This is a genomic window from Olsenella sp. An293, from assembly GCF_002159495.1.
Classification (GTDB): domain Bacteria; phylum Actinomycetota; class Coriobacteriia; order Coriobacteriales; family Atopobiaceae; genus Thermophilibacter.
In genome coordinates, this window is the sequence record NZ_NFIT01000014.1 from 1 (window position 1) to 57,671 (window position 57,671).

Sequence of the window (57,671 nt, forward strand, 5' to 3'; positions counted from 1 at the left end):
CATCTATCGTGACGACCCCGTCGAGCCCCCCGCCGCCGGGGTCGTCACGATAGATGATGTCGCGGACCATGAGCTTGGGCTTGGTCCTTCCCTGCCAGGTCTCGTTCACCGCCTCGAAGACGAGGTCGCACGAGCCCTCCCAGGAGACGGCGCGCTCCGGGTCGGGCACGCGGAACATGATGGCCGCGACGGAGCCCGTGGCGTCGGTCGCCGTGAAGCGCAGGTGCGCCCCGTCAGAGCCCACGAGCGCCCTCCCGCGCATGCCCACGCCGCGGGCCGCGAGCAGAGGCTTCTTGTTGCCCTGGCCAAAGGGCTGCAGCATCTCGAGGGCGTCGAGCGACTCCACGGTGAGCTCGCCGAGCTCGCAGAGGGCGGCGACCTCGCCCACGTCGACGAACTGCTCGTCCGGGAGGGCGTCGAGCACGGCGCCGAGGCGAGAGCGGAACTCGTCGAGACGCGCCGCCTCGCAGGTCACGCCCACCGCGCCGGCATGGCCGCCAAAGCGCACGAGGACGTCCGAGCACTGCTCGACGGCGTGAAAGAGGTCGACCGAGCCCACCGAGCGGCCCGAGCCGCGGGCGACGCCGTCCTCGGCGATGGTGAACACGATGGCGGGGACGTGGTAGCGGCTCACGAGCCTCGAGGCGACGATGCCCTTGACCCCCTCGTGCCAGCCCCGTCCGCCCACGACCACCACGCGGTCGCCGTCGCGGTGGGTGCGCTCGGCCTCGGCGAGCGCGGCCTCGGCGAGCGCGGCCTCGGTCTCGCGGCGCTCGGCGTTGATGGCCTCGAGGCGGCCGGCGAGGATCGTGGCGTCCGAGACGTCGTCGGTGAGCAGGAGCTCGAGCGCCACGTCCGTGGAGTCCATGCGTCCCGCGGCGTTGAGGCGCGGGATCAGCGAGAAGGGCAGCGAGTCGGCGCCGACGGTCGCAAGGTCGAGCCCCGCCGTCGCGGCAAGCGCCGCGAGCCCGGGGCGGGTGGAGCGGCGCATGCAGGCGATGCCCTCGGCCACGAGCGCGCGGTTCTCGCCCGTCAGCTGCATCATGTCGGAGAGGGTCCCGAGCGCCGCGACGTCGAGGTAGTCGAGCCACAGGTCGGGCATGCCGCGGCGGCCGCCGAGCTCGCAGACGAGCTTGAGGGCCACGCCCACGCCCGCGAGCTCGCGCGACGGGCAGTCGGCCGAGAGCTTGGGGTCGGTCACGGGAACGCCCTCGGGGACGAGGTCGGAGGGTTCGTGGTGGTCGGTCACCACGACGTCGACCCCCTCGGCGGTGAGCCAGGCGACCTCCTCGGCGGCGGCGATGCCGTTGTCGACGGTCACCACCAGGTCGGGGTCGCAGGCGGCGCGGACGCGCGCGAGCGCCTCGCGGGAGAGCCCGTAGCCCTCGCCGAAGCGCCGGGGGATGAAGGGGTGGACCTTCGCCCCGAGGCGGCGCAGCGCGAGCGTGAGCAGGCAGGTCGAGGTCATGCCGTCGACGTCGAAGTCGCCAAAGACGGCGATGGTCTCGTGAGCGTCGAGGGCGCGGCCCACGCGCTCGACGACCTGCGCCATGCCGGGGATGCACAGGGGGTCGGCCCAGTCGCGCTCGAGCGAGGGCTCAAGAAACGCCCGCGCCGCGCGGGGGTCGACGATACCCCGGGCGGCGAGCACGCGCGCGACGACAGCCGGGACGCCGAGCTCGCCGGCGAGCCTGCGCTCCGCCTCGGCGTCAAGCGGCAGCACCGCCCAGCGGCCGCCGCCCAAAAGACGCGCCATCTAGCGGTCACTTCCCGCGCGGCACGCGGCCGCGCGCTCTTCTCGCAACGTTGTTCTCATGATGTTGCCTCTTCTTCGAGGGGCGCTAGGCGCCGTGTTGATCGCCTTCATGATACCCCATGCGAGAAGCGCCGCCGCCCCGGGCCCGGCGGCGGCGCGGGCGCTACCAGTCTTGCGCCGCCGGCGAGTCCATCCAGTCCGAGAGAAACGAGGCGTAGGTCCCCGCGGAGATGGCCTCGCGGGCGCGACGCATGAGGTCGAGCAGGAAGAAGATGTTGTGCTGCGAGATGAGGATCGACCCCAGCATCTCCTTCTGGCGCACGAGGTGGTGGAGATAGGCGCGGCTGAAGCCGCCCGTGCACGTGGGGCAGGAGCACGCCGGGTCGAGCGGGCCGTGGTCGTGGGCGAAGCGCGCGTGGCGGAAGTTGAGCCTGCCCTCGCTCGAGAACGCCGAGCCCGTGCGCGCCGTGCGCGTGGGCAGGACGCAGTCGAACATGTCCACGCCGCAGGCGATGCCGCGCACGAGCGTCGTGGGGTTGCCCACGCCCATGAGGTAGCGGGGCTTATCTCGGGGCATGTGCTCGGAGACGAGCGGCGCGAGGGACTCGAACATCGTGTCGTGGTCCTCCCCCACCGAGTACCCGCCGATGCCGTAGCCGGGATAGTCACCCGACTCCTCGAGGTGGCGCAGGCTCCTCAGGCGAAGGTCCAGGTGCATGCCGCCCTGGACGATGCCAAAGAGCGCCTGGTTTGGGCGCGTGTGAGCGGCGTAGCAGCGGTCGGCCCACAGGCTCGAGAGCTCGACGGAGCGCTCCACCTTGCTGCGCGGGGCCGGATATCCCACGCACTGGTCGAGCTGCATCACGATGTCCGCGCCGAGCTTCTGCGCGATCGCCATGTTCTCCTCGGGCGTCCACGTGACCCAGCGGCCGTCGTAGTCCACGGCGCGGAAGCGCACGCCGTCGCGGGAGAGCTTGAAGAACTCCTCGTGGCTGAAGACCTGGAAGCCGCCCGAATCGGTGAGGATCGGGCCGTGCCATCCCATGAAGTCGTGCAGGCCGCCCATCTCGGCCACGAGGTCGGCGCCGGGGCGCATGGAGAGGTGATAGGTGTTGGCGAGCAAGATCTTGGTGCCGATCTGCTCGAGCGTGGAGGGGAGCAGGCCCTTCACCGTGGCCTTGGTGCCCACCGGCATGAAGATCGGCGTGGGGACGTCGCCGTGCGGGGTGTGCAGGACGCCCGTGCGCGCGTGGGTGCCGGGGTCCTCGGCGAGGATGTCGTAGGTGAAGAGGGTCTGGTCCATGTTGTCTCCGCTCATGGGAGGTCGGCTGGCGAGAAGGACGTGAGGTCCGGCGCTCGGACAGTCCTCGCCGCAAAGGACGCGGCCGCGGAGCTCGCGGCGGACCTCACGTCCTTCTCGCCAGCCGACCATAGTCGAAAGCACGGCACCCCATCCTACACAAAACGGCCCGACGCCGCAGGGACGCCGGGCCGAACCGATGTGGTTTTGGTTGCGCCTACTCGCCGAAACCGGAGTCGATGAGGGCGATGAGGGCGTCCAGGGCCTCCTGCTCGTCAGTGCCGTCGCAGGCGACCTCGACCTTGGTGCCGGTGCCGAGGCCGGCGGCCAGGATCATCATGATGGACTTGGCGTTGACGGGAGCGGAGTCCTTGTCAACGTTCTTGATGGTGACGTTGCACTGATACTTCTTGGCCTCGGTCACGAAGACGGACGCGGGACGCGCGTGAAGACCGGTGGCGTTGATGATGCTCGTCTGCTTAGAAACCATGCTGTGAACTCCCTTTCCAGATTTCCCAACTAAGGGGGACTATCTGTGATACCCCCGAAAACACAGGACACATATTAGCAAACGAACCATCGTTTGGCTGACGTTGTCTGCCAAGGTTACAAAGTGATGGGCTGAACGGATTGATTTGGCGGGGTGCGCGGTAGATGGGGCACAATAGGGACAAGGCTGCGAGCCGGGAGGAAAAGACGCCCGGCGGAGAGGGGTTCACCATGGAAGATCGCCAGAGCGCTCCGGAGGAGCCGCAGGAGAAGAGCCCCTCGAGCACGGCCGACGACGCCCTCGTCGCCGCCCGCGGGGCGGCCCAGAGCGCGGCGTCCCGGCTGCGGGAGGGGGTCAACGCCGTGCGCGACGTCCGTGCCGCCGCGCGCCGGCACTCCTCCGCACGCGCGAGGCTGCGCGAGATGACCGAGGCGCTCGAAGCCGACGAGGCCGCGCTCGAGCGCCGCGACGAGGTCGCGGCGACCTACGAGCAGATCGTCGAGGAGCAGGGCGCCGCCGTCGCCGAGGCGAAGGCGGAGATCTCGCGCCAGCGCGAGCTCGTCGAGCGCGCCGAGCAGCGGGCCGCCTCCCTCGAGGAGCAGCTCGAGCAGCTACGGGAGAACAACGAGGAGGAGCTGAGGCCCTACAAGCGCCTCGCCGAGACGGCCCGCGGCCGCTCCGAGGAGGCCTCGCGTGGCGTCTCCGAGGCTAAGCGCGCGGTCCGCACCGCCGAGGGCCAGGCCAAGGACGCCGCGGAGCGCCGTGAGCAGAGCATCTCCTCTGCCAACCGCGCCATAGACTCGTCCCAGGCGCGCCTGCGCAAGGTCGAGGAGGAGCTGCGCAAGGCACGCGACGGGCACGCCGCCGCCGGCGCCGTCAAGCAGCTGCAGGACGACGTCACCACCGAGCTCGCGCACGTCGAGGCGGCCCGTGCCGAGGTCTCCGTCGTGACGCGCGACGCCCAGTCCGCCGTCGACGCGGCCCAGACCCACCTCTGGACGCAGAAGAAGTCCCTCGAGGAGGCGCAGCGCGAGGCTGACGCCGCCCGTCGGGAGTACGAGAGCCGCAAGCAGGACTACGAGGAGCGCCTCGCCAGGGCGCGCGACGCCGAGGAGGACCTCGAGGACCAGATCTCCTCCCTGCGCAAGGAGGCCGAGGAGGCCAAGGCGGCCCACGACGAGGCCGCCGAGCGCCACGACGAGGCGCAGGCGCTGCTCGACGAGGCCGAGGAGGTCCACGCGACCCCCGAAGAGACGAAGCGCCTGAGGGCGAGCGTCGCCGCGCAGCGCGCCGAGATCGAGGCCCAGCAGGGCGTCGTCGACGAGCTGGCCGAGGGCGAGCGGAGCCTGCGCACGAGCACGCGCGGCTCAAGGCTTGTGCTTCTGGCGGCGGCCGTCGCCGTAGTCGTGGTGATCGTGGCGATCGTGGCCCTCATCGTCACGCGCTAGTCACGGGCGCGCGCGAGCGGGCGGCGCGGGGGCTGCCGCCCCCCTACACGATGAGCATGGCGTCGCCGAAGGAGAGGAAGCGGTAGCGCTCCTCGATCGCCTCGTGGTAGGCGGCCATGATCTGGTCGCGCGTGGCAAAGGCCGAGACGAGCATCATGAGCGTCGAGCGCGGCACGTGGAAGTTCGTGATCATGGCGTCCACCACGTGAAAGTCCGACCCGGGCATGAGGAAGAGGTTGGTGGTCGCGTTCTCACGCGCCACGATGTCGCCGGAGCCGACCGCGGACTCGAAGCGACGGGCCGCCACGGGTGGCTCGCTCGGCGCCGCGCCCTGCTCCCAGGCGCTCTCGAGCGAGCGCACGGACGTGGTGCCCACCGCGATCACGCGACGCCCCGCCGCCTTGGTCGCGCGCACGGCGTCGACGACCTCCTGGGGCACGTGGTAGCGCTCGGTGTGCATGACGTGGTTGGCAGGGTCGTCCTCGGTGACCAGCCGGAAGGTGTCGATGCCCACCTCGAGCTCGACCGTGGCCCAGCCCACGCCCTTCTCGCGGATTCGCTCGATGAGCTCGGGCGTGAAGTGGAGCCCGGCCGTGGGAGCCGCCGCCGAGTGCTCCTCGGCCATGGCGTAGACCGTCTGGTACTTCTCGGGGTCTCCCTCGTACTGGGTGATGTAGGGCGGCAGCGGAACGTGGCCCGCCGCGTGGATGGCCTCGTCGAGCGTGCGGGGCGCACCGTCTGCGCCCTCCCCCACCGGGGCAAAGCGCACGAGGCGACCTCCCTTGCTGCCCTCCACGAAGTCGACGATCTCGCCGGTGAGCACGACCGGGGCGGACTCGGGAGCGTGAAGGCCCCCCGCCCGGTACTCGATCACGGTGCCGGGCTGGCGCAGCCTCTTGCCGGGGTTGACGAGGCACTCCCAGACGCCTCCGAGGGGATCGACGTCCTCGCGACGCTTGAGCAGCAGCGTCTCACAGACACCTCCCGTCCCGCGCTTGCGACCCACGAGCCGCGCCGGCATGACGCGCGTCCGGTTGGCCACGAGCAGGTCCCCGGGCTCGAGGTAGTCGATGACGTCCGAGAAGCGCCGGTGCTCGACGGACCCGTCCTCGCGGTTGAGCACGAGCAGCCGGCACGAGTCGCGCGGCTCGGCCGGGGCCTGGGCGATGAGCTCGTCGGGCAGCGGGTAGTCAAAGTCATCGGTGCGCATGAGTGTCCTTTCGGCGGTTTTCCAGCGCTCTACGATAGCACTCCCGGACCGGCCCCACCGGCCGGCCGCCGCGCCTCCCACGGGCTCAGCGCTCGCTACGCTCGCTCGCTGCGCGAAGTCGCCCGTTGGGAGACGCGGCGGCCGGCCTACGCCCGTGCCCGACGAGAAGGTCCGCCGCGAGTTCCGCAGCCGCGCTCTTTGCGGCGAGGACTGTCTGAGCGCCGGACCTTCTCGTCGGGCACAGGCGCACCGAGGGCCCTCCCCCTAGTGCCAGAGACCCTTGCGCTTGAAGATCAGGGCCGCCACCAGGCAGCCGATCGCGGCCAAAAGCAGTGGGAAGGCCCAGTTGTCGAAGAGGGGGACGCCGTCGAAGGGCAGCTCCACGTTCATGCCGTAGAAGCCGAAGACGATGTTGGGGATCGCCATGACGATCGTGATGACGGAGAGGACCTTCATCACGATGTTGAGGTTGTTGGAGATGATGCTCGCGAAGGCGTCCATCGTGCCGGAAAGCGTGTTGGAGTAGATGTTGGCCATCTCGATGGCCTGGTGCACCTCGACGAGCACGTCCTCGAGCAGGTCCTGGTCGTCCTCGTAGAGCGGGATGATGCGGCCCTGCGCGATCTTGTTGAGCGTCACCTCGTCGGACTTGAGCGAGGTCGAGAAGTACACGAGCGACTTCTCGAGGTTGAGCATCTGGATGAGCTCCTCGTTTCTGACCGAGGCGTGCAGGCGGGCCTCGGTGTTGGACGAGAGGCGATCGATGCGTCGCAGGTAGACGAGGTAGAGCTGGCTGATGTGCAGCAGCGCCTGCAGCAGGAAGCGCGTGCGGTAGCGCGTGTCGACGCCGCGGACGCGGCCGCCGCGCAGGTCCGAGACGACCTCGTTCTCATGGATGCTGATGGTGACGAAGAGGCTCTTCTCGGGAAGGAAGACGAGCGTGAGCGGCATGGTGTCGTACTGCAGGGGCAGCGAGGCGCGCACGGCGCCGCCCTCCTCGTCGACCACGGGGTAGTCCACGATGACGAAGATCTGGCGGGCGTCCTCGTCGTAGTCGACGCGGGAGGTCTCCTCCTCGTCGAGGGCGGAGAGGACGAACTCGGGCAGCACGCCGAGCTCGCTCTCGAGCCAGGAGCGCTCGCCCTCGGTGGGGGCGACGACGTTGACCCAGCACCCCGGACACGGGGCCTCCACCCTCTCGATGGTTCCGTCGGATCCGGTAAGCAGGCACTCGATCATGTTCAACACCGTCCTTCTCGCCTCGAGGGGGTTTGCGGGCCCCACCACGGTAGCCCAACCCAACGGGGACGAGAAGGCCGGGCGGTCGCGCTTGCCAAATCCTTACAACAGGAGGCGGGCGGGGGCCTACGCCGAGGTCGCTCGCGCGGCGGCCTTGGCGGCCTTGCGGGCGTCGCGCGCCTCGTGGCGCTCGATGGCGGCCTCGGCGGCAGAGAACCGGCAGCCGCAGTAGTTCTGACGGTACATCCCCAGCTCGCGGGACTCGCGCGTGGCCTCGGGGTAGTACGGGCGGAAGTCGCGCCACACGGGCGTGAGGCCATGGCGCGGGGCGATCGCGGCGAGTATCTCCCCGCAGGCGTCGAAGAGCTGGTACGGGGACACGACGAGGGTCGTGGAGACGTGATCGAAGCCCCGCTCGCGCGCGACGCGGCACGCCTCCTCAAGGCGCAGGGCATAGCAGGCGCGGCAGCGTCGCTCGCGGTCGAAGCCGGCCGGCGCGGCAGCGCGCTCCCAGGCGGCGCGGTCCTCGCCGGCCACGATAACCTCCACGTGGGCGACCTCGTCGGCCCAGGCCCGCAGCGTGTCGAGGCGGCGCCGCCACTCGGAGACGGGCTGGATGTTGGGGTTGGTCCAGCAGATCGTGGGCTCGAAGCCCTCGGCGCGCAGCAGGCGCACCGGCTCGAGCGAGCACGGCCCGCAGCACGCGTGGAGCAGAAGCGGGGTCATCGGAGGCCCTCCCTGCGATCGCGGAGCAGGTCGAGGCCGGTCTCGGTGTCGCGCGCATGCGTGCAGCGGGGCTCGCGAAGCGCGGCGGCCGCCATCGTGAGGTCCCCCGCACAGCCGGCGAGGTGCAGGCCGGCGAGGAGGGTCGCGAGCGCGGGGCACCCCGCGGCGACGGCGAGCGCGGCGACGCCGGCGGTCACGAGCACGGCCGGGGCGAGCAGCACGACGACCATGCGCCAGCGCCGCGCGGTCGCGCCGTCGGTCTTGGTGTAGAGGAAGCTTTCCTTGAGGCCAAAGGAAACGCGGCAGCCAGGGCACAGCAGCTTGAAGGCGGCGCCGTGGACGAGCTCGTGGACGGGCAGCGGCACGAGGGCGCCTAGCACGAGCGCGACCCACCACCACACGCCGACCCCCTCGCCCAAGCCGAGCAAGAAGACGAGCGCGACGACCGCCGCCGTCACGCCCGCGCAGGCGAGCGACAGGCGCAGCACCCGTCGCTGCAGGTCTGGGTCGGTGAGTATGTCAAGGGTCTCGACAGTCTCCATGGCACCATCTTAGCCAATCGCCATCCAGGGACGCCGGGCGCCGCCCTGTTGGCACTATTTCCGCGAAGTGTGCTCCCTGCGCTCGGAGACGCCGCGGCGACCCCTTCTCGATGCTCGGCCATCTGGGCTTTTGCTGAGAATCTCGCGCAGTTTTTGGCGGGACTTCTGGCGCAACGTGCACTTGGCGCCAAAACTGCCAACGCGGCCCCACTCGACGTCCCCGTCCATCGCATTTTGCGCCCCCGCCAAGAAGTGCGAGAATAGGGGCGCTGAAACCGTCCTCGAAGGAGCGCACATGCCCGACACCCGCCCGAGCTTCCCCCGCCGCGCCGTCATCACCGGCGGCATGCCCTACGGTAACAAGAACCTGCACTTTGGCCACATCGGCGGCGTCTTCGTCCCCGCCGACTTCTTCGCGCGGTTCCTGCGCGACCGCATCGGGGCAGAGAATGTGCTCTTCGTCTCCGGCACCGACTGCTACGGCTCCCCCATCGCCGAGGGCTTCCGCAAGAAGGTCGAGAACGAGGGCTACACCGGGACGATCGAGGACTACGTCCGCGTCAACCACGACGCGCAGAAGGCGGCCCTCGACGCCTACGGCATCTCGCTCGACCTCTTCGCGGGATCGGGCCTCGAGCCCGCGCGCGACGCCCACGCCCGCCTGACCGACGAGCTGATCCGCCGCCTTCACGAGCGCGGCTACCTGCACCGCCGCACCACGCGCCAGTTCTATGACGTCGAGGCCGGAACCTTCCTCAACGGCCGCCAGGTCCAGGGCCGCTGCCCCGTGCGCGGCTGCAAGTCCGAGAAGGCCTACGCCGACGAGTGCGACCTCGGCCACCAGTTTGACCCCGAGGAGCTCATCGCCCCCGTCTCGCAGCTCACCGGCACCACGCCCGAGCTGCGCCCGGTCGACAACTGGTACTTCGACCTGCCCGCCTTCCGCGAGGAGCTGGAGCGCCTGATGGACGAGTGGGACCTCGACCCGCAGGTCCGCGCCGTCGTCACCAAGACCGTTCGCGAGAGCCTCGTCGATCCCGTCATCTACGTCCAGACCAAGTTCCGCGAGGCGTACGACACCGTCGCCGCCGATCTTCCCGCGCACACGCTCGCCGAGGCCGAGAAGGGCCAGCAGTCGTTCTCGCTCACCTTCGCCGGGTGGGAGGAGCGCGACGAGGCCCGCGAGAAGCTCGACGCCGCCGGCGTGCGCTTCCGCACCGGCAAGTGCCTGCTGCCGCTGCGCATCACCGGCAACATCGACTGGGGCGTGCCCGCCCCCGACCTCGAGGGCAGCTCCGGCCTCACCGTGTGGGTGTGGCCCGAGAGCCTCTGGGCGCCGATCTCCTTCACGCAGACGGCGCTCGGGCTCGCGCCGGAGGGCCGCTACTCCAGCTGTGACTGGCACGACTGGTGGTGCTCCGAGGACGCCCGCGTCTACCAGTTCATCGGCCAGGACAACATCTACTTCTACTGCGTGGCGCAGCCCGCCCTCTGGGAGGCGCTCGACTGGGGCCTCACGCAGGACGTCCCCGTGGCCAACTATCACATCCTGTTCATGAACAAGAAGGCCTCGAGCTCCGGCAAGATCGCCCCGCCGATGGCCGCGGAGCTTCTGGACGCCTACACGCCCGAGCAGCTGCGCGCGCACTGGCTCTCCCTGGGCCTCGACCAGAAGGCCGTCTCCTTCAACCCCAAGGCCTTTGACACCTCGGTCTCCCACAAGGACAAGGCCACAGGCGAGGACGTGCTCGTCCGCGACGACCCGCGCGTGGTCGACCCCGCCCTCAAGGAGAGCGCCTTCCTGACCAACATCTTCAACCGCCTGGCGCGCAGCTGCTTCTACGGCGCCGCCAACGTCTGCGACGCGCACCTGCCCGCCGTCGCCCCCGCCGCCGAGGCCGTCGAGGCCGCGCGCGACGCCATCCTCGCCTTCGAGCGTCGCGCCTACGAGTTCGACGCCCATGGTGCGCTCGGCGTCGCCGAGGAGTACGCCCGCGCCGCCAACAAGCGCTGGGACGACGCCTCCAAGGCCGCCAAGGGCGACGACGCCGCCTACGAGGCCGCGCTCGCCGACGCCTTCGTGGCGCTGCGCGCGACCGCGCTGCTCATGCATCCGGCCGTACCCTTTGGGTGCGAGAAGATCTGCGAGCACATGGGCTTCTCGCCCGAGCTCTTCTTCTCCTGGGAACACGCCTTCGACGGCCCGGCCGATCTGGCCGCCGCCTGTGGCGAGACACCCGAGCAGCACCAGATCGTCCCCCTGCCCCCGCGCTTCGACTTCTTCGAGAAGCACCCGTCGCAGGTTCGCCCCAAGTAGCGAGAGGGGCGGGGCGAGAAGGTCCGGCGCTCAGACAGCTTGCCGCAAAGGGCGCGGCAAGAACTCGCGGCGGACTTTCTCGCCCCGCCCGCACCGGATCGACCTTTTCTATCGAAGGGACTTACATGTTGGTCATGCCGCCGCCCGTGCACGTACCGCGTCCGTACGCGCTGCCGACCGTCCCGCTCGTGGCGCGCGTGGAATGCCCCATGCCGGACGGGGCGACCATCGTCGCCTGGACGTATGCGCCCGAGGGCGTGACGGACGCGCCGGGGACGCCCTTCGGCATCGACCTCTGCGTGCCGCCCGTGCTCATGCTGCACGGAAACGGCGAGGAGCACGGCATCTTTGGTCCCGTGATCGACGCCGTGTGCGCGAGCGGGCGCTCCGTCATCGCGGTGGACTCCCGCTCGCAAGGCGCCTCCACGCGCGGCACGGCCCCGCTCACCTACGAGCTCATGGCCGACGACGCCATCGAGGTCTGCGCGCGGCTGGGCGTGCCGCAGGTCCACGTGCTCGGCTTCTCCGACGGGGGCATCCTGGGACTTCTGCTCGCGCGCGACTGGGGCGCGCACGTCCTCTCCCTCACCGCCCTCGGCGCCAACCTCACGCCCGCGGGCCTGCCGAAGGAGGACACCGACTGGATGGCCTTCGCCGCCGCGGAGAACCGCCGCTGGGCGAAGGAGGGCCACGAGGGCGCCGAGCTCGAGGACGGCACGCCCGTCCCCTCCCCCGTCGAGTCCGCCCGCATCGCCGAGTTGCTGCAGCTCATGGTCGAAAACCCGCAGATCGACGCCGCCTCGCTCGCGGGCATCGACTGTCCCGTCACCGTGATGGTGGGCGAGTTCGACGAGATCTTGCCCGAGGAGACAGGCCGCATCGTCGACGCGATCCCCGGCGCCATCAAGGTCGTGGAGCCCGGCATCGACCACAACCTGCCCAAGATGGCGCCCGAGGCCGTGGCGCGCGAGCTTTTCGCCTGCGTGGCGAGAAACGACGAGTGCCACGAGGCGCACGTCGTCGAGCCGCCCGCCGACCTCGCCTTCTGTCGCATCCCCGTCTCGGGCCTCTGGGCCGAGAAGCTCGACGAGCTCTACCGCCGCGTGGACGCCGATCCCGGGACGTCCGGCTGGGTCCAGGACGTCTGGCCGCCTGCCGGCATGGCGCGCGAGCTCCTGGCGGCCGGCGCGTACTGGGGCGCGTTCGAGGCGAGCTCGGTCCGAAACGACAGGCCCACCGATGACGCCGCCCTGCTCGGCGCGGTGGCGGTGAACCATGACGCCGCCATGGGCAACGGTCGCGCACCCGGCCACGGCTCCGGCCTCGGCGGGCCCGGCTGGAGGCGGCACGCAAAGAGGGACGTCGCCGGCTGGCACCTGCTGGCCGTGGACCCCGCCGCGCGCGGGCGCCACGTCGCCGACGCCCTCATCGCCGCCGGCACCCTCGCCGCTCGCGAGCTCGGCGCCAAGGTGGTGCGCCTCAACACGAACGTCGCCAACGTGCCCGCCAACGCGCTCTACGCGAGCCGCGGCCTCACGCGCCACCGCCCGATCTGGCTCCCATACCCGGGGCTGCCGTTGCCCGGCTGGTCCAACCTCTGGGAGCTGGAGCTGTAGCACGGCGCGTTCTTCTCGGCGCCCTGCGCTCCTCGGCGTTGTGTACACGACCCGGCGTCGTGTACACCGCCCGAAAGTTCCTTCTCAGCAAACTCGCAGGTAGACGAGCTGCCGAGAAGTGCGCACAACGCCGGGTCGTGTACACAAGGCCAAAGCGTGCGCACACCCCCGGCGAGCGCGAAGAGCGGCGGCCCCGAGTCGCCGGGACCGCCGCGCGGAAGGGGCGCTCCGAAGCCGCCTACGCGCCCGGCTCGATCCAGAGGTCGCCCACGCGCACGCTCGCGACGTCCTCGACGTCGATGATCCGGTCGAAGCCCATGCCCTTGGACATCCGAGCCGTCCCGCCCGCCTCGAGCGTCTCGCCGGCGCCGCCGGACCACGTGGCATCGATGGAGGGGCCGTCCTCGAGCGTGACCACAACCGGAATGCTGAGCTCCCAGCCCTGCCGGCTGGTCTCGAGCGGCTCGCCCGAGAGCGTGTACTCGACGTGGACGCCGATCGCGGAGAGCGTCAGCCGCTCGATCGTCACGTCGCAGCCGTTGTAGGTGGTCTCGAGCCCGCTCGCCAGCTCCACGGAGGTGTCCTCGTACTCAAGCGGCACGTCGAGCTCCCAGGTCCCCGCGGCGATCGGCTCGGCCGAGCGGCCCTCGTCGCCCCACCCATAGAGGTCATGCAGGGTCACGTGGGCCGTCTGGCCGGCGAGCCCTCCCTCCGTCTGGGCCCAACACAGCTGCACGAGCTGCAGGGCGGGGTCCTCGGGGTCGGCGTCGTAGAAGTAGGAGCTCATGCCGCCGGAATCGCTGCCGGAGACGAGCGGGAAGAACGACCCCTCAGGCCCCAGCGCCAGACCGACCTTGCCATCCTCGAAGCGCTCGACGTCGTCGAAGAGCGCGGGGTCATTCGGGTCGAGGGTGTAGACGACGGCGTAGAACGTGTCGTCGCCGATCACGGCGGAGACGCAGACCGTGACCCCGCCGTCGGTCGCCGACGCCCCGGCGACGCCCGCCATGCGGGACACGTCCTCGACCTGCTCCTCCCCCATCCCAAAGACGTCCTGGAGAAACTCCGCCGCAGCCCCGAGCGCGCCCGTGGCATAGGCGGTGACCGCGCCCGCCCCCAGAACGAGCACGATGCCGGCAGCCGCCGCGGCGCGCGCGGCCCAGGGGCGCCGGCGCGACGAGGCCGCGGCAACCAACCCCTTGACCAACACGCTTTTCTCGACGGGCGAGAAGGACAGGGCGTCGAGGCCCTCCCGATACGCGTCAAAGGTCTTCTTCATCGTAACCAACCTCCTTGAGCAGCACCTTCAGCTTTGCGCGGCCGCGGCTCAGGCGCGCGGCGGCCGCGTCCTCGCTGCAGCCGCACACCCGGGCGATGTCACGAACGGAGTAGTTCTCGTAATAGCGCAGGAAGATGGTCTCGCGGTACTCGAGCGGGAGGCGCATGACGGCGCGAAAGACGAGCGCGGGGAGCGCGCGGGCGTCGACGGTCTCGGGAGCGGCGGGCTCCGCCACCTCGTCGAGCGCGACGGTCGGCCGCGAGGCGCGGCGGCGCAGCAGGTCCTTGCAGCGGTTGGCGGTGACGCGCACCACCCAAGCGCGCTCGTGCTCGGGGCCCTCGAAGGCCTCGGCGCGGCCCAGCAGCCTGAGCAGGACCTCCTGGCAGACGTCCTCTGCGTCGGCCTTCGAGCCAAGGTAGGCGTAGGAGAGGCGCAAGATGAGGTCGGCGTAGTCGTTGACCAGCCGAACGGCCCGCTTCTTCGCGCGCATGTCCCCTCCTCCCCTCGTCGTCTCTACCTACGATACGCACGAGGGGCCGGAAGCTGACAGGATTACTCGAGAAGGGCGCGCCGGGCGCTCACGCCGCCGGCGGGAACAGCACGGTGATCGTGGTCCCCTTGCCGACCTCGCTCTCGAGCTTGATCTCGGCGCCGTGATAGGCGGCGGCGTGCTTGACGATGGCAAGCCCCAGGCCGGTCCCGCCCATGTCGCGGCTCCTACCCTTGTCCACGCGATAGAAGCGCTCGAAGACCTTGGGCTGGGCCTCGGCGGGGATGCCGATGCCCGTGTCGCTCACGCGCAGCGCCGGGCGGCCGTCCACCGGCAGCGCCCAGACGTAGACCTTGCCGTCCACGCGGTTGTAGCGGATGGCGTTGTCGCAGAGGTTGGTCACGAGCTCGTCGAGCAGGCGCGCGTTGCCGCGCACGGGAGAGGAGACGCCGCCCACGCTCACGGAGACGCCCGCCCTGCGCGCCTTGGGGCCGAGGCGGTCCACGACGTCACGGGCGACGGAGAGCAGGTCGACGGGCTCCGAGGAGCCAAAGAGCTCCTGGTCGCCGTTGCGCTCGGAGTCGTCGAGTTTGGAGAGGGTGAGGATGTCGCTCACCAGCTCCGAGAGGCGGTGCGCGTCGTCGTAGATGCGCCCGGCGAACTCGGGCACGTCCTTCTTCTTGGCGATGCCGTCACGGATGAGCTCTGCCGCCATCTGGATGGAGGCGATGGGCGTCTTGAGCTCGTGGGTCACGTTGGCCGTGAACTCACGGCGCAGGTCGGCGGCGTCCTGGACCGCCCGCATGCGGTGCAGGAGCTCCTCGTGCTGCTCGTTCAGACGCGTGACGAGGGGGTCGAGCTCCACGTAGGGCGCCACGCCGTCGCCGGAGGACGGGTCGATCTCGAGGATGGGGCGCACGAAGCGCTGCGAGAGCCGTCGCGACACCACCCAGCTCGCGGCCACGAGGACCACGGCGAGCAGGGCGAGAAGGACGAGGTCCTGGAAGAGGAAGGCCAGTACCCCGGCCCGGTCGACGGATAGGCGCATGACCTGGCCGGACTCGAGCCGCGCTGCCTCGTAGAGGCTCGTGTAGCCCACGGTGTCGCTCGCGCGCTCGGCGGCGCCCGAGCCGGTCTCGAAGGCGGAGATCACCTCGGGGCGGTCGCCGTGGTTCTCGAGGCCGACGGCCTGCGCCTGAGAGTCAAAGGTGACCGAGCCGTCGGGGTCGATGAGCGTCGCGCGGATGTCGCCGAGCTCGAGCGCCGAGAGGACGGCCGCGTCGTCGTCGGTCTGGTCGAGCAGCGAAGCCAGGGTCCGGCACTCGGCGGCGAGCTGCTCGTGCTCGTCGGCGAGGAAGGCAGACTGATAGAGCAGCGAGGCCGCCGCGGTGACCACGACGGCCACGGCGGCGCACGCCGTGACGAGCGCCACGAACATCCTGTGCGAGAGCGATCCCTTGCCCCCTGGCTGCCTGGTCATCTGCCCTCCCTCGGTCTGACAATTCGGGCTGTGACAATTAGGACAGGTTGAATTGTCACAGCCCGAATTGTCACACACGCCTAGTCGCGCACGCGGTATCCGACGCCGCGAACGGTCTCGATTAGGTCGGACGCGTCGCCGAGCTTGGCGCGGATCTGCTGCACGTGCACGTCCACAGTGCGCGAGCCGCCGTCGAAGTCCCAGCCCCAGACCCGCTGGAGCAGCGTCTCGCGCGAGAAGACCACGCCCGGGGAGCGCATGAGAAACTCCAGCAGGTCGAACTCGCGCATCGTGAGCTGGACCTCCCGGTCCCCGACGGTGACCTCGCGGCGCTCGGGCCACAGGGTCACGTCGCCGGAGACCAGGGAGGCGGGCTTGTCCTGCACGGCCGCCTCGCGCCCGGAGCGACGAAGCAGCGCGCGCGTGCGGCTCACCATCTCCATCATGCCAAAGGGCTTGGAGAGGTAGTCATCGGCCCCGGAGTCGAGGGCCTTCACGGTGTCGAGCTCGGTGTCCTTGGCGGTGAGCATCATCACGGGGACGTGAGAGAGCCCCGGGGTGCGGCGCAGGCGGGCGAGGATCTCGAGCCCGTCGGCGTCCGGCAGCATGATGTCGAGAAGGACGGCGTCGGGCGTGCGCTCCACACAGGCGCGACGGAACTCGGCGTCGTCGGCGCAGCCGCGCGCCTCGATGCCTCCCTGGCCGAGGGCATAGACCGTCAGCTCACGGATGTTCTTGTCGTCCTCCACGTAGTAGACCACCGCTGTTTCCTCCCGACGCCCGGAACTATCCCTACTTTACCCTACTCCGCGGACGGAGCCTGCCGCTGGCTCTCCTTCTCGGCGACGGTGTGCTCGCCGGTCACGCGGAAGATGGCCCAGGCGGCGATGCGCTTGGCGAGGTCGCCCATGCGCTCGAAGTACTTGGCGACCATGAGGAGCTCCGGCAGGTACTGGGCGGAGGACTTGCCGTCGCGGATGAGGGAGACGAGCTTCTCCTCGACCGTCACGTAGAGCTGGTTCACGGCGGCGTCTGCCTCCATGACCTGCTGAGCGGCCTCCACGTCGGGGGCGCAGAAGGCGTCGACGGCCTTCTGGACCATATTGGCCGCGCCCTCGCTCATCTGCGTGATCTCGGCCTCGATCTTCTTCGACGCCTTCGCCGGGATCTCCTCGGTGAGAAACACGGCGTCGCGCGTCATCGAGTCGATGTGCGAGAGGTCGCTCACCATGCGGAAGGCGCCAGAGACGAAGCGCAGGTCGACGCCGATGAGCGGCTGCTGGAGCAGCATGATGTCGAGGCAGGTGTTCTCGATGGCCGAGCGCAGGCGGTCCTCCACCTTGCGCCCGTCCATGACGCCCTCGGCGGCGCCCTTGTCGCCCTGGGCGGCGAGGCCCGCCGCACGGATGTCGGCCACGGTCTTCTCGCCAAAGCGCTTGATGTACTCCTCGACCTCGTTGAGCTGGTCGGTGAACTTGGTGCGGGTGCTGATGACCATTAGCTGAACCTCCCGGAAAGGTACTCTTGGGTGCGCTGCTGCCTGGGGTTGCCAAAGAGCTCGCGGGTGGGGCCCTCCTCGATGAGCTCGCCCAGGTAGAAGAAGGCGGTCTTGTCGGCCACGCGCGTGGCCTGCTGCATGTTGTGGGTGACGACGACCACGGTGTGGTCCTCGGCGAGCTCGCACATGAGCTGCTCGACCATGCTCGTCGAGATGGGATCGAGCGCCGAGGTGGGCTCGTCCATGAGCAAGATCTCGGGGTCGGTGGCAAGCGCCCGCGCGATGCAGAGGCGCTGCTGCTGGCCGCCGGAAAGGCCGAGTCCGCTCTTATCGAGGTCGTCTTTGACCTCGTCCCAGAGCGCCGCGCGGGTGAGGCAGCGCTCGCAGATCTCATCGCCCTCGGACTTGGAGATGCGGCGCATGCGCTTGGGCCCGTAGAGGATGTTCTCGCGGATGCTCATCGGGAAGGGGTTGGGGTGCTGGAAGACCATGCCCACGTAGACGCGCAGGGCGTTGGCGTCCATCTGGAAGATGTCCTTGCCGTCAAACTCGATCGTGCCCTCGGTGCGCACCGACTCGACGAAGTCGCACATGCGGTTGAACGTGCGCAGCAGCGTGGACTTGCCGCAGCCGGAGGGGCCGATGAAGGCCGTCGCGCGGTTGCGGGGAATCTCTAGGTTGACCTTCTTGAGTGCCTGGAAGTCCCCGTACCACAGGTCGAAGTCACGGATGGTGATGGCCGTCTCGGCCTCAGCGATGCTGCGGTGGGAGTCATCGATGATCGTGGTGTCCATTGTCGCTCCCTTCTTAGCCGAAGCGGCCGGTCAGATAGTCGACCAGGCGCTGGTCGTGCGGGTCGCGGAAGATCTGCTGCGTGGTGCCCGTCTCCACCATGTCGCCCACGTAGAAGAAGGCGGTGCGGTCGGAGACGCGCGTGGCCTGCTCCATGTTGTGCGTGACGATGATCTCGCAGATGCCCGTCGAGGCGATGTCGCGGATGGTCTCCTCGATGGCGAAGGTGGAGATGGGGTCGAGCGCCGAGCAGGGCTCGTCGAAGAGCACCACGTCCGGCTTCATGGCGAGGGTGCGCGCGATGCACAGGCGCTGCTGCTGGCCGCCGGAGAGCGCGTGGGCGGACTGCCTGAGCTTGTCCTTGACCTCGTCCCAGAGCGCCGCCTGCCGAAGCGACGTCTCCACGAGCTCGTCCTCCTCCTCGCGCGTCCTCACGCGACCGTGCTTCTTGGGGGCAAACAGGATGTTCTCGCGGATGGACTTACGGAAGGGCGTGGGCTGCTGGAAGACCATGCCGATGGACTTGCGCAGCTCGAAGAGGTTCTCCTTGGGCGTGTTGATGTCATGCCCGTGGTAGAAGATCTCCCCGCCGACGGAGCACTTGGGGATCTCGCGGTTCATGAGGTTGAGGCAGCGCAGGAACGTGGACTTGCCGCAGCCCGACGGGCCGATGAGCGCGGTGACCTGGCCTGCCTCGAAGGTGAGCGAGGTCTTGTGCAGAGCCTCGTGCGTGAGGTCGTAGGTGACGGTCACGTCGCGCGTGGTGAGCAGGGAGCCCTCGGCGGGCGTCGCCTGAACGGTGGTGGCGTCTGTCATTCTGCGGTCAGCCTCCTCGAGAGGAGCTTGCCGAGCAGGCGGGCAAGCAGGTTGAACAGGAGCACGCAGACGAGAAGGACGGTCGCCGTGCCCCAGACGATCTCCGTGGAGCCGGCCGTGGGCTCGGAGGTGAGTCGCCAGATGTAGACGGCGAGCGAGCAGGCCGGACGGAAGATGTTGAACGGGTTGGTGGGGCTCAGGAAGTTCACGGACGCGAAGTTGAGGCGCGCGGGGGCGGAGCCCGCGGTGAAGATCAGGGCGGCGGCCTCGCCGAAGACGCGGCCCGCGGAGAGCACGATGCCGGTCACGATCGCGGGCATGGCTGCGGGGAGCAGGACGTTGATCGTGGTCTCCCAGCGCGTGAGGCCCATGGCGAGCGCGGCGTCGCGCTGGCTGCGGGGAACGTCCTCGAGCGCCTGCTGGATGGTGCGCACCAGGATGGGGATGTTGAACATCGTGAGCGCGCACGCGCCGGCGAGAATCGAGATGCCCCACCCGAGCGTCACCACGAAGAAGAGCGAGCCGAACATGCCCACGACGATCGACGGGAGCGAGGACAGGGTCTCGATTGCCGTCTTGGCCGCGGAGGTGACCCAGTTGTCCGGCGCGTACTCAACGAGGAAGATGGCCGCGCCGAGCGAGATGGGCACCGAGATGACGAGCGTGACGAGCAGCATGTAGAAGGAGTCCCACAGCTGGTAGAGGATGCCGGGGACGACCTCGTCGTTGTAGGGGTTGGTGAGGAAGCCCGGCGTGAGCGCGCGGCCCGCGCCGCGGACCAGGATGTAGGCGATGATGGCCACGACGAGCAGCATGACCAGGCCCACGATGACGGCGAGGACGCCGGTGGCGACCTTGTCCTGTGAGTCGATGCGGCGCACGTGCGCGTCGAGCGCGACGGAGCGCCCGCTCTTCTCGCTAGCCATTGGCCTTCGCCCCCTTCCGGCCGATGAGGTGGATGATCAGGATGAAGATGAGCGACATGGCCAGCAGGATCAGGCCGAGCGACCACAGGGCGTGGTAGTAGACCGAGCCGGAGACCGCGTTGGAGAGGCCGGCCGTGAGCGCCGCCGTGAGCGTGGACGCGGGGTCGAGAAGGCCCATGGGCATCGAGCGCTCGACGCCGCCGATGACCATCTGGACGGCGAGGGTCTCGCCGAAGGCGCGGGTCATGCCCAGGATGACGGCCGTCATGAGCGAGGGCAGGGCGCTCTTGAGCACGACGTGCCAGGTGGTCTGCCAGCGGGTGCAGCCCAGAGCGTAGGAGCCCTCGCGGTACTGGTTAGGCACCGCGCGCAGGGCGTCCATCGAGAGCGTGGTGATCGTGGGGAGGATCATGATCGCGAGCACGAGCGAGCCGGAGAGGATGCCGGCGCCGGTGGGCGCGGCGTCTCCGAAGATCGCCTTGATGAGCGAGTTGATCACGTAGAGGCCGAGGACGCCGTAGACGACCGACGGGATGCCCACGAGCAGCTCGATGAACGGCTGGAAGACGCGGCGGCCAAAGGACGGGGCAACCTCGACGACGAAGATCGCCGATCCGATGGCCACGGGCAGGGCGAAGGCGGTCGAGAGCAGCGTGACGGCGAAGGAGCCCACGATCATGGGCAGCGCGCCATAGCGCTCCTGCTCGGGGATCCAGTTCTGGCCGAAGAAGAAGTCAATCGGGTTGAGGCCGTCGACGAAGAACGTGGTGAGGCCCTGCTGGGCCACCATGAAGATCAGCGTGACGACAACGAGCGCGACGAGCGCGACGCAGAACCCGGTGACGCCCAGTCCGATGTTCTCGAGCCTCCGCTTGGGCATGAGGTTTGCCATATGGAGGAGCCTTTCTCGTCAAGGAGGCGGCGGCGTCCCCAGCACGTCAGGGAACGCCGCCGCGGGAAGGGTGATGCCGGGCTACGCGGCGGTGATGTTGCCGTCGGCGTCCTTCTTGACCTTCATGTCGGCCATGGGGATGAAGCCCTCCTCCACGACGGTGGCCGCGAAGTCGTCGGAGAGCATGAACTCGATGAAGGCCTTGGTCACGGCGGCGGTGGACTCGTCCTCGTCCTCGCGGGTGTACATGTGCTCGTACGCCCAGATGGTGAAGTCGCCGGACTCGACGTTTTCCTGCGTGGGCTCGACGCCGTCGACGGTGAGGGCCTTCACGCCGTCGTTCTCCATGTAGTTGAAGGCAACGTAGGAGATGGAGCCGGAGGTCGCGGCGACCTGCTCCACGACGGTGCCCGAGGAGTCGACCTCGGCGACCGGGCGGAAGCTGTCCGGGGCGACCTCGCCGCCGAGGACGGCGGCCTCGAAGGTGGCGCGGGTGCCGGAGCCGGCCTCGCGCTGGATGACCTGGATGGTGCCGGCGGTGCCGCCCACCTCGGACCAATCGGTGATCTCGCCGAGGAAGATGCCCTTGAGCTGGTCGGTGGTGAGGTCGGTGACGTCGACGTCGGCGTTCACGATCGGGCCCATGCCCACGATGCAGACCTGGTTGTCGACGAGGCCCTCGAGCTGGTCGGCCTCGAGCTTCTCCTCGGCAAAGACGTCGGAGCGGCCGATCTGGACGGAGCCCTCGGCGACCTGCGAGAGGCCCTGGCCGGAGCCGCCGCCGGAGATGGCGACGGAGACGTCGGGGTTGGCGTCCTGGAAGGCGTCGCGGGCCTTCTCGACGAGCGGCTGGAAGGAGGTGGCGCCGGAGCAGGAGATGGAGCCGACGAGCGCGGCGCCCTCGGTGCCCTCGCCCTCGGTGCCCTCGGCGGCGGGCTCGGTGGAACCGTTGCAGGCGGCGAGGCCGGCGAGAGCGGCGGTGGCGCCAAAGGCACCGATGAACTGACGACGCGAGAGATCGAACTTGGACATGAACGTATCCTTTCCCGTGGATGTGGCCCAACCCAAGGGGGCAGGACCGGTTCGCTTGCATCCTAGGTTCTTCTCGCCCGCCGCCGGGACCTCGCCGCCCACCCATTACGGGAGCCTGACCGTGGCTTACACGTGGCTTACAGAGCGCCTTACAATTGCACAGCCGTTTGTAAGCCGCCGTTCGCCGGCTGCTGCGAACTGGCAAAACCACCGTTCGCCGGGAGCTTACATTTCTGTCCGGCCCCCTCTTGATGATGATTTTGTTCGGTACCGTGAGATCAATCGCACGGTACCTTGAAATCACGCTCGAACCGGCGCACAATGACCCGTTGTCGAAAGGAGTCATATGCACAGAAAGACAAAGGAGCTCGGGCTCAGCGGACGCGAGATCGTCCGCACGCTCACCAAGAGCCTCCGCGAGTTCAAGGCGCCCTCGATCGCCACGCCGATCATCGTGTCGGGCGAGGTCGTCATGGAGGTCGCGATCCCGTTTGTGACCGCACAGCTCATCAACTCGATCCAGGCCGGCGCGAGCCTGCCCCAGCTGCTCCCCTACGCGGGGGTCCTCGTGCTGATGGCGCTCGCGTCGCTCGCCTTTGGCATCGGCGCCGGCGTCACGTGCAGCCAGGCGTCGTGCGGCTTCGCGATGAACCTGCGCCACGACGTCTTTGCCGCGGTGCAGCGCTTCAGCTTCGCCAACATCGACCAGTTCTCGTCGAGCTCGCTGGTGACCCGCCTCACCACGGACATCACCAACGTGCAGCTCGCCTACATGATGGTCATCCGCACGGCCATCCGCTGCCCGTTCCTTTTGCTCGCGGGCATCGTCATGGCCTTCATCATGGCGGGCCCGCTCGCCCTGGTCTTCGTGATCATCGTGCCGATCCTGGGCTTTGGCCTGTACAAGGTCGTGCGCACCGTGCACCCGATCTTCCGCTCGGTCTTCCACAAGTACGACGCCCTCAACGAGTCCATCGAGGAGAACGTCACCGGCATGCGCGACGTCAAGAGCTACGTGCGCCAGGACTATGAGAAGGAGAAGTTCGGCCGCGCCGCCCAGGACGTCTGCGCCGACTTCACCCGCGCCGAGAAGATCCTCGCGCTCAACACGCCGATGATGAACCTCGCCGTGTACATCGTCTTTGCCGTCACGCTGCAGTTTGGCAGCTACCTCATCATCTCGAGCCAGGGCAGCCTGCTCAACGTGGGCCAGCTCTCGGCGCTGACCACCTACGGCTTCATGATCCTCATGGCGCTCATGATGGTCTCCATGGTCTTCGCCATGATCACGATGGCCCAGGAGAGCGCCGAGCGCATCTGCGAGGTCCTCATGACCGAGCCCACGATCAAGAACCCCGCCCACCCCGAGAAGGAGATGCGCGACGGCTCGATCGACTTCGACCACGTGACGTTCAAGTACTCCGAGAAGGCCGAGCACCGCGCCCTGGCCGAGATCGACCTGCACATCAGAAGCGGCGAGACCATCGGCATCATGGGCGGCACGGGCTCGGCCAAGACCTCGCTCGTGAACCTCATCAGCCGCCTCTACGACGTCACCGAGGGCTCCGTGAAGGTGGGCGGCGTCGACGTGCGCGACTACGACCTCGAGTACCTGCGCAACAACGTCGCCGTGGTGCTGCAGAAAAACGTGCTCTTCTCGGGCACCATCAAGGAGAACCTGCGCTGGGGCAACCCGGACGCCACCTACGACGAGCTCGTGGAGGTCTGCAAGCTCGCCCAGGCCGACGAGTTCATCCAGCAGCTGCCCAACAAGTACGACTACTACATCGAGCAGGGCGGCACCAACGTCTCCGGCGGCCAGAAGCAGCGCCTGTGCATCGCGCGCGCCCTGCTCAAGCGCCCCAAGGTGCTGATCCTCGACGACTCAACCTCCGCCGTCGACACCAAGACCGACGCGCTCATCCGCGAGGGCCTCAAGACCTACCTGCCCGAGGCCACCAAGATCATCATTGCCCAGCGCACGAGCTCGGTGCAGGACGCCGACCGGATCCTCGTGCTCGACAACGGCCACATCGCGGGCCTGGGCACCCACGACGAGCTCATGGAAAGCTGCCCGTTCTACCGCGACACCTACCTCGCCCAGAACCGCACGAGCCAGGAGGCCGCTCCCGAGTCTGGCGCCGAGAAGGACGACGAGCCCGTCGCCGACGCCGCCGCGCCCGTCGCGGCAAAGAAGGGAGGTGAGGCCTGATGGCAGCCAACAACAACTCCGCCGAGAACGTCCTCAAGAACGTGACCGGCTCCAACCAGCCCACCGAGCCCGAGCGCGCCCCTGAGCGCCAGAACGTCGCCGGCCGCCAGGTTCCCGACCAGCCCCGCCGCCGCGGCGCCGGGCGCGGCAAGACCCTCGGCCGCCTCATCAAGATGCTCTTCTCGTTCTATCCCAAGATGCTGCCGCTCGTCATTGTCTGCATCGTGGTCTCCGCCGTGCTCTCGGCCCTTCCCGCCACGTTCATGCAGCGCACCCTCGAGATCGTGACCGCCACCTGGCGAGATGGCGACTGGGAGGCCGTCGCCGGCAGCGTCACCTCGCTCGTGCTCACCCTCGTGGGCATCTACGCGGTCTCGCTCGTCCTCAACTTCACTTGGACGCGCGCCATGGCCGTCATCACCCAGGGCTCGCTCGAGAAGTTCCGCGAGCGCCTCTTCGGCCACATGCAGGACCTGCCGATCAGCTACTTCGACCAGCACCAGCGCGGCGACATCATGAGCCACTACACCAACGACATCGACGCCCTGCGCCAGATGATCGGCCAGTCGCTGCCCAACATCACGCTGACCATGGTCACCCTGGTCTCGGTCTTCTCGGTCATGATCTACTACAGCGTCTGGATGGCGATCGTCGTCGTTGCCGGCGTGCTGTTCATGGCCTACATGACCAAGGTGCTGGGCTCGCGCTCCGCCCGCAACTTCGTGGCGCAGCAGCGTGAGATCGGCATCGTCGAGGGCCACATCGAGGAGGTCATGAACGGCCAGCGCGTCGTCAAGGTCTTCTGCCACGAGGACGCCGCGCAGGAGGACTTCGACGTGCGCAACCGCCGCCTCTTCGAGGCGAGCCGCGCCGCGAACATGTACACCAACACGCTCGGCCCCATCCTCATGAACCTCGGCAACCTGATCTATGTCATCGTGGCCCTCGCGGGCGGCGTGTTCATCGAGACCGGCGTGCCCAACCTCTCCATCTCGGGCCTGCCCTTCTCCATCGCCGTCACGGTGCCCTTCCTCAACATGACCAAGCAGTTCGCCGGCCAGATCGGCCAGATCTCCCAGCAGATCAACTCCGTCGTCATGGGCCTCGCGGGCGCCGAGCGCCTCTTCGAGCTCATGGACGAGCCCGCCGAGCAGGACGAGGGCTACGTCGAGCTCGTGGCCTGCACGATCGACCGCGACGGCAACGTCGCCGAGTGCGACCGCCGCTCCGAGAACTGGGCCGGCCAGTGGGCGTGGCGCCACCCGCACGGCGACGGCTCGCTCACCTACACCCCGCTCGCCGGCGACGTGCGCCTCTTCGACGTGGACTTTGCCTACCGCAAGGGCCACACGGTCCTGCACGACGTGAGCGTCTGGGCCAAGCCGGGCCAGAAGGTGGCCTTCGTGGGTGCCACGGGAGCCGGAAAGACCACGATCACCAACCTCATCAACCGCTTCTACGACATCGAGGACGGCAAGATCCGCTACGACGGGATCAACATCAACAAGATCAAGAAGAGCGACCTGCGTCGCTCCCTGGGCGTCGTGCTCCAGGACGTGAACCTGTTCACGGGCACCGTCATGGACAACATCCGCTTCGGCCGCCTCGACGCCACCGACGAAGAGTGCATGGCCGCGGCGCGCCTCGTGGGTGCCGACGGCTTCATCAAGCGCCTGCCCGAGGGCTACAACACCATGCTCACGGACAACGGCACCAACCTCTCGCAGGGCCAGCGCCAGCTGCTCTCTATCGCGCGCTGCGCCGTCGCCGACCCGCCCGTCATGATCCTCGACGAGGCCACCTCCTCGATCGACACGCACACCGAGGAAATCGTCCAGCGCGGCATGGACGCGCTCATGACCGGGCGCACCACGTTCGTCATCGCGCACCGCCTCTCCACCGTGCGCAACTCCGACGCGATCATCGTGCTCGACCACGGCCGCATCATCGAGCGCGGCAGCCACGACGAGCTGATCGCCAAGAAGGGGACCTACTACCAGCTCTACACGGGAGCCTTCGAGCTCGAGTAGCCGGCATCCCCAACGATCGGTGGCCGCCCGCCGACGTTCCTTCGAGAAGTGCGCTTCGCGGAACTTCTCTACGGAACGTCGGCGGGCGGCCTCGTTCTGAGCACCGGGCGCTCCGTTGTGCGCACTTCTCGGCGTTGTGTACACTCGGCGCCGATGTGCGCACTTCTCGCCAGTTCGTCTACCTGCTGTTCTTTCGAGAAGAGCGTCGGGGGCGGTATACACAACGCCAGACGTTGTACACAACGCCGAGAAGTGCCAGCGGGGACGGGCAGTCTGTCTCGCCGGCCTCGGGCGTCGTGAAGAAAACTGAGGCTTCGAGGGCCCGCTTAGCACCCCCATCCTCGACGGCTTGAGGATATTGCATGGTACCTTGACATCTGACAGGCAAGGTCCCAAAGTATTGGGTGAACTGCAGTTTTTCACAGGAAGGAGGCTGCCGTGCGTGATACGGAGGAGCGAACCTCCCGCCAGGGCACCGAGCTGCGCATCATGCGCAACCTCGGGTACTTTGGCTACTACCTCCACGTCCACTGGGGCGGTCGAAACGGCAAGCAGCACATTCTCGTCGAGCTTCTCGCCAACGGGTCCGAGATGACGCAGCGCGACCTCCAGGAGGCCTCGTGCATCACCTCCGCCTCGCTCTCCGAGGTCATCGCCAAGCTCGAGGCCGAGGGGCTCGTCACCCGCAAGCGCTCCGAGACGGACCGCCGCCAGCTCACGGTCACCCTCACGTCCGAGGGGGCCGACCGCGCCCGCGAGGTCCTGCGCACGCGCAAGGAGTTCGAGGAGCGCGCCTTCGACTGCATCGAGCCCGAGGAGCGCGAGCGCCTCGCCGAGACGCTCGACCGGATCGCCGCGCGCTGGGAGGAGCTCGAGCGCGGCGAGAAGAGCCTGAGAAGCGAGAAGGGGGATGAGCGATGAGCCTGCTTCCCAAGAAGCCGGACCTGGACCAGGAGTTCGTGAAGACCGCCGCGCACGTGGGCTACGGCACGGTCGGCCGCAAGCTCGTTCAGAGCGTGCGCGAGTACAAGAGGGCGGCCGTCGTCACTCCCCTGCTCGTGCTCGGCGAGGTGGTCTTCGAGGTCATGATCCCGCTCTTCACGGCCGACCTCATCGACGCCATCAAGGCCGGCGCCGACCTCGGCCAGATCGTCTCGACGGGCGCCGTGCTCGCGATCATGGCCCTGATCTCCCTCGCCTTTGGCGCTGCGGCCGGCCTCACCTGCGCCAAGGCCTCCACGGGCTTTGCCAAGAACCTCCGCAAGGACATGTTCTACAACATCCAGACCTTCTCGTTCGCCGTCATCGACCGCTTCTCGAGCTCGTCGCTGGTGACGCGCATCACGACCGACGTCATGAACGTCCAGATGGCCTACATGATGCTCATCCGCACGGCCATCCGCTCCCCGTTCATGCTCGTGCTCGCGTTCATCGCGGCCTACAGCATGGCCGGGTGGCTCGCCATCGTGTTCGTGGTGATCATCCCGGTGCTGGCGCTCGCCCTCTTTGGCGTGATCCGCAAGGTCGTGCCGGTCTTCCGCCGCATCTTCCGCAAGTACGACGCCCTGAACGAGCGCGCCGAGGAGAACCTCGCCGGCATCCGCGTGGTCAAGTCCTACGTCCGCGAGGACTACGAGAAGCAGAAGTACGACCGCGCCGCCACCGAGGTCCAGAACGACTTCACCTACGCCGAGCGCATCCTCGCCCTCAACGCGCCGATCATGAACTTCTGCGTCTACACCGTCATGGTCTTCGTGATCTACGCGGGCTCCTACGCCATCGTCTCCACGCGCGGCGAGCTGCTCGACGTGGGCCAGTTCTCGTCGCTGATCACCTACGGCTTCATGATGCTCATGCAGCTCATGATGCTCTCGATGATCTTCGCGCAGGTGGTCATGAGCGAGGAGAACGCGCGCCGCATCTACGAGGTCCTCGACGCAAAGACCACGATCGACCAGCCCGAGAGCCCCGTGACCGAGGTCGCCGACGGCTCCATCGACTTTGACAACGTGGGCTTCTCCTACAGCGGCGACAAGAGCCGCGAGGCCCTGCGCGACGTCAACCTGCACATCAGGAGCGGCGAGGTCGTGGGCGTCATCGGCTCCACGGGCTCGTCCAAGACCTCGCTCGTGCAGCTCATCCCGCGCCTCTACGACGTCACGGAGGGCCAAGTGCGCGTGGGCGGCCGCGACGTGCGCGACTACGACCTCGAGACCCTGCGCGACGCGGTGGCCATGGTCCTGCAGAAAAACGTGCTCTTCAGTGGCACCATCGCCGAGAACCTGCGCTGGGGCAACGAGCACGCCACGGACGAGGAGATCGTCGAGGCGGCGCGCCTGGCCCAGGCCGACGAGTTCGTCCAGACCTTCCCGGACAAGTACGACACCTACATCGAGCAGGGCGGCACCAACGTCTCCGGCGGCCAGAAGCAGCGCCTGTGCATTGCGCGGGCCCTGCTCAAGAAGCCCAAGATCCTCATCCTCGACGACTCCACGAGCGCGGTGGACACCAAGACCGACCGTCTCATCCGCGAGGGCTTCCGCAACTACCTGCCCGAGACCACCAAGATCATCATCGCACAGCGCACCTCGAGCGTGGAGGACGCGGACCGCATCGTGGTCATGGACTCTGGGCGCATCAACGACATCGGCACCCACGAGGAGCTGCTGCGCCGCAACGCCATCTACCGCGAGGTCTATCTCTCGCAGAACAAGCAGAGCCACGACGAGCGCGAGCTCGGAGAGCTGGAGGTGAGCGCCGATGAGTAGGAACATGCACCGCGGGCGTGCTCCCAAATCCATGGGCAAGACGGCCCTGCGCGTCCTGAAGATGCTGCGCTCCTTCTACCCCGTGATGCTGCCGGCCGTAGCCTGCTGCATCCTGGTGCAGTGCATCGTCCAGGCCATGCCCAACGTCTTCATGGAGCGGGCCCTCACCGTGGTGGGCCAGACCTGGGAGTCGGGCGACTGGGCAACGGCGCAGCCGCAGGTCTTTGAGAACGCCGCCATCCTCGCCGCGCTCTACTTCGCGAGCCTCATCTGCAACGCCGTGTGGCAGCAGTGCATGGCCATCATCACGCAGGGCTCGCTCAAGAAGTTCCGCTGCCTCATGTTCGACCACATGCAGGACCTGCCCATCCGCTACTTCGACACGCACCAGCACGGCGACATCATGAGCTACTACACCAACGACATCGACGCCATGCGCCAGATGATCGCGCAGTCGCTGCCGCAGCTGTTCCTCACGATGCTCATGCTCTGCTCCGTGGGCTGCATCATGCTCTGGTACAGCCTGCCGCTCACGCTCGTCGTGGTGGCGGGAGCCGCCGTCATGGCGCTTCTCGGCAAGACGCTGGCCGGCCGCTCGGCGAAGAACTTCCTGCGCACGCAGCGCGCGGTGGCGGCCGTGGAGGGCCTGGTCGAGGAGGTCATGAACGGCGAGAAGGTCGTCAAGGTCTTCTCGCACGAGCGCCAGATCGAGGCTGCCTTCGACGAGCTCAACGACGAGTACCAGGACGCCGCGTGCACGGCCAACTCCTACGCCAACACGCTCATGCCGATCCTCATGAACTCCGGCAACCTGCTCTACGTCATCGTGGCCGTGGCTATTGGCGTGTTTTTGGTCATCGGCATCCCCAACCCCTCGATCTCCGGCGCGGCGCTCACCATCGCCGTGGGCGTACCCTTCCTCAACATGACCAAGCAGTTCGCCAACCAGATCGGCCAGATCTCCAACCAGGTGAACTCCGTGGTCATGGGCCTCGCGGGCGCGGAGCGCATCTTCGAGCTCATCGACGAGCCGGTGGAGCAGGACGAGGGCTACGTGGAGCTCGTGGCCTGCACGATCGACCGCGACGGCACCGTCCACGAGTGCAAGCGGCGCGACGAGCACTGGGCCGGCCAGTGGGCCTGGAAGCACCCGCACCAGGCCGACGGCACCGTCACCTACACGCCGCTCGCCGGCGACGTGCGCCTGTTCGACGTTGACTTTGCCTACGAGCCGGGCCACACGGTCCTGCACGACGTCTCGCTCTACGCCAAGCCGGGCCAGAAGGTGGCCTTCGTGGGCGCCACGGGCGCGGGCAAGACCACGATCACCAACCTCCTCAACCGCTTCTACGACATCGAGGACGGCAAGATCCGCTACGACGGCATCAACATCAACAAGATCAAGAAGCCGCACCTGCGCCACTCGCTCGGCATGGTCCTGCAGGACGTAAACCTCTTCACCGGCACCGTCATGGACAACATCCGCTACGGCCGGCTCGACGCCTCCGACGAGGAGTGCCGCGCCGCCGCACGGCTCGCAGGGGCGGACGACTTCATCTCCCGCCTGCCGGACGGCTACGACACCATGCTCACGGACAACGGCTCCAACCTCTCCCAGGGCCAGCGGCAGCTGCTCTCCATCGCGCGCGCCGCGGTGGCCGACCCGCCGGTCATGGTGCTCGACGAGGCAACGTCCTCCATCGACACGCGCACCGAGGCCATCGTCCAGCGCGGCATGGACGCGCTCATGACCGGGCGCACCACGTTCGTGATCGCCCACCGGCTCTCCACCGTGCGCAACTCCGACGTGATCATCGTGCTCGACCACGGTCGCATCATCGAGCGCGGCACGCATGAGGAGCTCATCGCCAAGCGCGGCACGTACTACCAGCTCTACACGGGAGCCTTCGAGCTCGAGTAGCTCGCTCTTATCCCACCGTATGGTGGCGGCCCCGCCCCGTTCCCTCGAGAAGCGCGCTTCGCAAAACTTCTCTACGGGAACGGGGCGGGGCCGCTTTCGTTGCCGATGCGTCCTCAGGAAGGTCGCGCGACGGGTCGGATGGGGACGGGAAACAGAACTTAGGCCTCGAGCCTGTGCATGGCGGCGCCCTCGACCAGAAGGCTCGCGCCGCCCACGATGAGATAGCCCGCCATGAGGTAGCCGAGCATGAGGCTCGAGAAGAGCGGCAGCAGCAGGAAGGTCACGCCGGCGAGTGCGTTGACGATGCCGGTCACCAAGCTGACGGCCCAGCCCTCCACGCCAAAGCGATGCATGCGGTAAGCGGTCGCGAGGCGCTCGGCGCCGGCGGCGACGAACAGGACCGCGAGCAGGAACGTGAGCGTCCCGGCGGTGAGGTAGGAGGGCAGCGTGAGGAGCATGAAGCCGAGCAGCGCGTTCAAGATCCCCATGACGAGGGTCACCGGGCTGCGAAAGACCTCGGGCGTCCTCGACCAGGCGGCCACTCCCCCGATGCCGCCCACGATGAGGGCGGCCGAGACGGCGGCCTGGATCACGGCGTAGAGGCTGAGCGGCGAGAGCACGCTCGCGATGCCCGCGAGCAGAAGCAGCGCGCCCAGGGCGATCGTGAGGCCGCGCGTCCTGCTCACGGCCTCGTTCCAACGGTCCACGAAGTCGCCGACGTGCTCGCGCTCCGAATGGTAGTTCTCCATGTGTGGGGTTTCCTCTCACTCGATGGGGGCAACGTCCTTGTCGTCCCCTACATAACTTCTGCCCAAATTGTTACTTTCTAACTCACAATTCTGAAAGCCATGCGGAACACACCGTTCGCCCACATGGCTCGACCGGCACTGAACAAGCGGCTACAGTGTGTGCAGGCAGATCATGAGGAGGCACGCATGACGCAGGAGCAGTTCGAGGCGGCGGTCGAGGCCGCGATCGACTCGATTCCCGACGAGTTTATCGACGAGCTTGACAACGTCATCTTTGTCGTGGAGGACGAGCCGAGCGAGGAGCAGGCGGCGGGTGCCGACGACGAGAACGCCTCCTTCGCTGACGACGAGCTGCTCGGGCTCTACGACGGCTCCCCGCTCACCGAGCGCGACAGCTTCTACGGCACCGGCGAGCTTCCCGACGTCATCACGATCTTCAAGGGGCCGCACGAGCGCTGCTTTGCGGAGGAGGGAGAGGACGTGCTCCTCGACGAGATCCGCCGCACCGTGATCCACGAGGTCGGCCACTTCTTCGGCAACGACGAGGAGACGCTCGCCGCGATGGGCTACTAGGCCCGAAGATCGGGGGGTGCGTACAGAGCCCCTGAGGGTATGTACACCATCCGTGTTCGGACGTCTTACGTTTGCGCTGGTAGATGCCCTAGCGAGAAGGACGAGCAGGACTGAGGGGTGTACATACCCTCGAGGCGCGGCGTACACACCCTCCCGGCAGGATGCCCCTTGCGCCCTACCGCCGACGGCGGCGCCTGCCCTCGCTCAGGACGTCGTGGGCGACGAGCACGCACAGCACGAACGCCACCATGTACCCCACGAACCCGATGATGGGGATGCCAAAGATGACCGGCTGGATGCGGGCGTAGTAGACAACCGACGAGCCGATGAACAGGCCGGCGACGATGACGCTCATCGTGAGGCGGTTGGCGATCCGCGAGATATCCTCGAGCGGGTCCTCCGTGCCGGCGAGGTCGAGGTTCACGCGAAGCTGGCCGCGCGTGAGCATGCGCATCGCAAGCCCGAGCTCCCCGGCAGCGCCGAGCAGGCCGTGCGTGGCGGCCACGGTCTCGCGCGCGAGGCGCTGGAGCTCGTCGACGGCGAGCTCGTCGACGGCGGTGTGCGCCCGGAGGTGGCTCTGGATGATCTCCACGATCGAAGCATTGGGCAGCAGCTGGTGCACCACGCCCTCGAGCGTCACGAGCGAGCGCGCGAGCATGGTGATCGACCCCGGCAGCTCGATGCCGTTTTTCTGCGCCATGGAGATGATCGCGTTCATGAAGGCGCCGATGTCGAGCTCGGAGAGGTCGGCCGTGCCGTAGTCGGCGACGATGGCGTCGAGGTCCGCGAGCAGGTGGGCCTGGTCGACGCCCGCCACGCTGGAGACCGAGAAGCGCATGAGCCCGTCGGCGAGCGCGGGCGAGTCGCGCCGGCCCACCGCGAGCACCATGTCGCTCACGGCCTGGCGGTCGTGCGCGGAGAGGCGGCCCATGATGCCGAGGTCCATGTAGACGATCTTGCCCTCGTGAATCACGAGGTTTCCGGGGTGCGGGTCGGCGTGGAAGAAGCCATCGTCGAGCATCTGCCTCGTGTAGTTGTCCGCGAGCTTGGTCCCGATCTCGGCGAGGTCGTAGCCCTCGGCCACGAGGCGCGCGGTGTCGTTGATGGGGATGCCCTCGACGAAGTCCATGACCACGACGTGGCGGGTGCACAGCGCCGGGTAGGGCTTTGGGCAGTCGATGAAGCGGCAGCCGGCGTTGTTGCGGCGGAACTCCTCGAGGCTGCGCGCCTCGACGAGGAAGTCGGTCTCCTCACGGAAGGACTGCCAGAGCTCGTCGACCACGGACTGCAGATCGATGAACTGGTCCTGCCCGATGAAGCGGCTCGCGTAGCGCGCGAGCGAGCGGATGATCGAGATGTCCTGCGCCATGATCTCCTTGACGTGCGGGCGCTGGACCTTCACGGCCACGAGCTCGCCGCTCACGAGGCGCGCCTTGTGGACCTGCGCCACGGAGGCGGAGCCCAGCGGCCGATCGTCGATGGCGTCGAAGATGTCCTCGAGCGGGGTCTCGTACTCGGCGCGCAGGGCCTCGATCACGGTCTCGCGGTCCATGGGCTCGACGCTCGTGCGGAGCTTGCCGAGCTCGCGCGTGAAGCTCTCGGGGAGGATCTCGGAGCGCATGGAGAGGATCTGCCCGGCCTTGACGAAGGTGGGGCCCAGCTCCTCGAGCATGCTGCGCAGGCCCTCGGGCGTGAGGCCGTGGAAGATGTCGTAGCGGCGGACTATCTTGACCATCTCGCCGATGCGCGCGAGGCGGGAGGCGGTCGAGAGCTCATAGTCGTCCGCGCCCGCCGAGCGGCCGCCAAGCAGGCCGATCGTCTGGGCGGACTCACGACGGCCCTCGCGCTTCTTCACGGCGGCGTACCAGGCGTCGAGGATCTCGTCGGGCGACTTGGCGGTGGTGGGCGTCTGACGGCGCGGCAGCTCGGTCCCCATGACCGGTCCCCAGGAGCGACGGGGCTCGCCGGAGTGCGTCTCGGCGGGCGAGAAGGACGCGGCCCCGGCCTCGGGTCCCTCCCCGGCGCCCTCGCCCTCCTCGTCCTCGGGTCCCTTCTCGGCGACCTGGCCCTCCTCGGCGCCCGCTGCGCCCTCGTCGCACGCAACGTCAAGCGGGGCCGGGCTCTCGCCGCGACCCCGGTCGTCCTCTCGTCTGTCCTGTCGTGCGTCAGTCACGCGGCTCCCCTACTCGGCCTCGTCCTCGGTCTTCTCCTCGACGTCGACCTTCACGGACTGCGCGTCGATGTCGGCGGAGATCTCGGCCACCTTGGCGGCGTAGGCGGCGCGCTCCTCGGGCGTCATGGCCTCGAGACGGGAGCGCAGGGCCTTCTCGGCGGTGCCGTCGATGACCTCGCGCGCCTTGCGGGTGAGCTCCTGGTTGAGCGTCTTGCCCTGCTCGACCGTCAGCTCGCCCTTCTTGACGAGCTCGTCGACGACCTCCTGGGACTTCTCGGCGCCCATGGCGACGGCGCCCACGCTCGCGAGGAAGAGCTTCTTCAGGCCCTCGGTCACATCGAACTCAGACATGGTGTGCTCCTTTTCTCTCGTTCCGGAGACGCCCGGCGCGTCACCCCCTATGCTGACCCTTCTACCCATTAGCTGAGGCGTGATTTCGGCGACAGGCGAAGGCCGCGCCGGCGTCGGTGGGCGGCGGCGCCCGGGGCGAGACGGGCGCGACCAGGGCGCGGGGCGGCGATCAGCCGAGAAGGACACGGCGCAGCTCGTCGACGCTGGCGGCCACCGCGCAGGCCCCGGCCTCCTCGAGCTCGCCGGGCGCCGCGGTCCCGCCGTAGGTGACCCCCACGCAGGCCACGCCGACCTCGGCCGCGGCGTCGACGTCGTGGTGGCGGTCGCCGACCATGACGGCGTCTTCGGCGGTGAGCCCCAGCTCCGCGATCACGCGGGCGATGGTCGACGCCTTGCTCGTCTCGGCGTCGTTGGTCTTGCCGCAGACGCGGTCGAACAGGCCGGTGGCGCCGTTGTCCTCCACGGCGCGCACCACGAGCTGCTCGCGCTTGGAGGACGCCACCGCAAGGCGCCGGCCCGCGGCGCGCAGGTCCTCCAAAAGCTCGCGCACGCCCGGGTACAGCGGCCATGCCTCGAGGCCGAGGCCCTGGTAGATGGCGCGGTACTCGGCGGTCACCTGCGCGGCCTCCTCCTCGGAGAGCCCAAAGACGAGGCTGAAGGCCTGCGGGAAGGGCGGGCCAATGACGAGCGGCACGCGCTCGAGCTCTCCCTCGGGGACTCCGTGGGCGAGAAGGACCGTGCGCGCCGTGGCGCAGATGCCCGCCACCGTGTCCGCAAGCGTGCCGTCGAAGTCAAAGATCACGAGCTCGCGGCCCGTGACGTCCTCACCCGTGAGCGCCATGGGCGCCTCCTTTCCTCGTCTGCTCACAGGGTAGCACGCGCGGGCCGGGCGGGAGCGGGGGCGGGCCGGCTTCGTGACACACTCGCGAAACGCGCTCGGGGTATCATGGCTCAATCGTCACCCGCGAGGAGGATCCATGCACGCCGAGCCCATCACCTGCTACCGCCCGCGCCCCGAGTCCGCGGCGGAGTTCTCGTCGCTTCCCTACGACGTCTTTGACCGCGGGTCCGCGAGCGCCTTCGTCGCCGCCCACCCGTCGTCGTTTCTCGCCGTCGAGCGGCCCGAGTCGACCTTCCCGCCCGAGCAGGACATGTACGCCGACGAGGTCTACCGGCGCGCCCACGACCTGCTCGCCGCCCGCGTGGCGGACGGCACGCTCCTGCGCGACGGAACGCCCTGCTACTACCTCTACCGGCTCGTGAGGGCCGGTCGCGAGCAGACCGGCATCGTCGCGGCCTGCGCGCTCGACGACTACGCCAACGGCATCGTCCGCCGCCACGAGCTCACTCGCCCCGAGAAGGAGGACGACCGCGTCCGCCACATCGAGGCAACCGGCTGCCAGACCGGCCCGGTGTTTCTCGCCTACCGAGACAACCCCGTCATGGAGGCGCTCGTGGAGGCGGCCAAGCTCTCGGACCCCCTCTACGACTTCACCGACGATCGGGGCGTTCGCCACACGGTCTGGCGCGTCGCCCGGCCCGCCGCGGTCGAGAGCTTCCGCGCGATGTTTGCCTACGTGCCGTGCGCCTACATCGTCGACGGGCACCACCGCGCCGCGGCGGCCGCCCGCGTCTGCCGCCGCATGCGCACCGAGGGCGGCGAGGCGCACTCGGGCAAGGAGGCATACAACTACCTGCTCTGCGCCCTGTTCCCCGCAAGCCAGCTCACCGTCGAGCCGTATCAGCGCGTCGTCGCCGACACGGCGGGCCTCGACGAGCCGGGCCTCGTGGCGGCGCTCGAGGCCGCGGGGATGCTCGTCGGCCCGCGGCGCGAGGAGCCCTTCGAGCCGGGCGAGCGCGGGCGCTTTGGGATGTACGCCTTCGGCGCATGGCGCGAGCTCGCCTACGTGGGCGAGCGCCCGGACGACCCGGCCGGCGCGCTCGACGCCTCGATCCTCCAGGACCGCGTCCTCGGGCCCGTCCTGGGCGCCTGGGACCCGCGCGAGGACGCGCGCGTAAGCTACGTGGGAGGCGTCGAGGGCACCGCCGAGCTCGAGCGCAGGGCGGGCGAGCGGGGCGTGGCGTTCACGCTCTTCCCCACCTCGATGGCCGACCTCATGGCCGTCTCCGACGCCGGCCTCCTCATGCCCCCCAAGTCGACCTGGCTCGAGCCCAAGCTCAGAAGCGGCCTGTTCATCCGTCGCGTCAGCCACCGCAACAGCATTCTCGACGGCTGTCGCAAGCGACCGGCCGAGAAGGACGAGTAGCCGCGTGCCGCAGGGGATGGCCGACGAGGGGAGGTGACATGGCAGAGACGAACGACGGCGAGCGCGGGAGGCTCGGCAGGCTCTTCGCGGCGCTCGTGAGCACCGACGACGAGGATGGCGCCGTCGACTTCGCCGCGGACGCGTCCGAGGGCGCGGGCGACGGCAACACCACCGTGCTCGACATCGAGGAGCTCTCTGACACGCTGCTGGTCTCGCCCGACCCGATGGCACTTCTCGCCGGCTTCGTCGTCGACGTCCGCGCCCGCATCGAGGCGTCCGCGCGGCCGGACGGCGACGAGACGCTGCCACCGAGCCCGCTCGAGGTCCATCTCTCGTCGAGGCTCGTCGAGGCGGGACTGCTCGAGACCGACGTCGACCTCCCCTCGATGCACGTCGTGCGCCCGCGCGCCTCGGGTCTCTTCTATCTGCGCGTGGACGAGCCGCGCGTCCCGGAGCTCGCGCGGACGCGGGTCCTTCGCATCGAGGCCGCACTCAACGCCGCTCTGCTCGCGAGCCATGTCATCGACGACGTCAACGACGCTCCCATCGAGGAGCTCGTCCGCGTGGAGCAGCGCGTCGCCCGCTCGATCACCTCACAGGCGCTCGAGCTCGCCGGTCGGGCGGAGACCCCCGCACGGAGCGAGTGGGAGGTCCGTCGGGCGCTCTCTCTGGGTATCGAGTCCCTCAGGCTCCCGCACCGGCTCACGGCGCGGTTCCGGGTCAACGTCGCCCTCGGGATCGCCGCGTTCGAGGTGGACCTCGTGAGCCCGGACGTCTGGCCGCAGACCGCCTTCGTCGACGGCCTTGGCGTCGTGCCCGCCACCTCCGAGATGCGCCGTCGCGCCGCGACCGACTACAACGCCCGTCTCGCCGTGCTCCTCGCGGGCTATGCGCTCGCCGCGTGCCCGCAGCTGCGCGAGGTCTGGGTCTCCGGCGTCGTCGACGGCGCGAAGAGCCACGCATGCTACTACTCGGCGCGCCTCGGGCGGGGCCTCGTGGAGTCGCTCGACCTCGACGACGTGCGCGACCCTCTCGCCGTGCTGCGCGACGCGGGCGCCGCGCTCGACGAGCGTGACCGCACGCTGGCGCCCGTCTCCCCGGGCTTCTCGCTCGATGACGAACTCCTCTGCCCCGCGAGCCGCCACGAGCTGCCCGAGCTCTCGGAGCGCGGGCTCGCCGACGCCGCGGCGTCGGCGCTCGGGTGCTCTCAGGTGCGCGAGCTTGCCGTCGACGAAGCCACGCCACGTCGCGCCGTCGCGCGCGAGCTCTCCCGCGAGCTCTCGGGCTCCACGGAGGCCAACGTCCGCGCCCTGCTCGGCGCCGCGCGCGCGTCCGGGCGCGCCGACGTCATCGACGCCGCCAACCGCTGCGTCACCGCGCTGATCGCCGGGACCCTCGCCGACGACCCCGTCGCCATCGAGGAGGCCTTCGTCGAGGGGGACGACCTCACGCGCCGCACGCGGCGCGCACGCGAGCTCCTGGCCGCCCGCGACCTCGACGGCGCCGCACGCCTCGCCGAGGAGGCGCTGCTGCCCGTCGACGGGCTCGGCAGCTTCGACGGGGCGGACGGGACCCGCTGGCTCTCCTTTGGCTCCTACGCCGAGCGCGTCATCTACAACCGCCTCGTCGCCCCGCCCGGCGCTCGCGTCGCGCTCGTCCCCGCCTCCTATCCCGAGGCGCACACGATCGCCGCCGTCTGCGACCTCGCGCGCGGCCGCGCCGAGGACGCGCTCGCCCACGCGCGGCGCGCGAGCGAGGTGTCCCCGGTCTCCACGCAGGCGACGATCAACCTCGCCCAGTGCCTCGAGGCCGCGGGCGACCTCGACGGCGCCGAGCAGGAGCTCGCCCGGCTCCTCTCGTTCGCCCACGACGCGGAGTCGGTGGGCGTGGGCTATCTGCAGATGGCCCAGCTCCAGTGGCAGCGCGGGCGCGTGCTCGCGGCCCAGGCGTGCTACCAGCGCGCGACCCGCCACCTCGGCGCGCCCGCCCTCGTCGCCGGGCTCGCCGTCGTCGCGCTCATCGGGCACGTGGGCGCCTCGGCCGGCGGCGAGCTCACGCCCGAGCAGGCGGACTCGGTCCTCGTCGCGGCGGGCATCCCGCTCGCGCCCACGGAGGAGGTCATGACAACGCTGCTCGACGCCGCCCGCGCCGCCACCGACGCCGAGCTCTTCGGCGTCGCGCGCAGCCTCGTGAGGGCGCTGTGCACCGTCGCGCGCGACGACGTGACCTACGGCGTCTACCGCTCGCTCGAGGAGGAGCCGGACCGGTGATGGGGGCATGACGACCGTGCGACTCTGGCCGCCGTCCTTCTCGGCCGCGATCTTTGACTTCGACGGGACGCTCGCGGAGACCTGGCACCTGTGGCGTCGGGTCGACGAGATCTTCTTCTCCTCCCGCGGCCTCGAGTTTGACGAGGACGCCTCGGTCATGCTCGCGACCCTCGGGTTTGCCGCGGGCGCCCAGTGGTGCGTGGAGCGCTACCGCCTGAAGGACGAGGTCTCCGACATCGTCGACGAGTGGAACCGCCTCGGCGCCGCGCTCTACGAGACCGAGGTCCGCCTGCGCCCGGGGGCCGAGGGCTACCTGCGCGCCCTGCGCGCGGCGGGGATCCCGCTCGCGCTGGCGACCACCAACGACCCGCACGTCCTGGGGGCAATGCGGCATGTGGACGTGTACGACCTCTTTGACGAGGTCGTCTGCGGGCGCGAGGTCGCGCGCGGCAAAGACCACCCCGACATCTACCTCGAGGCCGCCCGGAGGCTGGGGGCGCGCCCGGAGGGATGCGCGGTCTTCGAGGACATCCTGGCCGGCACGCTCTCCGCGCACCGGGCGGGGATGCGCGCCGTCGCCGTGCGCAGCGAGGACCCGCGCCAGCCTTGGGGCGAGCTCGCCCGCGAGGCGGACGCCGCGATTGAGGGCTGGGAGGGGCTCGCCGGCTGAGGGCGCGCCCCTCTCGGCAGCCCCCTTGACGACAGCGCGCTAGCTGACGCGACGGAGCTCGGCGTGGAAGTGCGTGTCGCAGCCGGGGCGCAGCGGCGTCCTGCCGGCCCGCACGAGCTCGAGGCCCTCCCCCGCGGGACAGGCGAGAAGCGCCTCGACCACGCGCTCGTCCTCCTCGGCGAGGACCGAGCAGGTCGCGTAGACCAGGCGCCCGCCCGGCGCCACGCGTCTCGCGGCGGATGCGAGAAGCTCGCGCTGCAGGGCGGCGAGCTCGTGCGCGGCATCCGGCGAAAGCGACCACGCGATCTCGGGATGGCGCGCGAGCGTGCCCGTGCCGGTGCAGGGCGCGTCGAGAAAGACGAGGTCAAAGAGGCCCAGCTCGTCTCCGAGCGCGCGGCCGTCGGCGCAGACGCAGCGCACGTGGCCGGCGACGCCCGCCGCCTCCATGCGGCGCGCCGCGAGCTCCGACTTGCGCGGGCCGACCTCGACGGCGACGATCTCGCACGGACCGCCCGCGGCGCAGGCGGCGCCCTCGAGCAGCAACGTCTTGGTGCCGCGCCCCTGCCCGACCTCGAGGACGCGGCTCCCGGGCGCGGGCGCCGCGGCGAGCGCGACCTCCTGGGCGGCGAGGTCGCACGGGATGACGCGCACGCGCTCGACGAGGCCGGAGGACGCGAGGCGCGACGGCGAGCCCAGCAGAAACGATCCCGGCAGCGGCCCCGGCTCGGGGTCGCAGCCCGCCTCACGCAGCGCGCGAAGAGGGGACTGCCCCGCTTCCGCACGGGCGCGATTGGAGGCCACCCAGGCCCCGACGGGCTCGAGCGCGCCCGCCGCCCAGGCGGCGGCCCCGTCGCGGCCGAGGGAGACGAGCGCGGCCGAACAGAGCCACTCGGGCAGGGCACCGACGAGCGCGAGGTCAGAGGCGTCGAAGGTCCCCTCTGAGACGCGCCGGCGCGCGGCCCCCAGTGCAGGCGCGTCCTCCTCCGCCACCCGCCTCAGCACGGCGTTTGCGAGCCCGGCGGCGCGCGGCGCGACGCCGCGCACGAGCTCGACGCCCTGGCTCACGCAGACGTCGGCGCGGCCGTCGAGGTACAGGAGCTCGAAGGCGGCGAGCCTCAGGGCGTCGCGCACGCGCGGCTCCAGACGGGCGCCGCGGCGAAGGTGTGCGTCGATCGCGGCGTCGAGCGCGCCGCTGGCGGCGGTGGCCCCGAGCACGAGGCGCGTCACGAGGCCGCGGTCGCGCTCCGCCAGCGCGTCGAGCTCCGACGAGCCGCGCAGCAGGTCGCGTGCGCGCGCGTCGCGGCGCCTCCGCTCCCCCAGCAGGAAGAGCGCGAGGCTCCTTGCCGCCGTGGCGCGCGCCATCTAGACGCGCTCCCAGCGGATGCCGTCGCCGCGAAGCCCAGCCGCCCAGGCGGAGGCGTCCATCTCACGCTTGCCGTCAGGCTTGACGCGAGCGAGCTCGAGCGCCCCGTCGGCGCAGCCGAGCAGCACGCGGCCGCGCGCGACGGAGACCTCGCCCGCGACGGGACCGGGTGCGGTCGTGCGGGCGGCGCAGACGCGCACGCCGCGGCCAGCCACGACGCAGCGCGCCGGCGCGGTGTCACCTGATGCCTGGACGCGCAGGGCGTTGTCCCGCGCGGCGTCCGCGGGGTCGAGGGCGAGCTCGGACTTCTCGATCTTGGCGGCGTGCGTGACGAGCGCCTCGTCCTGCTCGACCCATTCCGCCGTCCCGTCCATCACCGCGGGCAGCGTCTCCACCAGAAGCTCGGCTCCCATGCGCGCAAGCTCGGAAGTGAGCTCCTCGGCGCTCTTCTCGCCCACCGGAGTGGAGGCCTGCGCGCAAAAGGCGCCCGTGTCCACGCCGTGGCCGATCCGCATGATGGAGACGCCGGTCTCGGCGTCCCCGGCGAGGATCGAGCGCTGGATCGGCGCCGCCCCGCGCCAGCGCGGCAGCAGCGACGCGTGCACGTTCACGCAGCCCGCGGGCGCGAGGCCGAGCACCTCGTCGGGCAGGATGCAGCCGTAGGCGGCCACGCAGATCACGTCGGGAGCGGCGGCGCGCAGGGCCTCCATGACCTCGGGCGTCACGCGGGCTGCCTCGAGCACGCCAAGCCCCAGCTCGAGCGCGCGCGCCTTGACCGGCGAGGGCACGAGCGCCCTCCCCCGGCCGCGCACCGCGTCCGGGCGCGTGAGCACGAGCGCCACGTCGCACGCGGCGGCGAGCGCCTCGAGGGAGGGCACCGCGAAGTCGGGCGTGCCCATGAAGACCACGCGCAGCCGGCGATCGTCGGCGACCCGCCCGCTCTTCTCGTCCGTCATGGGCGCCCCCTACTCCGCGACCTCGGTCTCGCCCGGCTTGGCGCCGGCGGCGAGGGCCTCCTGGTACTCGCGCTCGGCCTCGGCGCGGCGCATCGGGGTGAGGTGGTCGAACATCGTCACGCCGTGGACGTGGTCGATCTCGTGCTGCAGGCACACGGCCATGAGGTCGCCCTCGGCCTCGTACTGCATGAGGTCGCCGTCGAGGTCGAGCGCCTGCACCACCACGTGGCTCGGGCGGCTCACCTTGACGCTCACGCCCGGGAAGGACAGGCACCCCTCGGAGCCCTCCTTCTCAGGGCCGTCGGCCGTGATGACGCGGGGGTTGATGAGCACGTAGGGGTTCTTCTTGCTGCCGCGCCCGGCGTAGTCGACGTCGATGACCACGATCTGGCGCATCTCGCCGATCTGCGGGCCCGCCAGGCCGCAGCCCTCGGCGGCGTACATGATCTTGAGCATGCGCTTGGCGAGCGCGCGCACCTCGTCGTCGATCTTCTCGACCGGGGCGCACTCCTGGGACAGGCGCGGGTCCGGCGAGAGCACGATCTGCTTGAGCTCGTTCATGGTTCCTCCTTCCCGGCACAGGCCGGGTCTACCTACAGCATGTCGTAGGCGTCGATGTCCACTGCAATGTTAATACCCCGAAGCCGCCCGAGCGAGCCCACGCACGCGCCGAGAAGCGCGCCGGGGTCCGCGTCGACGGGCGCCTTGACCATGAGGTGGCGCCGCGTCTGGTCCTTCACCCGGGCCTTCACGCAGTCCGCGGGGCCCAGGACCTCCCAGCCGGGCGCCTCCCCCAGCCGCTCGCGCACGGCGCGGGCGAGCTCGTCGGTCGCGGCGCGGACGCCGCGCTCGGAGCGGCCCCAGACCACGACGTTGGAGAGGCGCGAGAAGGGCGGGTAGGAGGCCTCGGCGCGCTCGGCGAGCTCGGCGTCGAGGAAGACGGCGCGGTCGTGGGCGGCCACCGCCCGCATGGCGGGGTGCGTCGCCCAGTAGGTCTGCACGATGACCTCGCCCGGGCGCCCCCCGCGCCCAGCGCGCCCCGCCACCTGCTCGAGCAGGTCGTAGGTGCGCTCGGCGGCGCGGAAGTCCGGCAGCTTGAGCATGGTGTCGGCGTTGACGACGCCCACGAGCGTGACCTCGGGGAAGTCGAGCCCCTTGGCGATCATCTGCGTGCCCACGAGCACGGCGCACTCTGCGGCGTCGAAGCGCTCGAGCAGCCGCTGGTGGGCGCCCTTCTCTCGCGTGGTGTCCGCGTCCATGCGGATGATCTCGACGCCCTCGGGCAGAAGCATCGCGAGCTCGTCCTCGACGCGCTGGGTGCCCACGCCAAAGGCGGCGAGATAGCGGCTGCCGCAGCTGGGGCAGCTCGTGGAGGGGTCGGGGAAGGCGCGGACGGGCCAGGCGCGCCCGCAGGTGTGGCAGACGAGGGCGTGGGTTCGCTCGTGATAGGTGAGCGCCGTGGAGCAGTGCGGGCACTCGGGCACGCAGCCGCACTCGCGACACATGAGGAAGTTCGCGAAGCCGCGGCGGTTAAGCATGAGCACCGCCTTCTCGCGGCGCCGCGCCACGCCCCTGAGGGCCTCGGCGAGCGGGGCCGAGAAGATCGACCGCCCGCCCCCGCGGAACTGCTCGGCCATGTCGACGACCGTGACCCTGGGAAGCGCCGCCCCGGCGGGTCGCTCGGGCATCTCGACGCGCCTCCAGCGCGCGTCGCGAAAGACCCCCTCCCGGCAGCGCCGCAGGCTCTCGAGCGAGGGGGTGGCCGACCCCAGCACGAGCGCGCAGCCGCGCTCGGCCGCCATGCGCGCCGCGACCTCGCGGGCGTGGTAGCGCGGGGACTTGTCCTGCTTGTAGGAGCCCTCGTGCTCCTCGTCGATGATGATGAGGCCGGGGTCGGCGAGCGGGGCGAAGAGCGCCGAGCGCGCGCCCACGACCACGCGGGCGCGCCCGGCGCGCACGAGGTCCCACTGGTCGAAGCGCTCGCCGGCCGAGAGGCGCGAGTGGAGCACCGCCACGTCGTCGCCGAAGCGGCTGCGGAAGCGTCCCACGGTCTGCGCCGTGAGCGAGATCTCCGGCACCAAGACCAGCGCTCCGCGGCCGGCGGCGAGGGCGCGCTCGATGGCGGCGAGGTAGACCTCGGTCTTGCCCGAGCCGGTGACGCCGTCCACGAGCACCACGTCGCCGCGGGCCGCCTCGCGGGCCTCGTCGATGGCGGAGAGGGCGGCGAGCTGCCCCGCGGTGAGGCGATCGGGTCGGGGGGCCTGCGCCGAGGAGAGCGTGGTGCCCTCGCCGCCGCGCAGGACGCGCCGGGTCTCGACGGCGACGACGCCGCGCCGCGCGAGGGAGGAGACGGCGCTCGAGGCGCCCGGGATGGTGGCCGAGAGCTCCGAGACGCGCTGCGGCCCCTGCCGGAGCGCCTCGATCACGGCGCGCTGGCGCGACGCCGTGCGGGGCGGGACGTAGTCGTTGGCGGAGGGCGTCAGCGCCGCCCAGCGGGCGTCGACCGCGCCGGCGCGCTCGCAGACGAGCTCCCAGGGGGCGTCCTCGGAGGGGCGGGTGACGCGCACCTTCTGACCGGGCGCCAGAAACGGGCGCACCGCCTCGCAGAGCGGGCAGGCGTACTCCCCCGCCATCCAGGACGCGAGGCGCGCCGACGCCTCGTCGAAGGCCGGCGGCGCGAGGACCTGCTCGACGGGGAGCAGCCTGCCGGGGTCGACGCCCTCGGGCGCCTCCTCCGACACCCCCATCACGTAGCCGACGGCCAGGCGATGCGAGAAGGACACGAGCACCGTGGCCCCGACGGCCACGTCCTGCGCGAGCGCCTCGGGCACGGCATAGGAGAAGGTCCCGTCGAGCGCGCGCGTGGGTATATCGAGCGCGATGCTCGCGTAGCGCATGGCAGCCCCCGTCCTTCTCGCCGTTCTTCTCGCCCGAACTTCTCGCCCGAAGTTGTCTTCGCTGGACCCTTGATTGTAGCCGAGCGCCCCGCGCGCGGGCGCCGGGCCCGCGCCGCGCTCAGAGCCCGAGCCAGAACATGCTCGCGTCGTCGGAGCGCTTGAGGCGGGGGAAGCGCCGGTAGTCAGGGTCGTCTGCCTCGAGCTCGCGAAGGCGCGCGAGCACCGCGCGGGCGCGCCGCGGCGTGAGCGAGCCGAGCTCGGCGGCCGCGTCGGCGACGCCGAAGAGGTCGAAGGCGCGCCAGAGCCCGTCGGTGAGGCCCGCCACCGCGGACAGCTCGTCGCGCGGGAGCGAGAGGCGGCGCAGGTGCGCGAGGCCGTCGCCCGTGGGGTCGAGGCACCAGTAGCCGCCCTCGACGTTGCGCAGGAGCCGATTGGCGCGGATGACGTCGTCGACGAGCCGCCGTCGCTCGGGGCCCGAGAGCCGGCCCCACGGGTCGCGCTCGGACATGAGCGCCACGGCCCGGGCGTCGAGCGCCTCGAGCTCCTCGTCGGTCGAGACGAGCAGGCGCCCGTCGCGCGTGAGGGCGAGAAGCGGCGAGTCCCCGAGCCCGTAGAGCTCGACGGTCCCGGGGCCGGCCACGGCCAGGGCGAGCGTCGCGGAGGGGACGGCGAGCGGGTCCATGCCCGCCACGGGCCCTCCGAGCGCGCGCTCGAGCTCCGCACGGGCCGCGGCGACGGCGCCCTCGAGCGACGCGCGACCGTCCGCGCCGGCGTCCAGGGCCTCGCAGACGCGCTCGCCCACCGCATGGGCGAGCCACTGCGCGTTGGTGGAAAAGCGGTCCTGGAAGAGCGGCTCGCCGGCGAGGCCCGACGCCCCGTCGATGACGACGCCGTAGCGCTCCGTGGCGCGCGCGAAGTCCTCGTTGGCGGCGTTGCCGCGGTCGCTCAGAAAGAAGAACCGGCCCATGGGGGCGGCCCGCGCTACGAGAAGAGCTCGGCGTCGAGGGCGGCGAGCTCGGCGGGGACGTCCGCGGGGTCGCAGCTAAACGACTCCGCCACGGCGCGGGCCTGGATGCGGCGCAGGCCGGCGAGGTCCTCGTCGCCCTCGCGCTCATAGAGCCCGGACAGGCGCTCGAGGGCGTAGCACACGTAGCTCGCGACGGAGTCGCCCATGCCCGAGAGCAGCATCATCGTCACGAGCGAGTCGGGCGCGAGGGCGAGCGCCGTCGAGGCGTCGAGGTCGAGCAGCTCGCCGATCTGACGCTCGACGTCCGCGGCGCCCGTGACGTCGCCGGAGACGGCCCGCCGAAAGGCGTCGGACACCCCCTCAACGAACTGCCCCACGATCTCCAGGATGTAGTCCCGCTGCAGCATGTGCGCTCCTCTCGTCCGCGACCTCTCTAGCATAGTCCTGCGGCGGCGTGACAATTGGGACAGGTTGGATTGTCACGCCGAAAGCCTGTGACAATCCAACCTGTCCCAATTGTCACGGCGCCGCAGCGCGCTACTCGCTGCGCAGGGCCTCGACGGGGTCGCGACGGCTGGCGGCGCTCGACGGGATGAGGCCGGCCACGAGCGTCAGCGCGACGGAGATGACCACCAGCACGGCCGCCGACGTCCACGGCAGGCTCATGATGTTCTCGACGTCAAAGTCCGCGAGCACCCACGCGTTCACGGGCACGGAGACCGCCACCACGATGACGATGGCAAAGACGCCCGAGATGAGCCCCTCGATGAAGGTCTCGGCGTTGAACACGCTCGCGACGTTGCCCTTCGAGGCGCCGATCGCGCGCAGGATGCCGATCTCCTTCTTGCGCTCGAGCACCGAGATGTAGGTGATGATGCCGATCATGATCGAGCTCACCACGAGCGAGATGCTCACGAAGGCGATGAGCACGAGCGAGATCATGTTCACGATGTCGGTCACGCTGCCCATGATGACGCCCATGTAGTCGGTGTAGGTGATCACCGCGTCGTCGTTGCCCGCGGCGCGCTGCTCGTCGTTGTAGGCCTCGATGACGTCGAGCACGCGCTCCTTGGCCTCGAAGTCCTTGGGGTAGACCTCGATGGCGGCCGGGTCGTCCGGCGTGGCGTAGCCGAGCGTCTGGAGGTTGTTGTCATAGGTGAGCTGGCTCGCGTTGGCGTAGCTCTCCATGAGCGAGGCCAGGTCCTCGGCGTCCATGTTGAAGTGGATGGAGGACGCGAGCGTCTCGGCGTCCACGGTGAAGGCGTCCCTCAGGCTCGAGAGGCCACCCGCCACCTGGCTCGCGTAGCTGCTCAGGACCTGCGAGATGGCCGACTGGAGCTGAGCGGAGATCGCCGAGCCGATCTGGGAGGACATGCTCTGGAGGAAGGACTGGAGGTAGGGCGCCAGCTCGCCCGACACGTAGTCGGACACGATCTTCTCCACGCGCTCGCGCACGGGCTGGCCCGCCACGGCGTCGATCTGGGCGAGGAGCGCCTGCGCCTCCTCGGTCTCGAGATACTGGCCAAGCAGGTCGACGACACTCTGAACGAAGGCAGGGTCGTTCGGGTCGAGGGCCCCCGCGTTCTCGCCCCACCACCGGACGAAGCCGCCCGTGAGCTCCCCGCCCAGGCGCGCGGCCTCCTCGAGCTGCTCGAGGGTGACCGGCGGGTCGGTCAGGGCCTCCTCGAGGATCGAGGAGAAGTCCGGCGAGGGGGCGCCGGCGACGAGCGACTCCACGTCGACCGAGCTCGCCACGCTCGAGAGGTCGACGGAGATGCCTGAGAGGTCGATGCCGGAGGGGTCGAAGGCTGCCGAGAGCCCGCTCGTGTCGAAGGAGAAGGCCGAGCGCAGGCGCTGCTCGTCCACCGTAAAGAGGCTCTCTAGGTCCACGCCCTTGCGGGCCTCCTCCTGGAGCGTGGAGAAGCTCTTGCCGGTGAAGACGTCGGTCTCGGGGTTGGCGAGCTGCTGCCGGACGATCTCGGAGCCCACCGCGCGCTCCATGAGGGCCTCGGTGAGGCCGTGAGTGTAGGCGATGCCAGCGGAGAGCGCCTTGGCGTCGGAGGACTCGTTGGGACGCACGACGCCCACCACGTGCAGGTCCAGACCGTTTTGCACCACCTCGACCATGAACTGCTCGTCCGAGGACATGTCCGTCCAGCCGCCGGTCTCGGCGTTGGCGCGGTACTCGTCGGCGGGGCTGATCACCTTGAAGGAGAGGGCGAGGGCGTCGTCGTAGGTGAAGTCGACCTCCTCGTGCTCGATGTCGGTCTCCCCCGCCGTGCCGCTCATGGCCGTCGTCACCATCTGGGTGAGCTCGGCGGGGTCGAGCACGCCGATGCCGTAGAGCGTGTAGTCCGAGATGCGCCCGCTCTGCGTGAGCACGAGCACGCACTCGTCGGCCTGCGTTGCCCAGCGGCCGGCGACGACGTCGTACTGGGACTCGAGGAGCTCCTGGTCGTCGATCATCTCGTTGAAGACGGACATGCCGCCGGTCGACATGCCGGCCATGGCCGTGCCGGAGGCGCCGCCGGTCATCGTCGACCCGAGCGCGTTGGGGTTGAGCTGGACCGGCCCGTCGGAGGTGTCCGCCTCGAAGACGAGCGGCGTGAGCCCGTAGTCGTACTGGATGGCGTTGACGTAGCCGTCCAGGTCGTCGGGGTTGGCCTCGAGGTAGGACTTGAGCCCGGAGAGGTCGTTGGAGCCCACGGAGGCGAACATGTCCGTGAGCATCATGAACTCGGGGATCTGGTCGGGGTCGTTATCGCCGGCGCTCTCCGCGTCCGAGCCGCCGTCTGCGGTGAGCATGCCGGAGAGGTCCATGCTCTGCTTGGAGATGGAGAGCGGGTAGCTCGAGAGGGTGTCCTCCTCGACCTTGGCGATGTAGCCGTTCACGCCGTTTGCGAGGGCGAGGATCGCCGCGATGCCGATGATACCGATCGAGCCCGCGAAGGCCGTCATGATGGTGCGGCCCTTCTTGGTCATGAGGTTGTTGAACGAGAGCCCGAGCGCCGTGAGGAAGCTCATAGAGGTGCGGCGCGCCCGCTTGGCCTCGCGGCGCGGGACCGCGTCGGGGTCGAGCGGGTCGGAGTCCGCGGTGATGCGGCCGTCGCGCAGCTCTACGATACGGGTGGCGTACTGGCGCGCGAGCTCGGGGTTGTGCGTGACCATGACGACGAGCCGGTCCTGGGCGACCTCTTTGAGGAGGTCCATGACCTGGACCGAGGTGGCGGAGTCGAGGGCGCCCGTGGGCTCGTCGGCGAGCAGGATCTCCGGGTCGTTGATCAGGGCGCGCGCGATGGCGACGCGCTGCATCTGGCCGCCGGAGAGCTGACTCGGGCGCTTGTTCACATGGTCGGCGAGGCCCACGCGCGCGAGGGCGTCCAGGGCCCGGCGACGGCGCTCGGCGCGGCCCACGCCCGAGAGCGTGAGCGCGAGCTCCACGTTGGCGAGGATCGTCTGGTGCGGGATGAGGTTGTAGCTCTGGAACACGAAGCCGATGCGGTTGTTGCGGTAGGTGTCCCAGTCCCGGTCGCGGTACTCGCGGGTGGAGATGCCGTCGATGACGAGGTCGCCGTCGTCAAAGTGATCGAGGCCGCCCACGATGTTGAGCATCGTGGTCTTGCCGGAGCCCGAGGGGCCGAGCACGGCCACGAACTCGTTGTCGCGGAAGGCGACGGAGACGTGGTCGAGCGCAACCTGGGTGAACGAGTCCGTCACGTAGCGCTTGCAGATGTCCTTGAGCTCGAGCACGGGTCCTCCAGACGGCCATAAACCATCACATGGTACCCAAACGGGCCCCGGGGTAGTCCCAAACGGCCTAAACTGCCTCGCCGAGGACGCACGGCGCGCGCAGGCCATGCAAAATCCGCGTTCGATCCATTTTGTCGGCGACGCTCCGACAAAACCTCGCTTCGATCCATGCGATTTGGGCGTCCTTAAGCCGACTCGAGGCCGGTCCATAATATGGTCCGTTAATTTCATACAGTTTATTGATCATTGGCTGGCCATCGGGCCCAGAAAACCATGGATCGAAGCGAGATTTTGTCGAGCCGGTCGCTCCAATATGGACTGAACGTCAAAAGTGCACCCCACCCCCTCGCGCGGCGCGATCGTCGGGCCCGACGGGGCCCGATTCCGGAGGGCGCGCTACAATGCCCGCATGAACGCCGGGAGGACATACACGCTTCAGGCGGGCAGCATCCCCGTCGAGGTGGAGCGCAAGCGCGTGCGACGACTCAACCTGCGGGTGCGCGCGGACGGGTCGGCGCATCTGAGCGTCCCCTGGCGCTGCCCGCTCGCGGAGGCGCAGCGCTTCCTCGACGAGCACGAGACGTGGCTGCGCGAGCACGTCGCGCGCCGGACGGAGCGCGACGCGGAGCCGTGCGACGGGCTGATCCCGCTCTGGGGCGAGCTCGCGGCGCTTCCCACAGGCTCCTCCCCCGACGAGCTCTACCGCGCCGAGCTTGCGGCACGGCTGCCCGAGGTCGCGGCGCGCATGGAGGCGGCGCTCGACGTTCGGGCGAGCGGCTGGCAGCTTCGCGACATGAAGACGCGCTGGGGGTCGTGCACGCCGCGCACCGGGCGCATCCGCGTCAACGTGCGGCTTGCCGCCTTCCCGCCGACCTGCCTCGACTACGTCGTGGCCCACGAGCTCACGCACCTCCTGGAGCCGAGCCACGACGCACGGTTCCACGAGCTCCTCTCCCGCGCGTACCCCGACGAGGCGGCCGCGCGCGCCATCCTGCGCCGCCCCGCCCGAGAGGCGTGTCGCGTCGCATGAGGGCGCCCGTGTGACGAAAGCGTCACGGGACCGCACCCGTCTTGGCCCCTATACTCAAGGCACGACGAAGGGAGGACCATGCATCAGCTCCGCATACTGCTCGCCGAGGACGACCCGCTGATCGTGGAGGGCCTCTCGGAGCTTCTGGCCAACGAGGGATTTGTCGTCGACTCCTCCCCCACCCAGACGGGAGCCGTCGCCCTGGCCACGGCGCACGGGACCGAATACGCGCTCGCGCTCGTGGACCTGACGCTCGCGCAGGGCAACGGGTTTGCGGTGTGCAACGCCATCAAGTCCGTCACCCCGAGCGTTCCCGTGATCTTTCTCACCGCGGCCGACGACGAGCTCAACACCGTGACCGGCCTCTCGATGGGGGCCGACGACTACGTGGCCAAGCCCTTCCGCCCGCGCGAGCTCGTGGCGCGCATCCAGGCGGCGATCCGCCGCGCTCGGCCCGAGCGCGCCGTCCTGCGGCTGGGCCGCGTCACCATCGACCCGGACCGCGCGCACGTCGAGAAGGACGGCCGCGAGGTCGTGCTCTCCGCCCTCGAGTACCGCCTGCTCCTTCTGTTCGCCAAGAACGCGGGACGCCTGGTCACGCGCGACATGATGCGCGAGGCCCTCTGGGACGACGCGGGCGCCTACGTTGAGGAGAACACGCTCTCGGTCTACATCAAGCGCCTGCGCGACAAGCTTGAGGACGACCCCGCGGAGCCCTCGCTCATCGTCACGGTGCGCGGCCTGGGCTATCGCGCGGGCGACGAGGGCTAGGGGGCGGCCGTGCTCTTGCGCAACCGTGAGGTCAGGCGACCGCTCGTCGCGTCCCTCGTCATGGGCGCGGCGGGTGCGCTCCTTGCGTGGCGGCTCGCGGGGTCCGGCGCCGCGGCGTGCGTCGCGGGCACGGCGGCGGCCCTGCTTCTCATATGGCTCTCGGCCACGCGAGCGCGCCACCGGGCGCTCGCGCGCATGGCGGCGCAGGTGGACGACATCCTGCACGGCGCACGTGACGTGAGCTTCGAGCGCATGCGCGAGGGCGAGATCGCAATCCTGGCCTCGGAGCTCGACAAGATGTGCAACCGCCTGGCCCTTGCCAACGAGGACCTCGAGCACGAGAAGAACGCCCTGGCCGACGCCCTGGCCGACATATCGCACCAGCTCAAGACCCCGCTGACCTCGCTTGCGCTCATGACCTCGCTCGCCCGGCGTGAGCTCGTTGCCGACGGCGCGCATGCGGAGCAGGTCGAGCGGCTCCGGACGATGGAGCGCCTCGAGGACCGCGTGGAATGGCTCGTCTCCTCCCTGCTCAAGCTCGCCCGCATCGACGCGGGCGTGGTGAGCTTCGCGCGGGCGCACGTGGACGGCGCCGAGCTCGTTGCGCGCGCGGCCGAGCCGCTGGCCGTGGCCTTCGACCTCGCCGACGTGCGCCTGGCGGTGGACGCCGCGCCGGGCGCCGGCTTCGAGGGAGACCTCTCCTGGACGGCCGAGGCGCTCGAGAACGTGCTCAAGAACTGCCTCGAGCACACGCCGGCAGGCGGAGAGGTGCGCGTGAGCTGCGCGGAGGACGCGCTCGCGTTCCGACTCCGCGTGGAGGACACCGGGCCCGGCATCGCCCCGGAGGACCTGCCGCATGTCTTCGAGCGCTTCTATCGCGGGGGCGAGAGAGACGCGCGGCCCGCCGGCGCAGGCTCCGAGGTCGACCCCACGGGCGTGGGGATTGGCCTTGCGCTCGCCAAGAGCCTCGTCACCGCCCAGGGCGGCACCATCCGCGCGGGCAACATCCCGACCGGCGGCGCGCGCTTCGACGTCGTGTTCTTCAAGGCCGTGGTGTAGGGCGGCTTCCGGGTTCGCCCGACTCCGGGCGCCGGTCCAGGCCCGAGAGGGTGTGTACACCACCCCACGAGGGTATGTACACCGCACCGGCGGCGCGTCCTTCTCGGCAACGCTCTGACCTGCGGTTTGTTGGCCCGCTCTCGATGGAGGGGTGTACATACCCTCAGGGCCCACTGTACATACCCTCGCGACTCGGCTCGCGGCGGCGACGCGTCCAGCGTGACGAATCAGTCACCCGCGCGTCACGGCCGCGCAGGCCGCCTCCCCCATCATAGAATTGACGAGAAGCACGAGGAGGCAGCATGGACATCCTTCAGATTGAGCACCTCACCAAGACCTACGGCAGCGGCGACACGGCCGTACGCGCGCTCGACGACGTGAGCTTCACGGTGGCAGCGGGCGAGTTCGTGGCCATCATCGGCAGCTCGGGCTCGGGCAAGTCGACCCTGCTGCACCTCATCGGCGGCGTGGACCGTCCCACCTCGGGCACCGTGCGCCTGAACGGCGAGGACGTCTTCCAGCGCTCCGACGAGCAGCTCGCGGTCTTCCGCCGCCGCGAGGTCGGGCTGGTGTACCAGTTCTACAACCTCGTGCCCGTGCTCGACGTGGTGGAGAACATGTGCCTGCCCGTACTCATGGACGGTCGGGCGGTCAACGAGAAGCGCCTCGCCAACATGCTCCACGTGCTCGGCCTCGAGGGGCGCGAGCACCACCTCCCCAACCAGCTCTCCGGCGGCCAGCAGCAGCGCGTGGCCATCGGGCGCGCGCTCATGAACGCGCCGGCCGTGGTGCTGGCCGACGAGCCCACGGGCAACCTCGACTCCAAGAACTCCGCCGACATCATGGCCCTGCTGCGCAAGTCCAACCGCGAGCTCGGCCAGACGCTCATCGTGATCACGCACGACGAGGACATCGCGCTCACGGCCGACCGCGTGATCGCGCTCGAGGACGGCCGCATCGCCTCCGACACGAGGGTGAGCTAACATGGCCGCCCACAGGCACGACCCGGACGAGAAGAACCTGGCGCCGCGGCGCGCGGGAGGGCCCGCGCGGTCCGTGTTCGTGCGGTTCACGCTGCGCTCGCTCGCGGCCAACCGGGTGCGGACCGTGGTCTCGGTCATGGGCGTGGCGCTCTCGGTGGCCCTCATCGCCGCCGTGCTCACGAGCGTGGCCTCGCTCTCCAACATGCTCGTCGAGCGCACCGCGGCCGACGAGGGCTGGTGGTACGCGGAGGCGGCCGGCATCACCGAGCAGGGCCTCGAGCAGCTTGAGGAAGACCCGGAGGTCACGGACTGGACCGCCGTCACCGACCTGGGCACCGTCTCGCTCGGCGAGGACAACAGCAGCCTCTTCGGGCCCTACCTCTACGCCAAGACCTGGCCGGCCGCCGGCACCGGCAGCGACGCCGACGAGCCGCTCCTCCAGGCGCCCGAGCTCGTGGCCGGCCGCGCGCCCGAGGCCGCGGGCGAGGTCGTCCTCCCCCACTACCTGCAGAACGTCGAGCTCGCCCCCTGCGGGCTCTCCACCGCGGACGGCGGCGCCATCACGCTGGGCAGCGCCGTCACGCTGGACCTCGGCACACGCACCGTGGAGAACCTCGACGACGGAAGCACCTACACGGCCACCTCCGTCAACGGCAGCTACGTGCACGAGACCACGCAGCGCGAGTCCTTCTCCGCCGACCTCGGAAGCATCGAGGTCACCGTCGTGGGCTTCTACCGCTCCTACGGCTTCTCGAGCACCATGGCGCTCCAGGGCAACAGCGCCTACGTCTACGACGACGGCAGCGCCCTCGCCGGCGCGCTCTCGGACGACTCCGCGGCCACCTGGGCCTCCGCGGTCTTCCGCACCGCCGACCCGGCCAAGGCCGCGGACGTGGCGAACGGGCTCGCCAACGCCAACGAGGCCGAGTACGGCACCTCCGTGCACACCTCCCTCATCCGCTGGATGGGCGCCACGCCGGACACCGCCATCTGGAACACGCTCTACCAGATCGCGGGCATCCTCGCCGCCGTGGTGGTCGTGGCCGGCATCTCGCTCGTCTACAACAGCTTCGCCATCTCCGTGGCCGAGCGCACCCGTCAGTTCGGACTGCTCTCCTCCCTCGGCGCGAGCCGCCGGCAGCTCCGCCGCACCGTGCTCGTGGAGGCGCTCGTGATCGGCGCCGCGGGCATCCCCGCGGGCCTCGTGCTCGGCCTCGCCGGCTGCTACGTGGTCTTTGGCCTCGTGGGCGAGGGCCTCGCGGCGCTCGCCGGCGGCGGGGCGGCGGCCACCGTGGTGGTGAGCCCCGCAGGCCTGCTCGTCGCCGCCCTTCTCGGCCTCGTTACGCTGCTCGCGAGCGCCTGGGTCCCCGCGATCCGCGCGAGCCGGGTCTCCGCCGTCGACGCCATCCGCCAGACGCAGGACGTGCACCTCGGGCGCCGGGCGAGAAGGACCCGCCGTCCGGCCCTCCCCGCCGGACGGCACGAGGGCGCGGGCGCCGTTCGCTCGCTCGGCCTCGCGGGGCGGCTCTTCGGCGTCCCCGGCTTCGTGGCGCACCGCAACCTCTCCCGCAGCTCCTCGAAGGGGCGCGTCACCGTGGCCGCGCTCGCCGTCTCCGTGGCCCTGCTCGTCACCTCCGGCTCGATCGCCGACGTCATGGGCTACGCCACCGAGACCTCCGTCGACACCATGGCGGGCCAGGATCTCGTGCTCTACGTCGACGCCACCGGCGCCGGGGCGGACCAGACGCTCGCGCTCGCCGACGGCCGCGTGGACGGGCCCGGCATGCAGAAGGAGCTCGCCAGCTTCTATGACGAGGTCAAGGATGTCGACGGGGCGCACCCCAACGGCTACCTCACGAGCTACGTCGCCGAGGTCCTTCTCCCCGCGGGCATGGTCGCGGACGACGCCGAGGGGCTCGAGGGCAGCTCGAGGCGCCTTGCGGACGGCTCGTGGTACGGCCAGGCCAACGTGGCGTTCCTGGATGACGCCAGCTGGGCGTCCTACGTCGACGAGCTGGGCCTCTCGCGCGACGAGTTCTGCGACCCGGCGCACCCGCGCGCCGTGGCGGTGAACGCCTACACCGTCCGCGGCGACGAGACCTACGCGCGCCTCGCCCCGCTCTCCGCCGGCGGCGCGCTGACGTCGCTCGAGTTCGCCGACCTCGACGGGCGCTTCGCCGACGGTCTGCGCGACGGCGCGGACGGACGGCCCGAGGCCTACTACTACGATGACTCCGGCAACGAGCAGGCGCTGCCCCTCGACCAGGCCGTCGCCCGCGAGCAACAGATCGAGGTGGGTGCGCTCGCCGACCACGCCCCCGTGGGCGTGAGCCTGAGCGGCAGCCTCCAGCTCGTCCTGCCCGCCTCGGCCATCGAGCTCGCCGACACCATGGGCTACCTGCGCGCGAGCTGCTCGCTCTCCACGGACGGCGACGCCGTGCGCGCCTCGGACGCCCAGGACGAGATCGAGAAGATCGCGGCGGACCACCCCGCGCTCGACGTCACCTACACCAACGTCGCCGAGGGCAAGCTGCAGTCGCGCCTCATGGCCACCGCCGTGAACACCTTCATCTACTGCTTCGCCGCCATCACCGGCCTCATCGCCGTGACCAACGTCTTCAACACGCTCGCCAACGCCCTCATCCTGCGCCGTCGCGAGTTCGCCGTGCTCAGGTCCATCGGCATGGACGGGCGCGCCTTCCGCCGCATGATCGCCTACGAGTGCGCAAGCTACGCCCTGCGCGGCCTTGCGCTCGGCTTTGCGCTGGCGCTCGTCGCCAACGTGGGGCTGTACGAGGCCATGGCGCTCTCCTACTCCACCTACGAATTTGCGCTGCCCTGGCCGCAGATCGGACTCTCCGTGGCGGCGGTGCTCGTCGTGATCGCCGTGAGCGTGACGTACGCCCTGCGCCGCTGCGGCGCCACCGGCGTGGTCGAGGCCCTGCGCTCGGAGGCGCTCTGATGAAAAGGGACAGTCCCTTTTCATCATCCGTGTTCGCGCGGTTCACGCTGCGCTCGCTCGCGGCCAACCGCGTGCGCACCGCCGTCACCGTGGTGGGCATTGCCCTTGCGACCGGCCTGCTCATGGCCGTGCTCGCGAGCGTCACGAGCCTGCAGGCGGGGCTCGCCAACCAGAGCCGCGAGACGGACGGCGTCTGGCAGGTCAAGTTCCCCGCGACCGACGACGCCGAGCTCCAGAGCCTCCGCGACGTCGCCGGAGACCTCCTCGACCGCCTCGCGACCCAGCGGGACCTGGGCTCGGCCGCCTTCTCCGCGAGCGACGCCGAGCGCAACGGCACCTACCTCTCGGTGCTGGGCCTCCCGGTGGAGCAGGGCGGCACCGCTCGCGCCATGGGCGACGACGCCTACGAGGTCCTCCTCGCCCCCTCCGTCACGTCGGGCCGACTTCCCGAGAAGGACGGCGAGATCGCGCTCACCTCGAACCTGCGCGGCATCGAGCTCACGCCCGGCGCCTCCGAGCTCCCAGGAATCGACGCCGGCGTGGTCGCCGACGGTCCGCTCGAGCTCGGCTCCCAGCTCACGCTCTCGCTTGGCCGGCGCGTCCAGCGCTACGAGGACGGCTCGGACGACGAGGTGGGCGCCGAGAGCGGCGTCATGTACCGGAGAGTCGTCTACGGGACGGACGCGGACGGCACCGCGGACGTGGGGCAGGGCCAGATCTCCGAGACCCTCGAGGGCGTCAGCGCGCCGCGCACCTACACCGTGGTCGGCTTCGTCGAGCCCGACTGGACCATCCCGGGCTACATCGGCTACGTGAGCCCCGACCAGACCGGAGGGGCGGCCCTGCCGCGCACCAACGCGTACTTCTCCACCTCGTGCTCGAGCCGAGAGGAGCTCGACGAGCTCGTCGAGCGGCTGCGTCCCGCCGGGGGAGATCGCGCGTCGGTCCTCAACGGGGGCCTGCTCACCTACCAGGGGCTCGGCGGCGACCGGCTGATCTTCGACACCCTCGCCATGTTCGCCGCAACCCTCGCCGTGGTGATCGTGGTCGCGGCGGTCTCGCTCATCTCGAACGCCTTCACCATCTCCGTCTCCGAGCGC

The 57,671-nt window shown here is 69.9% G+C and carries 46 protein-coding genes (1 of these 46 running past the window's edge); 18 read left to right on the top strand and 28 right to left on the bottom strand.

Translation table 11 applies throughout. The features are described from left to right. The 3 genes from recJ to B5F85_RS08880 form a co-directional block, all read right to left on the bottom strand. Positions 1 to 1,756: single-stranded-DNA-specific exonuclease RecJ (recJ, locus tag B5F85_RS08870; RefSeq protein WP_143786166.1), on the bottom strand; the 1,756-nt coding region annotated here is incomplete at its 3' end. Between the two features lie 163 nt (positions 1,757 to 1,919). Then, positions 1,920 to 3,059, bottom strand: coding sequence for a tRNA guanosine(34) transglycosylase Tgt (gene tgt / locus B5F85_RS08875; protein ID WP_087316459.1), 1,140 nt, complete (start codon positions 3,057 to 3,059; stop codon positions 1,920 to 1,922). Between the two features lie 214 nt (positions 3,060 to 3,273). Further along, positions 3,274 to 3,546 (bottom strand): HPr family phosphocarrier protein, encoded by a 273-nt coding sequence (locus B5F85_RS08880; RefSeq protein WP_087316461.1) that lies wholly within the window; start codon positions 3,544 to 3,546, stop codon positions 3,274 to 3,276. A gap of 230 nt (positions 3,547 to 3,776) precedes the next feature. Here B5F85_RS08880 and B5F85_RS08885 point away from each other — a divergent pair, with 230 nt between their 5' ends. Next, positions 3,777 to 4,994, top strand: a complete 1,218-nt coding sequence (locus B5F85_RS08885; protein ID WP_087316463.1) for a hypothetical protein — start codon at positions 3,777 to 3,779, stop codon at positions 4,992 to 4,994. Positions 4,995 to 5,037: 43 nt separating this feature from the next. On the opposite strand, the gene queA is transcribed toward B5F85_RS08885, so the two are convergent. From queA to B5F85_RS08905, 4 genes are all read right to left on the bottom strand, one after another. After that, positions 5,038 to 6,204, bottom strand: coding sequence for a tRNA preQ1(34) S-adenosylmethionine ribosyltransferase-isomerase QueA (gene queA / locus B5F85_RS08890; protein ID WP_087316464.1), 1,167 nt, complete (start codon positions 6,202 to 6,204; stop codon positions 5,038 to 5,040). Between the two features lie 264 nt (positions 6,205 to 6,468). Beyond that, positions 6,469 to 7,443, bottom strand: coding sequence for a magnesium transporter CorA family protein (locus B5F85_RS08895; protein WP_087316466.1), 975 nt, complete (start codon positions 7,441 to 7,443; stop codon positions 6,469 to 6,471). A gap of 126 nt (positions 7,444 to 7,569) precedes the next feature. Beyond that, positions 7,570 to 8,169, bottom strand: a complete 600-nt coding sequence (locus tag B5F85_RS08900) for an epoxyqueuosine reductase QueH (protein ID WP_087316467.1) — start codon at positions 8,167 to 8,169, stop codon at positions 7,570 to 7,572. Further along, positions 8,166 to 8,711, bottom strand: a complete 546-nt coding sequence (locus tag B5F85_RS08905) for a DUF3267 domain-containing protein (RefSeq protein ID WP_087316469.1) — start codon at positions 8,709 to 8,711, stop codon at positions 8,166 to 8,168. Before B5F85_RS08905 ends, B5F85_RS08900 begins: the two co-directional genes overlap by 4 nt. Positions 8,712 to 9,006: 295 nt before the next feature. Here B5F85_RS08905 and B5F85_RS08910 point away from each other — a divergent pair, with 295 nt between their 5' ends. Beyond that, the gene (locus B5F85_RS08910; RefSeq protein ID WP_087316471.1) at positions 9,007 to 11,028 is read left to right on the top strand and encodes a class I tRNA ligase family protein; all 2,022 of its coding nucleotides are present in this window, start codon (positions 9,007 to 9,009) and stop codon (positions 11,026 to 11,028) included. Between the two features lie 125 nt (positions 11,029 to 11,153). Further along, entirely contained in the window at positions 11,154 to 12,644 is a 1,491-nt protein-coding gene (locus tag B5F85_RS10705; protein ID WP_158094593.1) for a bifunctional alpha/beta hydrolase/GNAT family N-acetyltransferase, read from the top strand. A 238-nt stretch (positions 12,645 to 12,882) separates the two neighbouring features. Here the strand turns inward: B5F85_RS10705 and B5F85_RS08920 are convergent, their stop codons facing one another. From B5F85_RS08920 to B5F85_RS08965, 10 genes are all read right to left on the bottom strand, one after another. After that, positions 12,883 to 13,923, bottom strand: coding sequence for a DUF4179 domain-containing protein (locus B5F85_RS08920; RefSeq protein ID WP_087316473.1), 1,041 nt, complete (start codon positions 13,921 to 13,923; stop codon positions 12,883 to 12,885). Then, complete coding sequence (locus tag B5F85_RS08925) at positions 13,907 to 14,413, bottom strand: sigma-70 family RNA polymerase sigma factor (RefSeq protein ID WP_087316474.1); 507 nt, start codon at positions 14,411 to 14,413, stop codon at positions 13,907 to 13,909. The genes B5F85_RS08920 and B5F85_RS08925 overlap by 17 nt, the downstream gene beginning before the upstream one ends. Positions 14,414 to 14,501: 88 nt before the next feature. Next, a complete protein-coding gene (locus B5F85_RS08930; protein ID WP_143786167.1) occupies positions 14,502 to 15,893 on the bottom strand; it encodes an ATP-binding protein in 1,392 nt (463 codons plus the stop codon). An 80-nt stretch (positions 15,894 to 15,973) separates the two neighbouring features. Continuing rightward, positions 15,974 to 16,654, bottom strand: coding sequence for a response regulator transcription factor (locus B5F85_RS08935; RefSeq protein WP_087316478.1), 681 nt, complete (start codon positions 16,652 to 16,654; stop codon positions 15,974 to 15,976). A gap of 41 nt (positions 16,655 to 16,695) precedes the next feature. After that, positions 16,696 to 17,391, bottom strand: coding sequence for a PhoU domain-containing protein (locus tag B5F85_RS08940; protein ID WP_087316480.1), 696 nt, complete (start codon positions 17,389 to 17,391; stop codon positions 16,696 to 16,698). Then, complete coding sequence (pstB, locus tag B5F85_RS08945) at positions 17,391 to 18,185, bottom strand: phosphate ABC transporter ATP-binding protein PstB (RefSeq protein WP_087316482.1); 795 nt, start codon at positions 18,183 to 18,185, stop codon at positions 17,391 to 17,393. Before pstB ends, B5F85_RS08940 begins: the two co-directional genes overlap by 1 nt. Positions 18,186 to 18,198: 13 nt before the next feature. Further along, a complete protein-coding gene (locus B5F85_RS08950; RefSeq protein ID WP_087316484.1) occupies positions 18,199 to 18,999 on the bottom strand; it encodes a phosphate ABC transporter ATP-binding protein in 801 nt (266 codons plus the stop codon). Then, entirely contained in the window at positions 18,996 to 19,925 is a 930-nt protein-coding gene (pstA, locus tag B5F85_RS08955; protein ID WP_087316486.1) for a phosphate ABC transporter permease PstA, read from the bottom strand. The genes B5F85_RS08950 and pstA overlap by 4 nt, the downstream gene beginning before the upstream one ends. After that, the gene (pstC, locus tag B5F85_RS08960; protein ID WP_087316488.1) at positions 19,918 to 20,817 is read right to left on the bottom strand and encodes a phosphate ABC transporter permease subunit PstC; all 900 of its coding nucleotides are present in this window, start codon (positions 20,815 to 20,817) and stop codon (positions 19,918 to 19,920) included. The genes pstA and pstC overlap by 8 nt, the downstream gene beginning before the upstream one ends. Before the next feature lie 81 nt (positions 20,818 to 20,898). Next, positions 20,899 to 21,849: a phosphate ABC transporter substrate-binding protein gene (locus tag B5F85_RS08965; protein WP_087316490.1), complete on the bottom strand. Its 951-nt coding sequence runs from the start codon at positions 21,847 to 21,849 to the stop codon at positions 20,899 to 20,901. 346 nt (positions 21,850 to 22,195) lie between these two features. Here B5F85_RS08965 and B5F85_RS08970 point away from each other — a divergent pair, with 346 nt between their 5' ends. From B5F85_RS08970 to B5F85_RS08990, 5 genes are all read left to right on the top strand, one after another. Then, on the top strand, positions 22,196 to 24,061 hold the full coding sequence (locus B5F85_RS08970; RefSeq protein WP_239386823.1) for an ABC transporter ATP-binding protein: 1,866 nt from the start codon (positions 22,196 to 22,198) through the stop codon (positions 24,059 to 24,061). Further along, positions 24,061 to 26,091, top strand: a complete 2,031-nt coding sequence (locus B5F85_RS08975) for an ABC transporter ATP-binding protein (RefSeq protein ID WP_087316492.1) — start codon at positions 24,061 to 24,063, stop codon at positions 26,089 to 26,091. Before B5F85_RS08970 ends, B5F85_RS08975 begins: the two co-directional genes overlap by 1 nt. A gap of 438 nt (positions 26,092 to 26,529) precedes the next feature. Beyond that, entirely contained in the window at positions 26,530 to 27,012 is a 483-nt protein-coding gene (locus B5F85_RS08980) for a MarR family transcriptional regulator (protein ID WP_239386825.1), read from the top strand. Continuing rightward, positions 27,009 to 28,859, top strand: a complete 1,851-nt coding sequence (locus tag B5F85_RS08985) for an ABC transporter ATP-binding protein (protein ID WP_087316494.1) — start codon at positions 27,009 to 27,011, stop codon at positions 28,857 to 28,859. The genes B5F85_RS08980 and B5F85_RS08985 overlap by 4 nt, the downstream gene beginning before the upstream one ends. Next, entirely contained in the window at positions 28,852 to 30,780 is a 1,929-nt protein-coding gene (locus B5F85_RS08990) for an ABC transporter ATP-binding protein (protein WP_087316496.1), read from the top strand. Before B5F85_RS08985 ends, B5F85_RS08990 begins: the two co-directional genes overlap by 8 nt. A 158-nt stretch (positions 30,781 to 30,938) precedes the next feature. Here the strand turns inward: B5F85_RS08990 and B5F85_RS08995 are convergent, their stop codons facing one another. After that, positions 30,939 to 31,529: a DUF308 domain-containing protein gene (locus B5F85_RS08995; RefSeq protein ID WP_087316498.1), complete on the bottom strand. Its 591-nt coding sequence runs from the start codon at positions 31,527 to 31,529 to the stop codon at positions 30,939 to 30,941. A 186-nt stretch (positions 31,530 to 31,715) separates the two neighbouring features. Here B5F85_RS08995 and B5F85_RS09000 point away from each other — a divergent pair, with 186 nt between their 5' ends. Then, complete coding sequence (locus tag B5F85_RS09000) at positions 31,716 to 32,102, top strand: metallopeptidase family protein (RefSeq protein ID WP_239386827.1); 387 nt, start codon at positions 31,716 to 31,718, stop codon at positions 32,100 to 32,102. Between the two features lie 175 nt (positions 32,103 to 32,277). Here the strand turns inward: B5F85_RS09000 and B5F85_RS09005 are convergent, their stop codons facing one another. The 3 genes from B5F85_RS09005 to B5F85_RS09015 form a co-directional block, all read right to left on the bottom strand. Then, a complete protein-coding gene (locus tag B5F85_RS09005; RefSeq protein ID WP_239386829.1) occupies positions 32,278 to 34,275 on the bottom strand; it encodes an AarF/UbiB family protein in 1,998 nt (665 codons plus the stop codon). A gap of 9 nt (positions 34,276 to 34,284) precedes the next feature. Next, positions 34,285 to 34,626, bottom strand: a complete 342-nt coding sequence (locus B5F85_RS09010; protein ID WP_087316502.1) for a hypothetical protein — start codon at positions 34,624 to 34,626, stop codon at positions 34,285 to 34,287. Positions 34,627 to 34,795: 169 nt separating this feature from the next. Then, positions 34,796 to 35,467 (bottom strand): HAD hydrolase-like protein, encoded by a 672-nt coding sequence (locus B5F85_RS09015; RefSeq protein ID WP_087316504.1) that lies wholly within the window; start codon positions 35,465 to 35,467, stop codon positions 34,796 to 34,798. A gap of 136 nt (positions 35,468 to 35,603) precedes the next feature. Between B5F85_RS09015 and B5F85_RS09020 the strand changes: the two genes are divergently transcribed. Genes B5F85_RS09020 through B5F85_RS09030 form a run of 3 tightly spaced genes read left to right on the top strand, consistent with a single transcriptional unit; the run spans position 35,604 to position 39,833 of the window. Beyond that, positions 35,604 to 36,893 (top strand): DUF1015 family protein, encoded by a 1,290-nt coding sequence (locus B5F85_RS09020; protein WP_087316506.1) that lies wholly within the window; start codon positions 35,604 to 35,606, stop codon positions 36,891 to 36,893. Between the two features lie 38 nt (positions 36,894 to 36,931). Next, positions 36,932 to 39,163, top strand: a complete 2,232-nt coding sequence (locus B5F85_RS09025) for a tetratricopeptide repeat protein (RefSeq protein ID WP_087316508.1) — start codon at positions 36,932 to 36,934, stop codon at positions 39,161 to 39,163. A gap of 7 nt (positions 39,164 to 39,170) precedes the next feature. Beyond that, the gene (locus B5F85_RS09030; RefSeq protein WP_087316510.1) at positions 39,171 to 39,833 is read left to right on the top strand and encodes an HAD family phosphatase; all 663 of its coding nucleotides are present in this window, start codon (positions 39,171 to 39,173) and stop codon (positions 39,831 to 39,833) included. A gap of 39 nt (positions 39,834 to 39,872) precedes the next feature. Here B5F85_RS09030 and B5F85_RS09035 read toward each other — a convergent pair whose 3' ends face one another. The 7 genes from B5F85_RS09035 to B5F85_RS09065 form a co-directional block, all read right to left on the bottom strand. Next, a complete protein-coding gene (locus B5F85_RS09035) occupies positions 39,873 to 41,195 on the bottom strand; it encodes a transcription antitermination factor NusB (protein ID WP_087316512.1) in 1,323 nt (440 codons plus the stop codon). After that, positions 41,196 to 42,110: a methionyl-tRNA formyltransferase gene (gene fmt / locus B5F85_RS09040; RefSeq protein ID WP_087316549.1), complete on the bottom strand. Its 915-nt coding sequence runs from the start codon at positions 42,108 to 42,110 to the stop codon at positions 41,196 to 41,198. It abuts the gene before it with no gap. A gap of 51 nt (positions 42,111 to 42,161) precedes the next feature. Continuing rightward, positions 42,162 to 42,713, bottom strand: coding sequence for a peptide deformylase (gene def, locus B5F85_RS09045; RefSeq protein ID WP_087316514.1), 552 nt, complete (start codon positions 42,711 to 42,713; stop codon positions 42,162 to 42,164). A 32-nt stretch (positions 42,714 to 42,745) separates the two neighbouring features. After that, positions 42,746 to 45,049: a primosomal protein N' gene (gene priA / locus B5F85_RS09050; protein ID WP_087316516.1), complete on the bottom strand. Its 2,304-nt coding sequence runs from the start codon at positions 45,047 to 45,049 to the stop codon at positions 42,746 to 42,748. Between the two features lie 118 nt (positions 45,050 to 45,167). Further along, a complete protein-coding gene (locus B5F85_RS09055) occupies positions 45,168 to 46,016 on the bottom strand; it encodes a protein phosphatase 2C domain-containing protein (RefSeq protein ID WP_087316517.1) in 849 nt (282 codons plus the stop codon). A gap of 14 nt (positions 46,017 to 46,030) precedes the next feature. Further along, positions 46,031 to 46,423 (bottom strand): hypothetical protein, encoded by a 393-nt coding sequence (locus tag B5F85_RS09060; protein ID WP_087316519.1) that lies wholly within the window; start codon positions 46,421 to 46,423, stop codon positions 46,031 to 46,033. A gap of 130 nt (positions 46,424 to 46,553) precedes the next feature. Then, positions 46,554 to 49,766, bottom strand: a complete 3,213-nt coding sequence (locus B5F85_RS09065) for an ABC transporter ATP-binding protein/permease (RefSeq protein WP_087316521.1) — start codon at positions 49,764 to 49,766, stop codon at positions 46,554 to 46,556. A gap of 409 nt (positions 49,767 to 50,175) precedes the next feature. On the opposite strand from B5F85_RS09065, the gene B5F85_RS09070 reads away from it, so the two are divergent. The 6 genes from B5F85_RS09070 to B5F85_RS09095 all read left to right on the top strand — a co-directional run. Beyond that, positions 50,176 to 50,796, top strand: coding sequence for a SprT family zinc-dependent metalloprotease (locus B5F85_RS09070; RefSeq protein WP_087316523.1), 621 nt, complete (start codon positions 50,176 to 50,178; stop codon positions 50,794 to 50,796). 78 nt (positions 50,797 to 50,874) lie between these two features. Then, a complete protein-coding gene (locus B5F85_RS09075) occupies positions 50,875 to 51,567 on the top strand; it encodes a response regulator transcription factor (RefSeq protein ID WP_087316525.1) in 693 nt (230 codons plus the stop codon). 9 nt (positions 51,568 to 51,576) lie between these two features. Continuing rightward, positions 51,577 to 52,626 (top strand): HAMP domain-containing sensor histidine kinase, encoded by a 1,050-nt coding sequence (locus B5F85_RS09080; RefSeq protein WP_239386831.1) that lies wholly within the window; start codon positions 51,577 to 51,579, stop codon positions 52,624 to 52,626. A 302-nt stretch (positions 52,627 to 52,928) separates the two neighbouring features. Next, on the top strand, positions 52,929 to 53,609 hold the full coding sequence (locus B5F85_RS09085) for an ABC transporter ATP-binding protein (RefSeq protein WP_087316527.1): 681 nt from the start codon (positions 52,929 to 52,931) through the stop codon (positions 53,607 to 53,609). 1 nt (position 53,610) lies between these two features. Continuing rightward, positions 53,611 to 56,571 (top strand): ABC transporter permease, encoded by a 2,961-nt coding sequence (locus B5F85_RS09090; protein WP_087316529.1) that lies wholly within the window; start codon positions 53,611 to 53,613, stop codon positions 56,569 to 56,571. Further along, on the top strand, positions 56,571 to 57,671 hold the 5' end (the start) of the coding sequence (locus tag B5F85_RS09095) for an ABC transporter permease (RefSeq protein ID WP_143786168.1). The gene runs 1,917 nt beyond the window's last position; only the first 1,101 of its 3,018 coding nucleotides appear in the window; it begins with the start codon at positions 56,571 to 56,573; the stop codon falls past the right edge of the window. Before B5F85_RS09090 ends, B5F85_RS09095 begins: the two co-directional genes overlap by 1 nt.

Coding starts and splice junctions, on each gene's coding strand:
- tgt (WP_087316459.1), bottom strand. CDS start 3,059: ATGGACCAGACCCTCTTCACCTACGACATCCTCGCCGAGGACCCCGGC.
- B5F85_RS08880 (WP_087316461.1), bottom strand. CDS start 3,546: ATGGTTTCTAAGCAGACGAGCATCATCAACGCCACCGGTCTTCACGCG.
- B5F85_RS08885 (WP_087316463.1), top strand. CDS start 3,777: ATGGAAGATCGCCAGAGCGCTCCGGAGGAGCCGCAGGAGAAGAGCCCC.
- queA (WP_087316464.1), bottom strand. CDS start 6,204: ATGCGCACCGATGACTTTGACTACCCGCTGCCCGACGAGCTCATCGCC.
- B5F85_RS08895 (WP_087316466.1), bottom strand. CDS start 7,443: ATGATCGAGTGCCTGCTTACCGGATCCGACGGAACCATCGAGAGGGTG.
- B5F85_RS08900 (WP_087316467.1), bottom strand. CDS start 8,169: ATGACCCCGCTTCTGCTCCACGCGTGCTGCGGGCCGTGCTCGCTCGAG.
- B5F85_RS08905 (WP_087316469.1), bottom strand. CDS start 8,711: ATGGAGACTGTCGAGACCCTTGACATACTCACCGACCCAGACCTGCAG.
- B5F85_RS08910 (WP_087316471.1), top strand. CDS start 9,007: ATGCCCGACACCCGCCCGAGCTTCCCCCGCCGCGCCGTCATCACCGGC.
- B5F85_RS10705 (WP_158094593.1), top strand. CDS start 11,154: ATGTTGGTCATGCCGCCGCCCGTGCACGTACCGCGTCCGTACGCGCTG.
- B5F85_RS08920 (WP_087316473.1), bottom strand. CDS start 13,923: ATGAAGAAGACCTTTGACGCGTATCGGGAGGGCCTCGACGCCCTGTCC.
- B5F85_RS08925 (WP_087316474.1), bottom strand. CDS start 14,413: ATGCGCGCGAAGAAGCGGGCCGTTCGGCTGGTCAACGACTACGCCGAC.
- B5F85_RS08930 (WP_143786167.1), bottom strand. CDS start 15,893: ATGACCAGGCAGCCAGGGGGCAAGGGATCGCTCTCGCACAGGATGTTC.
- B5F85_RS08940 (WP_087316480.1), bottom strand. CDS start 17,391: ATGGTCATCAGCACCCGCACCAAGTTCACCGACCAGCTCAACGAGGTC.
- pstB (WP_087316482.1), bottom strand. CDS start 18,185: ATGGACACCACGATCATCGATGACTCCCACCGCAGCATCGCTGAGGCC.
- B5F85_RS08950 (WP_087316484.1), bottom strand. CDS start 18,999: ATGACAGACGCCACCACCGTTCAGGCGACGCCCGCCGAGGGCTCCCTG.
- pstA (WP_087316486.1), bottom strand. CDS start 19,925: ATGGCTAGCGAGAAGAGCGGGCGCTCCGTCGCGCTCGACGCGCACGTG.
- pstC (WP_087316488.1), bottom strand. CDS start 20,817: ATGGCAAACCTCATGCCCAAGCGGAGGCTCGAGAACATCGGACTGGGC.
- B5F85_RS08965 (WP_087316490.1), bottom strand. CDS start 21,849: ATGTCCAAGTTCGATCTCTCGCGTCGTCAGTTCATCGGTGCCTTTGGC.
- B5F85_RS08970 (WP_239386823.1), top strand. CDS start 22,196: ATGCACAGAAAGACAAAGGAGCTCGGGCTCAGCGGACGCGAGATCGTC.
- B5F85_RS08975 (WP_087316492.1), top strand. CDS start 24,061: ATGGCAGCCAACAACAACTCCGCCGAGAACGTCCTCAAGAACGTGACC.
- B5F85_RS08985 (WP_087316494.1), top strand. CDS start 27,009: ATGAGCCTGCTTCCCAAGAAGCCGGACCTGGACCAGGAGTTCGTGAAG.
- B5F85_RS08990 (WP_087316496.1), top strand. CDS start 28,852: ATGAGTAGGAACATGCACCGCGGGCGTGCTCCCAAATCCATGGGCAAG.
- B5F85_RS08995 (WP_087316498.1), bottom strand. CDS start 31,529: ATGGAGAACTACCATTCGGAGCGCGAGCACGTCGGCGACTTCGTGGAC.
- B5F85_RS09000 (WP_239386827.1), top strand. CDS start 31,716: ATGACGCAGGAGCAGTTCGAGGCGGCGGTCGAGGCCGCGATCGACTCG.
- B5F85_RS09010 (WP_087316502.1), bottom strand. CDS start 34,626: ATGTCTGAGTTCGATGTGACCGAGGGCCTGAAGAAGCTCTTCCTCGCG.
- B5F85_RS09015 (WP_087316504.1), bottom strand. CDS start 35,467: ATGGCGCTCACGGGTGAGGACGTCACGGGCCGCGAGCTCGTGATCTTT.
- B5F85_RS09020 (WP_087316506.1), top strand. CDS start 35,604: ATGCACGCCGAGCCCATCACCTGCTACCGCCCGCGCCCCGAGTCCGCG.
- B5F85_RS09025 (WP_087316508.1), top strand. CDS start 36,932: ATGGCAGAGACGAACGACGGCGAGCGCGGGAGGCTCGGCAGGCTCTTC.
- B5F85_RS09030 (WP_087316510.1), top strand. CDS start 39,171: ATGACGACCGTGCGACTCTGGCCGCCGTCCTTCTCGGCCGCGATCTTT.
- B5F85_RS09035 (WP_087316512.1), bottom strand. CDS start 41,195: ATGGCGCGCGCCACGGCGGCAAGGAGCCTCGCGCTCTTCCTGCTGGGG.
- def (WP_087316514.1), bottom strand. CDS start 42,713: ATGAACGAGCTCAAGCAGATCGTGCTCTCGCCGGACCCGCGCCTGTCC.
- priA (WP_087316516.1), bottom strand. CDS start 45,049: ATGCGCTACGCGAGCATCGCGCTCGATATACCCACGCGCGCGCTCGAC.
- B5F85_RS09055 (WP_087316517.1), bottom strand. CDS start 46,016: ATGGGCCGGTTCTTCTTTCTGAGCGACCGCGGCAACGCCGCCAACGAG.
- B5F85_RS09060 (WP_087316519.1), bottom strand. CDS start 46,423: ATGCTGCAGCGGGACTACATCCTGGAGATCGTGGGGCAGTTCGTTGAG.
- B5F85_RS09070 (WP_087316523.1), top strand. CDS start 50,176: ATGAACGCCGGGAGGACATACACGCTTCAGGCGGGCAGCATCCCCGTC.
- B5F85_RS09075 (WP_087316525.1), top strand. CDS start 50,875: ATGCATCAGCTCCGCATACTGCTCGCCGAGGACGACCCGCTGATCGTG.
- B5F85_RS09085 (WP_087316527.1), top strand. CDS start 52,929: ATGGACATCCTTCAGATTGAGCACCTCACCAAGACCTACGGCAGCGGC.
- B5F85_RS09090 (WP_087316529.1), top strand. CDS start 53,611: ATGGCCGCCCACAGGCACGACCCGGACGAGAAGAACCTGGCGCCGCGG.